Annotated in this window: 57 protein-coding genes (1 of these 57 cut by a window edge); 30 read left to right on the top strand and 27 right to left on the bottom strand. The window is 63.1% G+C overall.

The window, feature by feature from the left end; all coding sequences use genetic code 11:
• From NKJ15_RS25365 to rarD, 5 genes are all read left to right on the top strand, one after another.
• Positions 1-32, top strand: the 3' portion of a protein-coding gene (locus NKJ15_RS25365; protein WP_352448982.1) for a GFA family protein. 445 nt of this gene lie to the left of the window's left edge; the window shows 32 of its 477 coding nt (coding positions 446-477); the start codon falls outside the window, past its left edge; the stop codon is at positions 30-32.
• Positions 29-985: a prolyl aminopeptidase gene (gene pip / locus NKJ15_RS25360; protein WP_352818256.1), complete on the top strand. Its 957-nt coding sequence runs from the start codon at positions 29-31 to the stop codon at positions 983-985. Before NKJ15_RS25365 ends, pip begins: the two co-directional genes overlap by 4 nt.
• Positions 982-2,604, top strand: coding sequence for a citramalate synthase (gene cimA / locus NKJ15_RS25355; RefSeq protein WP_352615879.1), 1,623 nt, complete (start codon positions 982-984; stop codon positions 2,602-2,604). The genes pip and cimA overlap by 4 nt, the downstream gene beginning before the upstream one ends.
• Positions 2,605-2,607: 3 nt before the next feature.
• Complete coding sequence (locus NKJ15_RS25350) at positions 2,608-3,147, top strand: hypothetical protein (RefSeq protein ID WP_352501831.1); 540 nt, start codon at positions 2,608-2,610, stop codon at positions 3,145-3,147.
• A gap of 150 nt (positions 3,148-3,297) precedes the next feature.
• Complete coding sequence (gene rarD, locus NKJ15_RS25345; protein ID WP_352818253.1) at positions 3,298-4,230, top strand: EamA family transporter RarD; 933 nt, start codon at positions 3,298-3,300, stop codon at positions 4,228-4,230.
• Positions 4,231-4,285: 55 nt separating this feature from the next.
• On the opposite strand, the gene NKJ15_RS25340 is transcribed toward rarD, so the two are convergent.
• Complete coding sequence (locus NKJ15_RS25340; RefSeq protein WP_352569658.1) at positions 4,286-4,576, bottom strand: muconolactone Delta-isomerase family protein; 291 nt, start codon at positions 4,574-4,576, stop codon at positions 4,286-4,288.
• Positions 4,577-4,676: 100 nt separating this feature from the next.
• Between NKJ15_RS25340 and NKJ15_RS25335 the strand changes: the two genes are divergently transcribed.
• Entirely contained in the window at positions 4,677-5,582 is a 906-nt protein-coding gene (locus NKJ15_RS25335; RefSeq protein WP_352743309.1) for a LysR substrate-binding domain-containing protein, read from the top strand.
• Between the two features lie 101 nt (positions 5,583-5,683).
• On the opposite strand, the gene NKJ15_RS25330 is transcribed toward NKJ15_RS25335, so the two are convergent.
• Positions 5,684-6,295 (bottom strand): LOG family protein, encoded by a 612-nt coding sequence (locus NKJ15_RS25330; RefSeq protein ID WP_352471073.1) that lies wholly within the window; start codon positions 6,293-6,295, stop codon positions 5,684-5,686.
• A 114-nt stretch (positions 6,296-6,409) separates the two neighbouring features.
• Between NKJ15_RS25330 and NKJ15_RS25325 the strand changes: the two genes are divergently transcribed.
• The 4 genes from NKJ15_RS25325 to NKJ15_RS25310 all read left to right on the top strand — a co-directional run bounded on the left by NKJ15_RS25325 (position 6,410) and on the right by NKJ15_RS25310 (position 10,692).
• The gene (locus tag NKJ15_RS25325; protein ID WP_352615870.1) at positions 6,410-7,915 is read left to right on the top strand and encodes a LysM peptidoglycan-binding domain-containing protein; all 1,506 of its coding nucleotides are present in this window, start codon (positions 6,410-6,412) and stop codon (positions 7,913-7,915) included.
• 59 nt (positions 7,916-7,974) lie between these two features.
• Positions 7,975-8,349: an ArsR/SmtB family transcription factor gene (locus NKJ15_RS25320; RefSeq protein WP_352471075.1), complete on the top strand. Its 375-nt coding sequence runs from the start codon at positions 7,975-7,977 to the stop codon at positions 8,347-8,349.
• Positions 8,350-8,368: 19 nt separating this feature from the next.
• Entirely contained in the window at positions 8,369-10,255 is a 1,887-nt protein-coding gene (locus NKJ15_RS25315) for an ABCB family ABC transporter ATP-binding protein/permease (RefSeq protein WP_352471076.1), read from the top strand.
• A gap of 89 nt (positions 10,256-10,344) precedes the next feature.
• Positions 10,345-10,692 (top strand): antibiotic biosynthesis monooxygenase, encoded by a 348-nt coding sequence (locus tag NKJ15_RS25310; RefSeq protein WP_352471114.1) that lies wholly within the window; start codon positions 10,345-10,347, stop codon positions 10,690-10,692.
• 5 nt (positions 10,693-10,697) lie between these two features.
• Here NKJ15_RS25310 and NKJ15_RS25305 read toward each other — a convergent pair whose 3' ends face one another.
• Positions 10,698-11,564 (bottom strand): SMP-30/gluconolactonase/LRE family protein, encoded by an 867-nt coding sequence (locus tag NKJ15_RS25305; RefSeq protein WP_352615863.1) that lies wholly within the window; start codon positions 11,562-11,564, stop codon positions 10,698-10,700.
• A 266-nt stretch (positions 11,565-11,830) separates the two neighbouring features.
• Between NKJ15_RS25305 and NKJ15_RS25300 the strand changes: the two genes are divergently transcribed.
• The 3 genes from NKJ15_RS25300 (at position 11,831) to NKJ15_RS25290 (ending at position 13,836) form a co-directional block, all read left to right on the top strand.
• Positions 11,831-12,529, top strand: a complete 699-nt coding sequence (locus NKJ15_RS25300; RefSeq protein WP_352615861.1) for a phosphatidylserine decarboxylase — start codon at positions 11,831-11,833, stop codon at positions 12,527-12,529.
• 3 nt (positions 12,530-12,532) lie between these two features.
• Complete coding sequence (locus NKJ15_RS25295; RefSeq protein ID WP_023677728.1) at positions 12,533-13,348, top strand: CDP-alcohol phosphatidyltransferase family protein; 816 nt, start codon at positions 12,533-12,535, stop codon at positions 13,346-13,348.
• 224 nt (positions 13,349-13,572) lie between these two features.
• Positions 13,573-13,836 carry a hypothetical protein gene (locus NKJ15_RS25290; RefSeq protein WP_352471079.1) on the top strand — a complete coding sequence of 88 codons (264 nt, stop codon included), beginning with the start codon at positions 13,573-13,575 and terminating at the stop codon, positions 13,834-13,836.
• Positions 13,837-13,957: 121 nt separating this feature from the next.
• Here the strand turns inward: NKJ15_RS25290 and NKJ15_RS25285 are convergent, their stop codons facing one another.
• A complete protein-coding gene (locus tag NKJ15_RS25285) occupies positions 13,958-16,180 on the bottom strand; it encodes an AMP-binding protein (protein WP_352615925.1) in 2,223 nt (740 codons plus the stop codon).
• A gap of 141 nt (positions 16,181-16,321) precedes the next feature.
• Positions 16,322-16,729, bottom strand: coding sequence for a tautomerase family protein (locus NKJ15_RS25280; protein ID WP_352615858.1), 408 nt, complete (start codon positions 16,727-16,729; stop codon positions 16,322-16,324).
• A 114-nt stretch (positions 16,730-16,843) separates the two neighbouring features.
• Here NKJ15_RS25280 and NKJ15_RS25275 point away from each other — a divergent pair, with 114 nt between their 5' ends.
• On the top strand, positions 16,844-17,698 hold the full coding sequence (locus NKJ15_RS25275; RefSeq protein ID WP_352818246.1) for a LysR substrate-binding domain-containing protein: 855 nt from the start codon (positions 16,844-16,846) through the stop codon (positions 17,696-17,698).
• A gap of 195 nt (positions 17,699-17,893) precedes the next feature.
• On the opposite strand, the gene NKJ15_RS25270 is transcribed toward NKJ15_RS25275, so the two are convergent.
• Complete coding sequence (locus NKJ15_RS25270; RefSeq protein ID WP_502906943.1) at positions 17,894-18,802, bottom strand: DMT family transporter; 909 nt, start codon at positions 18,800-18,802, stop codon at positions 17,894-17,896.
• 320 nt (positions 18,803-19,122) lie between these two features.
• Between NKJ15_RS25270 and NKJ15_RS25265 the strand changes: the two genes are divergently transcribed.
• Positions 19,123-19,629 (top strand): OsmC family protein, encoded by a 507-nt coding sequence (locus NKJ15_RS25265; protein ID WP_352501843.1) that lies wholly within the window; start codon positions 19,123-19,125, stop codon positions 19,627-19,629.
• A gap of 34 nt (positions 19,630-19,663) precedes the next feature.
• Here NKJ15_RS25265 and NKJ15_RS25260 read toward each other — a convergent pair whose 3' ends face one another.
• From NKJ15_RS25260 to rpsF, 13 genes are all read right to left on the bottom strand, one after another.
• Positions 19,664-19,885 carry a hypothetical protein gene (locus tag NKJ15_RS25260; RefSeq protein WP_254820234.1) on the bottom strand — a complete coding sequence of 74 codons (222 nt, stop codon included), beginning with the start codon at positions 19,883-19,885 and terminating at the stop codon, positions 19,664-19,666.
• Positions 19,886-20,015: 130 nt separating this feature from the next.
• Entirely contained in the window at positions 20,016-20,645 is a 630-nt protein-coding gene (locus NKJ15_RS25255; RefSeq protein WP_352615848.1) for a hypothetical protein, read from the bottom strand.
• An 80-nt stretch (positions 20,646-20,725) separates the two neighbouring features.
• The gene (locus NKJ15_RS25250) at positions 20,726-21,466 is read right to left on the bottom strand and encodes an SDR family NAD(P)-dependent oxidoreductase (protein ID WP_254820236.1); all 741 of its coding nucleotides are present in this window, start codon (positions 21,464-21,466) and stop codon (positions 20,726-20,728) included.
• A 74-nt stretch (positions 21,467-21,540) separates the two neighbouring features.
• Positions 21,541-23,010, bottom strand: a complete 1,470-nt coding sequence (gene purF / locus NKJ15_RS25245; protein WP_023677717.1) for an amidophosphoribosyltransferase — start codon at positions 23,008-23,010, stop codon at positions 21,541-21,543.
• Between the two features lie 125 nt (positions 23,011-23,135).
• Positions 23,136-23,807: a CvpA family protein gene (locus tag NKJ15_RS25240; protein ID WP_023677716.1), complete on the bottom strand. Its 672-nt coding sequence runs from the start codon at positions 23,805-23,807 to the stop codon at positions 23,136-23,138.
• Between the two features lie 47 nt (positions 23,808-23,854).
• The gene (radA, locus tag NKJ15_RS25235) at positions 23,855-25,273 is read right to left on the bottom strand and encodes a DNA repair protein RadA (RefSeq protein WP_352615843.1); all 1,419 of its coding nucleotides are present in this window, start codon (positions 25,271-25,273) and stop codon (positions 23,855-23,857) included.
• 168 nt (positions 25,274-25,441) lie between these two features.
• Positions 25,442-26,932 (bottom strand): replicative DNA helicase, encoded by a 1,491-nt coding sequence (locus NKJ15_RS25230; RefSeq protein ID WP_352471085.1) that lies wholly within the window; start codon positions 26,930-26,932, stop codon positions 25,442-25,444.
• A gap of 207 nt (positions 26,933-27,139) precedes the next feature.
• Positions 27,140-28,108, bottom strand: a complete 969-nt coding sequence (locus NKJ15_RS25225; RefSeq protein ID WP_352818242.1) for a small ribosomal subunit Rsm22 family protein — start codon at positions 28,106-28,108, stop codon at positions 27,140-27,142.
• Positions 28,109-28,111: 3 nt separating this feature from the next.
• A complete protein-coding gene (locus NKJ15_RS25220; RefSeq protein WP_352467171.1) occupies positions 28,112-28,435 on the bottom strand; it encodes a YnfA family protein in 324 nt (107 codons plus the stop codon).
• 82 nt (positions 28,436-28,517) lie between these two features.
• Positions 28,518-29,807 (bottom strand): cyclopropane fatty acid synthase, encoded by a 1,290-nt coding sequence (locus NKJ15_RS25215; protein WP_352471088.1) that lies wholly within the window; start codon positions 29,805-29,807, stop codon positions 28,518-28,520.
• 153 nt (positions 29,808-29,960) lie between these two features.
• On the bottom strand, positions 29,961-30,545 hold the full coding sequence (rplI, locus tag NKJ15_RS25210; protein WP_254820243.1) for a 50S ribosomal protein L9: 585 nt from the start codon (positions 30,543-30,545) through the stop codon (positions 29,961-29,963).
• Positions 30,546-30,817: 272 nt separating this feature from the next.
• Positions 30,818-31,066: a 30S ribosomal protein S18 gene (gene rpsR, locus NKJ15_RS25205; protein ID WP_006203718.1), complete on the bottom strand. Its 249-nt coding sequence runs from the start codon at positions 31,064-31,066 to the stop codon at positions 30,818-30,820.
• Positions 31,066-31,566 carry a 30S ribosomal protein S6 gene (gene rpsF / locus NKJ15_RS25200; protein ID WP_292663863.1) on the bottom strand — a complete coding sequence of 167 codons (501 nt, stop codon included), beginning with the start codon at positions 31,564-31,566 and terminating at the stop codon, positions 31,066-31,068. The genes rpsR and rpsF overlap by 1 nt, the downstream gene beginning before the upstream one ends.
• Positions 31,567-32,018: 452 nt before the next feature.
• Here rpsF and NKJ15_RS25195 point away from each other — a divergent pair, with 452 nt between their 5' ends.
• A complete protein-coding gene (locus NKJ15_RS25195; RefSeq protein ID WP_352818238.1) occupies positions 32,019-33,563 on the top strand; it encodes a pilus assembly protein TadG-related protein in 1,545 nt (514 codons plus the stop codon).
• Positions 33,564-33,594: 31 nt separating this feature from the next.
• On the opposite strand, the gene NKJ15_RS25190 is transcribed toward NKJ15_RS25195, so the two are convergent.
• Entirely contained in the window at positions 33,595-35,520 is a 1,926-nt protein-coding gene (locus NKJ15_RS25190) for an LTA synthase family protein (protein WP_352818236.1), read from the bottom strand.
• Between the two features lie 247 nt (positions 35,521-35,767).
• Between NKJ15_RS25190 and fabD the strand changes: the two genes are divergently transcribed.
• The 9 genes from fabD (at position 35,768) to gmk (ending at position 42,815) form a co-directional block, all read left to right on the top strand.
• Positions 35,768-36,745, top strand: a complete 978-nt coding sequence (gene fabD, locus NKJ15_RS25185) for an ACP S-malonyltransferase (protein ID WP_352471091.1) — start codon at positions 35,768-35,770, stop codon at positions 36,743-36,745.
• 52 nt (positions 36,746-36,797) lie between these two features.
• The gene (relB, locus tag NKJ15_RS25180; RefSeq protein ID WP_352467166.1) at positions 36,798-37,019 is read left to right on the top strand and encodes a type II toxin-antitoxin system RelB family antitoxin; all 222 of its coding nucleotides are present in this window, start codon (positions 36,798-36,800) and stop codon (positions 37,017-37,019) included.
• On the top strand, positions 37,003-37,269 hold the full coding sequence (locus tag NKJ15_RS25175) for a type II toxin-antitoxin system RelE family toxin (protein WP_352471092.1): 267 nt from the start codon (positions 37,003-37,005) through the stop codon (positions 37,267-37,269). The genes relB and NKJ15_RS25175 overlap by 17 nt, the downstream gene beginning before the upstream one ends.
• Before the next feature lie 54 nt (positions 37,270-37,323).
• Positions 37,324-38,061 (top strand): 3-oxoacyl-[acyl-carrier-protein] reductase, encoded by a 738-nt coding sequence (gene fabG, locus NKJ15_RS25170; RefSeq protein WP_352471093.1) that lies wholly within the window; start codon positions 37,324-37,326, stop codon positions 38,059-38,061.
• Between the two features lie 187 nt (positions 38,062-38,248).
• A complete protein-coding gene (locus tag NKJ15_RS25165; protein ID WP_006203723.1) occupies positions 38,249-38,485 on the top strand; it encodes an acyl carrier protein in 237 nt (78 codons plus the stop codon).
• Between the two features lie 34 nt (positions 38,486-38,519).
• Positions 38,520-39,782, top strand: coding sequence for a beta-ketoacyl-ACP synthase II (fabF, locus tag NKJ15_RS25160; RefSeq protein WP_352818231.1), 1,263 nt, complete (start codon positions 38,520-38,522; stop codon positions 39,780-39,782).
• Between the two features lie 93 nt (positions 39,783-39,875).
• A complete protein-coding gene (gene mltG, locus NKJ15_RS25155; protein WP_352567438.1) occupies positions 39,876-41,096 on the top strand; it encodes an endolytic transglycosylase MltG in 1,221 nt (406 codons plus the stop codon).
• 138 nt (positions 41,097-41,234) lie between these two features.
• Complete coding sequence (locus NKJ15_RS25150) at positions 41,235-42,125, top strand: YicC/YloC family endoribonuclease (protein ID WP_352471095.1); 891 nt, start codon at positions 41,235-41,237, stop codon at positions 42,123-42,125.
• 33 nt (positions 42,126-42,158) lie between these two features.
• Positions 42,159-42,815, top strand: coding sequence for a guanylate kinase (gene gmk, locus NKJ15_RS25145; protein WP_023677701.1), 657 nt, complete (start codon positions 42,159-42,161; stop codon positions 42,813-42,815).
• Here gmk and NKJ15_RS25140 read toward each other — a convergent pair.
• The 7 genes from NKJ15_RS25140 to lptF form a co-directional block, all read right to left on the bottom strand.
• Positions 42,748-43,110 carry a DUF1330 domain-containing protein gene (locus tag NKJ15_RS25140; protein ID WP_352818228.1) on the bottom strand — a complete coding sequence of 121 codons (363 nt, stop codon included), beginning with the start codon at positions 43,108-43,110 and terminating at the stop codon, positions 42,748-42,750. The two genes, gmk and NKJ15_RS25140, sit on opposite strands and share 68 nt — an antisense overlap.
• A gap of 75 nt (positions 43,111-43,185) precedes the next feature.
• A complete protein-coding gene (gene rsmA / locus NKJ15_RS25135; protein WP_352818225.1) occupies positions 43,186-44,019 on the bottom strand; it encodes a 16S rRNA (adenine(1518)-N(6)/adenine(1519)-N(6))-dimethyltransferase RsmA in 834 nt (277 codons plus the stop codon).
• Positions 44,020-44,086: 67 nt separating this feature from the next.
• Positions 44,087-45,106: a 4-hydroxythreonine-4-phosphate dehydrogenase PdxA gene (gene pdxA, locus NKJ15_RS25130; protein WP_352818222.1), complete on the bottom strand. Its 1,020-nt coding sequence runs from the start codon at positions 45,104-45,106 to the stop codon at positions 44,087-44,089.
• 12 nt (positions 45,107-45,118) lie between these two features.
• Positions 45,119-46,045, bottom strand: coding sequence for a peptidylprolyl isomerase (locus tag NKJ15_RS25125; protein ID WP_352453231.1), 927 nt, complete (start codon positions 46,043-46,045; stop codon positions 45,119-45,121).
• Between the two features lie 118 nt (positions 46,046-46,163).
• Positions 46,164-48,581 carry an LPS-assembly protein LptD gene (locus NKJ15_RS25120; protein ID WP_352818219.1) on the bottom strand — a complete coding sequence of 806 codons (2,418 nt, stop codon included), beginning with the start codon at positions 48,579-48,581 and terminating at the stop codon, positions 46,164-46,166.
• Positions 48,581-49,666 carry an LPS export ABC transporter permease LptG gene (gene lptG / locus NKJ15_RS25115; protein ID WP_023677695.1) on the bottom strand — a complete coding sequence of 362 codons (1,086 nt, stop codon included), beginning with the start codon at positions 49,664-49,666 and terminating at the stop codon, positions 48,581-48,583. Before lptG ends, NKJ15_RS25120 begins: the two co-directional genes overlap by 1 nt.
• Positions 49,663-50,865 (bottom strand): LPS export ABC transporter permease LptF, encoded by a 1,203-nt coding sequence (gene lptF, locus NKJ15_RS25110; RefSeq protein WP_352818217.1) that lies wholly within the window; start codon positions 50,863-50,865, stop codon positions 49,663-49,665. The genes lptG and lptF overlap by 4 nt, the downstream gene beginning before the upstream one ends.
• A gap of 354 nt (positions 50,866-51,219) precedes the next feature.
• Between lptF and NKJ15_RS25105 the strand changes: the two genes are divergently transcribed.
• From NKJ15_RS25105 to NKJ15_RS25085, 5 genes are all read left to right on the top strand, one after another.
• Positions 51,220-52,386 carry a flavin-containing monooxygenase gene (locus tag NKJ15_RS25105; protein ID WP_352818214.1) on the top strand — a complete coding sequence of 389 codons (1,167 nt, stop codon included), beginning with the start codon at positions 51,220-51,222 and terminating at the stop codon, positions 52,384-52,386.
• Between the two features lie 73 nt (positions 52,387-52,459).
• Positions 52,460-52,843, top strand: a complete 384-nt coding sequence (locus tag NKJ15_RS25100; protein WP_352471101.1) for a VOC family protein — start codon at positions 52,460-52,462, stop codon at positions 52,841-52,843.
• 49 nt (positions 52,844-52,892) lie between these two features.
• Entirely contained in the window at positions 52,893-54,389 is a 1,497-nt protein-coding gene (locus tag NKJ15_RS25095; protein ID WP_352818294.1) for a leucyl aminopeptidase, read from the top strand.
• Positions 54,390-54,427: 38 nt separating this feature from the next.
• Entirely contained in the window at positions 54,428-54,877 is a 450-nt protein-coding gene (locus NKJ15_RS25090; RefSeq protein WP_023719810.1) for a DNA polymerase III subunit chi, read from the top strand.
• 91 nt (positions 54,878-54,968) lie between these two features.
• The coding region (locus tag NKJ15_RS25085; protein WP_352818211.1) for a phosphotransferase at positions 54,969-55,591 on the top strand (623 nt) is incomplete at its 3' end.

Below are 55,591 nucleotides of genomic sequence, written 5' to 3'. Positions count from 1 at the left end.
CCAACTGGCCGCAGCAGGGCCTGAAATTATGAGCAGCGAATTCCGTACCCTCTATCCCGAGATCGAGGCTTTAGAGTCCGGCATGCTCGACGTTGGCGATGGCCATCAGGTCTATTGGGAGCGCTCCGGCACCAGAGGGGCCAAGCCGGCTGTCTTCCTGCATGGCGGGCCGGGCGGCACCATTTCGCCAAAGCACCGGCGGCTGTTCGATCCGAAGCTGTACGATGTCATCCTGTTCGACCAGCGCGGCTGCGGAAAATCGACGCCTAATGCCTCGCTTGAAGCCAACACCACCTGGCACCTGGTCGCCGACATCGAGCGCCTGCGAAAAATGTGCGGCTTCGACAAATGGCTGGTGTTCGGCGGTTCGTGGGGTTCGACGCTGGCGCTGGCCTTTGCCGAGACCCACCCCGAGCGGGTCAGCGAACTGGTCGTGCGCGGCATCTACACGCTGACCCGCGCCGAACTCGAATGGTACTACCAGTTCGGCGTGTCGGAGATGTTCCCCGACAAGTGGGAGCGGTTTCTGGCGCCGATCCCGGAGGCCGAGCGCGGCGACATGATGGCCGCCTACCGCAAACGGCTGGTCGGCAGCGATCCTGTGGCGCAGGTCGAGGCCGCCCGCGCCTGGAGCCTGTGGGAGGGCGAGACGATCACGCTGCTACCGGAACCGGAAACCAGCGGTCCCTTCGGCCAGGATGATTATGCCCTGGCTTTCGCCCGCATCGAGAACCACTATTTCGTCCATGCCGGCTGGCTGGAAGAGGGACAGCTGCTGCGCGATGCATGGAAGCTTAAGGATATCCCGGGTACCATCGTTCACGGCCGCTACGACATGCCGTGCCCGGCGTGCTACGCCTGGGCGCTGCACAAGGCGTGGCCGAAAGCGGATTTCCATCTGATCGAAGGCGCCGGCCACGCCTATTCGGAGCCGGGCATCCTCGACAGGCTGATCCGCGCAACGGACATGTTTGCCGGGAAATGACCATGGCTCGCGAGCGCCTTTATCTGTTCGACACCACGCTGCGCGATGGTCAGCAGACGCCGGGTATCGACTTCTCCGTCGAGGACAAGATCGCCATCGCCAAGCTGCTCGACGAGTTCGGCATCGACTACGTCGAGGGTGGCTACCCCGGCGCCAATCCAACCGACACCGCCTTCTTTGCCGAGCGTCGCACGGCCGATGCCAAGTTCGTTGCCTTTGGCATGACCAAACGGGCAGGAGTGTCGATCTCGAACGATCCTGGGCTTGGCGCGCTGGTCCAGTCGAAGTCGGACGCCATCTGCTTCGTCGCCAAGAGTTGGGACTACCATGTCCGCGTCGCGCTCGGCTGCACCAAGGAGGAGAACCTCGAGGCGATCAAGGCCTCGGTCGAGGCGGCGCTCACTGCCGGCAAGGAGGCGATGGTCGACTGCGAGCATTTCTTCGACGGCTTCAAGGCCAACCCCGATTATGCGCTGGCCTGCGCCAGGACGGCCTACGATGCCGGCGCGCGCTGGGTGGTGCTGTGCGACACCAATGGCGGCACGCAGCCCTCCGAGGTGCGCGCCATCGTCGAAAAGGTGATCGCCACTGGCATACCGGGCGACCATCTCGGCATCCACGCCCATGACGACACCGGCCAGGCGGTGGCGAATTCGCTTGCCGCCGTGGAGGCCGGCGTCCGCCAGATCCAGGGCACGCTGAATGGCATCGGCGAGCGCTGCGGCAACGCCAACCTGATCTCGATCGTGCCGACATTGGCGTTGAAGCCGGCCTTTTCCCGCCGCTTTGCTACAGGCATTTCGGCAGAGGCGCTGACCGGTATATCGCGCCTGTCCCGCGCCTTCGACGAGTTGCTGAACCGTGCGCCCGAAGCGCAGGCGCCCTATGTCGGTGCCTCCGCTTTTGCTACCAAGGCCGGCATCCATGCCTCGGCGCTGGCAAAGGAGCCGGCGACCTACGAGCATGTGCCGCCAGAGACCGTCGGCAACCGCCGCCGCGTCATGGTTTCGGACCAGGGCGGCAAGGCCAATTTCCTGGCTGAGCTGAAACGGCGTGGCATCGACATGCCCCGGGACGACCATCGCCTCGACGCGCTGATCGCCGTGGTCAAGGAGCGCGAGGCCGAGGGCTATGCCTACGAAGGTGCCGACGCCAGCTTTGAGCTTTTGGCGCGCAAGATGCTGCACGGCCTGCCGGAATTCTTCCGCGTCACTTCTTTCCGCTGCATGGTCGAGCGCCGGTTCGACGCCAACGGCCAGCTGAAGACGGTCTCGGAGGCGATCGTGAAAGTGCTGGTCGAGGGCGAGGAGAAGATGTCGGTGGCCGAAGGCCACGGCCCGGTCAACGCGCTCGACATTGCGCTGCGCAAGGATCTCGGCAAATTCCAGAGCGAGATCGCCGATCTCGAACTGGCCGACTTCAAGGTGCGTATCCTCAACGGCGGCACCGAGGCGATCACCCGCGTGCTGATTGAATCGCATGACGGCACCGGTGCGCGCTGGTGGACGGTCGGCGTCTCCGAAAACATCATCGATGCTTCCTTCCAGGCGCTGATGGATTCGATCGTCTATAAGCTGATGAAGAACCGCGACATGGCGGGCTTGGCGGCGGCGGAGTAAGAAATGGGCTTTTCGATAAGCTGGCTGGGCTTTCGCGGTTACGGGATAAAGGAAGCTGCGGCGTTGTTCGGGCGCGAGATTGGCGATCCATCGGAGATTTTCGAAGCGCCTGTGAACGCCTATGCCAGCGAAAAGAACTGGGCGATCATCATCCTCGATCCCTGCAGCTTTCCGAACCCGCCTCAGCAATATCTGGCCGCGATTTCGCAAGAGCGGGAAATCGTGATCGCGCACATAGAAGAGCATGTAATGTTCGCGCGCGCCGAGCTCTGGCGCGACGGAAGGAACATCTGGAAAGTCTGGCACAGCGGCGACAAGACCGTGCGGGACTTGCATGTCACGGGTGATCTCCCCGCGTCTTTCGAAGCGCTGAAGCAACAGTGTTTTTCAAAGCAGGATGAAGAAGATAGCAAAGGTACAGAGGTCGATCTTGTTTTTGACCTTCCCCTCGATCTTGCGGCGGAACTGACGGGCTTTAGGCACGATGAAGGTTCGCCCGACAACGTCTTTTTCGAACTCAAGGAGAAGCCTGCTCCGCCTTGAGACCGTGTCGTGCCGGGCCTGCAATCACTCTCGCAGACAGCGGCAATTGTTCGACGTTTAGCGGTCGTGTTGAACCATCAGCAAGACTCCATTGATCCATCAGCAATTTGCGATGGTTTTGGGCAAGCCGCTGGCGCATAGCCTTGGGCCATGACTACCCAAGCACTTCACATCGAGGCCGACACCAAAGCTCGTCGCGGCTTCCTGCTGGCGCTCGGCGCCTACCTGCTTTGGGGGCTGCTGCCCTTCTACATGAAGGCTGTCGCGCATCTGCCGCTGGCCGAAGTTATCGCCCACCGCATCGTCTGGTCAGTGCCGATCGCGGCCGCTGTCCTGGTCTGGGCCGGTCGCACTGCCGATTTCAAAGCGGCAGTTCGTTCGCCGCGCATCATTTCGATGGCGATGCTGACGGCAGCGCTGATCTCGGTCAACTGGGGCATCTATGTCTGGGCGATCGCGGTCGACCGCACCATCGAGACCGCGCTCGGCTACTACATCAACCCGCTGGTCAGCGTCGTTGTCGGCGCGCTGCTCCTCGGCGAGCGGCTCGACCGCCTGCAGATCGCGGCGGTGGTGCTGGCGGCAATCGCGGTCGCGGTGCTGACCATCGACGCCGGCAAACTGCCCTGGGTGTCGCTGGTGCTAGCCTTTTCCTTTGCCGCCTATGGCTTCTTCCGCAAGACGCTGCCAATCGGCCCGAGCCAGGGCTTCCTGCTTGAAGTGCTGCTGCTGTCGGTGCCGGCACTCGGCTACATCATCTTCCTGATCGCCACAGGACAGGATCATTTCGTCTCGAGCTCGCTGAACGACACCGCCTTGCTGATCGGCTGCGGTCCGGTCACCGCCGTGCCGCTGCTATTGTTTGCGTTCGGCGCCAGGCTGCTGCGCCTCTCCACCATCGGCATCATGCAATATATCGCGCCGACGATCGTCTTTTTGATCGCGGTGCTGATTTTCGGCGAACCTTTCGGCAGTGTTCAGGCCATAGCCTTCGGGCTGATCTGGGCGGCACTGGCGATGTACTCCTGGTCGATGTTTTCTTCGGCGCGCAAGACCGTTTCCGCATCAGCTCGAGCCGCGTAACGAAGAAAGAAGGCTGGCCGGTCTTAATGCCGGCAGCCGCGTCTTTCACGAGCGCTCAGCGCTTCGGCCCGAAGCCGGGATATGGCTGCAGCGGCACGACGGCGGCAATATCCATCATGCCGGCCTTGACCAGCGGTAAAGTTGCAAGATGGTGGCGCACATCGACATCGCTGCCGGCTTCGAACATCATGCCGCTGCCGGGAATGTCGCCCCGATTCCACACCTGACGCACGGCGCCTTCGGCATAGAGCGTGCGGCGCTGCTCGGCCTCGCCAGGCAGCAGCGGCGCGAAATCGGCGTCGGTGAACTTTTCGGTGTTGCGCGCTAGAAGGGCAAAGAACTGCATCGGAATCTCCTGATGTTGGCCGTTGGAATGGCGGAAATATTCGCTTCTGCTGGCCAGACAGTCCAAGACTGATTAGGCTAAATTTGAGACCTCACGGGACTTGAGCATCGAAGCAACAATGTTCGACCTGCGCCAGCTTCGCTATTTCATCACGGTGGCCGAAACCGGCAACGTCGGGCGTGCCGCCGAATTGCTGCACATCTCGCAGTCGCCGCTCAGCCGTCAGATCATTCAGCTGGAGGAGCAGCTGGGCGTCGCACTGTTCGAGAGGGCGAGGCAGCGTGTTCATCTCAATGCCGAGGGCCGCGCTTTTCTTGCCGAGGCGCGTGCGCTGCTGGCCCATGCAAGACGGCTGGAGGAGCTCGGCCGCAATCTCGCCAGCGGTACGGTCGGCCGTCTCGCCATCGGTTATGTGGAAGGTGCGGTCCATGCCGGGCTTGTCGCTCGGATGCTGCGCCAGTTTCGCCGCGACCGGCCCGAATTTCATCTTCAACTTAAGGGTCAGCGTTCCGCCGCCCAGATCGAAGCGCTGCGCGAACGATCGCTCGATCTGGGCCTCGTCTACACGCCTCCTCCTGCCGACGATCCCGACATCGCCGCCATGCTCATTATGCGCGAGCCGCTGGTTCTGGCGATGCCGGAAGGCGATCCATTGGCAGAAATCGCGGAGATACTGCCGCAGCAACTGGACGGACGCACCTGGATCACGGTGGTGCGCCAGCCTGACGACACCAACCGCAGCCAATTTCTCGCCGCCTGCGCGAAGGCGGGCTTCCTGCCCGACATTGCCTATGAGACGACCGATCCGTTGACGTCGTTGGGCCTGGTCAGCGCCGGGCTTGGGCTGGCGACGGTGCAGGCCAGCCTGCGGAGTGCCGCGCCGCCTCAGACCGTGTTTCGCGATCTGCCGTGGTTTGAACGCACCGTCTCGATCCATCTCGCCTGGCGGCGTCAGGACAAGCGTGCGGTCATCGGAGACTTGAGGAAGGCAGTAGGCAAGGAGTGAATAGTGAATAGTGAATGGACAGGCGCCGGTTTGGAAAGTCTTCTACTTCACCATTCACCATTCACCATTCACCATTCACCATTCACCATTCACCATTCACTCTACATCTTATCAATCACCGACTGCACACCCTCCGTCGGTGCATCGACGGAGGATCCCGCCACCATGATAGCGGCGACGATTGCTTCCGGATCCTCGACCACCAGCGGCTTGACCCGTTGCGCCGTGTGGATGAAGCCCTCCGTTGCCATGTGGTCGAGCAACGCCAGCATCGGATCCCAGAACCCTCCGACGTTGCCGAAGACGATCGGCTTGCGGTGATGGCCGAGCTGCGCCCAAGTCATGATCTCGACGATCTCCTCGACCGTGCCGATGCCGCCGGGCAACGCCACAAAGGCGTCGGATTTCTCAAACATCCTGTGCTTGCGCTCGTGCATGTTGTCGGTGATGACGAGCTCGTCGAGCCGGTTAAGCGCGGTTTCGGTCGCCTCCCGGTTGATCAGAAAGCGTGGAATTATGCCGGTTACCTTGCCACCGGCCTTTAATGCCCCTTCAGCGACGGCACCCATGATCCCTTTAGTGCCGCCGCCATAAATCAGACGCAGGCCGGACTTGCCGATCGAGCGGCCAAGCAGGTGTCCGGCCTTGATATAGGTCTCATCTCGGCCCGGGGACGAGCCGCAATAGACGCAGACAGATCGAATCGTGTTCATGTTATGATTGGTGATAGGGACTATAGGCATGGTCAAGCCCCGGGGCGGGCTTTTTCTTGTCGGCTTTGGCAAAACAGGCTAGACCGAAATTAGGTGGCTAAGGGGCAGGGAAACATGGCAATTAATCCATTGAAGGCGTTTTTGTTCGCGGCTGGCGGCTCTGTCGCAGCAGCGGGAACCGCCTATGTATCGGGCGCACTCGACCCCTATCTCAATTCTACCCGGCCTGCGGAGGTCGCGGCGCTGACGCCGCCGGCTTCGAAACCGGCCGCTCCGGCGACCGAGGACCGGCTGCCGCCTGCGTCTGCCGCGTCCACCGATGCGGCAGCGCCCGCCGCGCCGGCCACAGCAGGTGCAATCGTGCCGACCTTCGACATCGTGCGCGTCGAAAGCAACGGCTCGATCGTCGTCGCCGGCAATGCGGCGCCCAACGCCAAGGTCGAGATTCTCAACGGTTCGGCTGTGCTCGGCTCGACGGTCGCCGGTCCCGACGGCGCCTTTGCCATTATTCTCGACGATCCGCTGAAGCCCGGCGACTACACGATCACACTGCGCTCGACGGCTGGCAATGTCGTGACCGCCTCGGCGCAGACCGCCGTCGTTTCGATCCCCCAGAATTCCACCGGCCAGGTGCTGGCAATGGTCGAGGAGCCGGGCAAGCCGTCCGAACTGCTCACTGTTCCGGCCCCTCAGGCGAAATCTGACGCCTCGCCGCCTGTCGGCGAACAGGCGGCCGTTCAGCCACCCGCCACGGGCATCGAATTGCCGGCTGCCGCAGCGCCGGCGCCAGCCGCCCCGGCGGCTGACGTTCCAGCAGCGTCTGCTCCTGCCGCGCCGGCCGCTGTTGAAGCCGCGCCGGCTCCGGCAGCGCCCGCCACACCGGCAGCGCCCGCTACTTCCGCGGCGGAGCGGAAGATCGTCGTCGAAGCTGTCGAAATCGACGGCAACAAGATTTTCGTTGCCGGCGTCGCCGATCCCGGCCGCAAGGTGCGTGCGTATGCCAACGATATCCTGCTCGGTGACGCGAAGACCTCGCCCGACCGCCACTTCCTGGTCGAAGCGACACGCGACATCCCGGTCGGCACCTACACCATCCACGTCGATGCGCTCGATGCCGACGGCGTGACGGTGGTTGCCCGTGCGGCTGTGCCGTTCGAGCGCGAGCCTGGTGAGGCGGTTGCGGCCGTGGCGCCGGCCGAGCAGAAGCCTGCCGGGATAAAACCAGCCGAGCCGAATGCTCCGGCGACCGAAGGCGCACCGGCAACGGCCACCGAAACGCCCGCAACTGTCCCCACTCCTGCAACCGAGGCCCCGGCCGAAATGGCTGTCGCAACGCCTCCGGGCGAAACGCCCGAGACCGTGGCGCCAAAGCTCGAACATGCCGATGGTGCAGTCATCATCCGCCGCCATGACACGCTGTGGCGGATTTCGCGGCGGGTCTATGGCCAGGGCATGCGCTACTCGACCATCTATCTCGCCAACCAGGACCAGATCAGCAATCCGAACCGCATCTGGCCGGGGCAGGTGTTCAAGGTGCCGGAGAAATCGAAGGAAGGCGAGCCCGCCGATCTCAAGGCAATGGGCGACCAGATGACGACGGCGCCAGTCAAGGCCGAATAGCCTTCTGCCCATCAGGATAGCTTGCGGCAGGGCCAGTCATCGTTTATCGCCGATGGACGATGACCGAATCCCCCCTCGTAACGGACCGAAGCCGCGCGGCAGATGAACGCCCGCCGGCCAACTGCACGCCGGCCAACTGCATGCCGGATAGCCGCGCTGTCGCTGTCCGGCTCGCGGCCCTTTCGCATCCAGCGCGGATCGAAATTCTCAAACACCTTTCCGCAAGCCGTTCCTGCTGCTGTCGCGAGGTCGTCGAGCATCTCGACCTGGCGCAGTCCACCGTTTCCCAGCATTTGAAGATCCTGGTCGAGGCCGGGCTGATCCGCTTCGAGCCTGACCGCCAGCGCTCCCGCTATGAGCTCGACCGCGCCGCGCTCGCCGATGTTTCGGCATCGCTGGCCGCGCTGGTCGATTCCTGCTGCTCCGGCCGCTAAAATCATAAGGTAAACAAGAATGGCCGAGAAAACCGTTTCCGCAGATTCTGGCTCGACCTTCAGAACGTTGCGCAATCTCTGGCCCTATATGTGGCCGGCCGACCGCGCCGACCTGAGGGCCCGAGTGGTATGGGCCACCGTACTGCTGGTGGTCGCCAAGCTGACCCTGGTGGCCGGACCCTATTTCTTCAAATGGGCGACCGACGCACTGGCCGGCGATAGCAAATCGCCGCCGCCGCTGCCGGCCCTGCTGCTGGCGCCGGTCATGCTGGTCGTCGCCTACAATGCGGTGCGGCTGGTGCAGCTCGGCTTCAACCAGTTACGCGATGCCCTGTTTGCACGGGTCGGCCAGCATGCGGTCCGCCGGCTCGCCTTCCGCACCTTCGTGCACATGCACGAACTGTCGCTGCGCTTCCACCTCGAACGGCGCACCGGCGGACTGTCGCGCGTCATTGAGCGCGGCACCAAGGGCATCGAGACGATCGTCCGCTTCACCATGCTGGCGACGGCGCCGACAATCGTCGAATTCGCGCTCACCGCCGGCATCTTCGCCGTCACCTATGGCTGGCTATACGTCTTGGTGATCGCGGTCACGGTCTGGCTCTATGTCTGGTTCACCGTCAGGGCGAGCGATTGGCGTATTTCGATCCGCCGTGAGATGAACGAAAGCGACAATGAAGCCAGCACGAAGGCGATCGACTCGCTGCTCAACTACGAAACAGTCAAATATTTCAATAACGAAACCATGGAGGCCGAGCGGTTCGACCGGTCCACGGCGCGCTACGAGTTGGCGGCGACCAGGACCTGGACCTCGCTTGGCTGGCTGAACTTCGGCCAAGGTGTGATCTTCGGTATCGGCATGACCGTCGTCATGGTGATGTCGGCGCTCGAGGTGAAGGCGGGCACACAGAGCGTCGGCGATTTCGTCTTCGTCAACGCCATGCTCATGCAGCTTTCGGTGCCGCTGAATTTCATCGGCATGATCTACCGCGAAATTCGCCAGGGCCTGACCGACATCGAAAACATGTTCGATCTGCTCGACGTCAAGCGTGAGATCGTCGATCGGCCGGGCGCCAATCCGCTGGTCGTCGATGCCGGCAGGGTCGAGTTCCGCGACGTACATTTTTCCTACGACCCCAACCGCAAGATCCTGAAGGGCATCAGCTTCGAGGTGCCAGCTGGCAAGACGGTGGCCATCGTCGGCCCCTCCGGAGCCGGCAAGTCGACCATTTCGCGGCTCTTGTTTCGCTTCTACGACATCCAGCGCGGCCAGATTCTGATCGACGGCCAGGACATTCGCGACGTGACGCAGGAGAGCTTGCGCGCTGCCATCGGCATGGTGCCGCAGGACACGGTGCTGTTTAACGACACCATCGCCTACAATATCCGCTACGGCCGCGTCGGCGCCAGCGAGGAGGATGTGCGCAAGGCGGCAGAACTGGCCCAGATCGGACCGTTCATCGAGCGGCTGCCCGACGGCTATCGCTCAATGGTCGGCGAGCGCGGATTAAAACTGTCCGGCGGCGAGAAGCAGCGGGTGGCGATTGCCCGCACCATTTTGAAGGCACCGCCGATCCTGATGCTCGACGAGGCGACCTCGGCGCTGGACAGCCACACCGAGCAGGAGATCCAGGCGGCACTCGACCTGGTCAGCCAGGGCCGCACCACCCTCGTCATCGCCCATCGGCTGTCCACAGTGATTTCGGCCGATGAGATCATCGTCCTGCAGGATGGCCAGATCGCCGAGCGCGGCACCCATGTCGCCTTGATAGCCAAGCGCGGCCTTTATGCATCGATGTGGGACCGCCAGCGCGAGGCAAGCGAGGCCGAGGAGCGGCTGCGCATTGCCCGCGAAAGCGACGAGTTCGGCGTCGTCGTCCGCCGCCGCACCTCGGAGGTGAGCTGAAAATTCGTGCTTGACCTCAACTTAAGTTGAGATCGTAGGCCGTTTTGGATCGCAGCAAAATGCGTCGTTCAAAAACGGAGACAATCGATATGAATGGGATAAATCAGGCAGGTACTGGCGGCAGCGTATTCCGGGTGGACAAGTTTGTCGTTCCGGCCAACGCCCGCGAGGAGATTCTTGCCAAGGTCCGGATGACGCATGAATTGCTGCGCCAGCAGCAAGGGTTCGTCCAGGATTTCCTGCTCGAGCAATTCTCGGGGCCGGGCGAGTTCAACCTCGTGACCATTGTCGAATGGGAAGGGCAGGCCGCCGTCGACAAGGTCGTGCCGATCATCAAGGCTGCGCATGAGCGCAGCGGCTTCAATCCTCAGGAGACCATTTCGCGACTTGGCGTCAAGGCCGATATTGCCAACTATCAGCGGATTCCCGGGATGTAAGCTCTCTACGGCCAGCCGGCGCCCGGCGCAGTAGCGTCGACGCTGAGCACTTGGCCGGTACGGGCATCGCTGATCATATGTTCGAAGCCGCGCCATTCGGCGGCGACGATGAACAGCGTTTTTCCCTCGCTGCCGCCGAGCATGCAGGCAAAGCAGCCGCGGTCGACATCGACGCTTTCGAGCATCGCGCCGCCCTCGCGCACCCGCACGCAATGCCGGTTCGGAACGTCGGCATACCAGGCCGCACCTTCGGCATCGAGGCAGATGCCGTCGGGAAAACCGTTGCCGAGATTGGCCCAGATCCTGCGGTTGGAAAGGCCACCATCGGCAGCGATGTCGAAGGCGGTCAGCCGGTTTGCGTGGGACTCGGCAACGACCAGCGTCTTGTTGTCAGGCGTCACCGCCATGCCATTGGCAAACGCGAGGTTCTCAGCCACCTGCTGAACCGAGCCATCCGGTGCAACTTGCACGATGGTGCCGGGACCGAAATGCTGGCCGAGGGCCGGAGCAGGCCCACCGCCATTGACGTATATGTTGCCGCGCCCATCGACCACGATCTCGTTCCACGGGCTCTTTGATAGTTGTCTCAGATCGGCATGGGTGACCAATGTCCCGTCTGCCTCCTGCCTGAGGATCAGCCCTTCGCGGCCGGACACGACAAGCAGGCGCCCGTCCGGAAGCCAGTCAATGGAATAGGGCAGGGTGGCCGGCACGGTGAGCACGATCTCGCTGTTGCCTAGGGCGTCAACGGCGATGATCTGGCCCGTGCCCCAGTTGCAGAGCCACAGCCGGCCGTCGTGCCAGCGCGGTGACTCGCCGAAGGCCAAGCCGTTCATCACCACTTGCACTTGCCTGGCTACTGATTTCTGCATGGGCCGAGAACCTCCGGGTTTTTGCGCAAATCGTCATGGCCGAAAGGCCGATGAGAGGCGCTGTCTTGCCAAGGACGGGCGAGAGTGCTGCGTTCCGACAATCGCAATGAACATTTCCGGTTGATCACTTCGGCAGTCCGGATGCTGCTAACGGCATCCCGAAACGGCGGCGACCGCCACCCCCCGAGCGTTCTCATTGTCGCGTTGCGACCGCGGGGTGTTTCCGCTATTGAGGCCGGACTTGGAACCAAGGTTGCCCTCATCCCATGAGCCTCGTTGACACGATCAAGAATGCGTTCGTTCCGATCCATCGCGAGGGTTATCCCTTTATTGCTGCGTTCGGCGCGGCGACGCTCTTTCTTGGCTATTTCTCCTCGACCCTGTTCTGGATCGGTCTCATCCTGACGGCCTGGTGCGCCTATTTCTTCCGCGATCCCGAGCGTGTCACGCCGATCGACGACCGGCTGGTTGTCAGCCCGGCCGACGGCATCGTCTCGGCGGTTGGCCCGGCCGTGCCGCCGCGCGAGCTTGGCCTCGGCGGCGGTGAAATGACCCGCATCTCGGTGTTCATGAACGTCTTTTCCTGCCACGTGAACCGCTCCCCGGTGCGCGGCCGCATTTCCAGGATCGAGCATCGGCCAGGAAAATTCCTCAATGCCGAACTCGACAAGGCAAGCACCGAGAACGAGCGCAACGGGCTGGTCATCGAAAGCCCCAATGGAACGGTCGCCGCGGTACAGATTGCCGGCCTGGTGGCGCGGCGCATCGTCTGCTGGGCCGAGCCCGGCGGCGCCATCGGCACCGGCGAGCGCTTCGGGCTGATCCGCTTTGGCTCGCGCGTCGATGTGTTCCTGCCCTCGACCGCGACGCCGCGTGTCGCCGTCGGCCAGACCGCGGTTGGCGGTGAGACGGTGCTGGCGGAATTCGGCGGCGTTGCTGCAACGCCGCTCGTGCGGGTCTCCTGACCGGTGGCGCCGCCGTTCAAGAAATTCGAGGCGCATGGCGGCGGTGGCCCGCGCATTCGCGAAATCCCGATGCGCATGGTGCTGCCCAATCTGGTCACGGTGCTTGCCATCTGCGCCGGCCTGTCCGGTATTCGCTTCGGCTTCGAGGGCCGCTTCGAGCCAGCGGTGGTGATGGTGCTGCTCGCCGCCTTCCTGGATGGTATCGACGGCCGTCTGGCGCGAATGCTGAAGGCGACTTCCAAATTCGGCGCCCAGATGGATTCGCTGGCCGATATCGTCAATTTCGGCGTGGCACCGGCGCTGGTGCTCTATGCCTTTCTGCTCGACAGGGCAGGTTCGCCGGGCTGGATCGCCGCGCTGCTGTTCACCATCGCCTGTGGGATGAGGCTTGCCCGTTTCAACGTGCTCGACGAAGAGCTCGACCGTCCGCAGTGGCAAACCGAATATTTCGTCGGCGTGCCGGCGCCGGCGGGTGCGGTGCTTGTAATGCTGCCGCTCTATCTGTTCTTCCTCAGGCTTGGGCTTGAACCCAGCCGCCTGGCAGCCTTCATTGCCACCGGCTTTACAATATTGGTGGCGTTCCTGCTGGTCAGCAGACTGCCCGTCTATTCCGGCAAGAGCGTCAGGATACCGGGCGACAGGGTGCTGCCGATCATCCTCGCAGTCGTCCTCTACGTCCTGCTTTTGATGACCTATCCCTGGTATACGCTGACGGCCTCGGTTGCCGGCTATCTGGTCTTCTTGCCGTTCAGCGTGCGGGCCTATTCGAGACGCGCCAAGCGCGAAGGCGAGAAGGTGCCGTCCTCGGATATTGGCTGACGGATTTGGTGCCAGTTCGCGTTGCGCCTGGCAGTGCATGATTCCAAAAAGGCTCGCAGAGCACGCGGCGCTGTGGAACGCACCTCAAAAACCCCGTTTTCGGAACTTGCTGGGCGGCTAGACCGTTTGTGTTGGTAGGTCCGCCTGAGCGGCTGCTCGTGATACGTCGTCAACGTAGCGCAAGCTGCCGCATCGGGCGCAGAACCATCGGAAAACGAGGAGAAATGGCTGTCATCCTCATCGGCGCGTTACTGACTGTCGCCGGCCTCGTGTATATGGCGATTGCGGCCATCATGCGCGGGCGGCTTAGTGAGCCGGCCGCTGTCTCCACCGCGCCGGACAGTCCGACGCCCAATCTCGCAACACCAGGTCCGACTCTGGAGCCGCGACGACGCGGGCTCCGTTTTCTCGGCCTGTCGCAGAACTGGCCGGGCCTGCTGATGATGGCCGTCGGCGTCATTCTGCTGTTGTCGGTGGTAGTCCTCTAATGCATTCGCGCAAAAGTGTGCAGCGGTTTTGCGATAACGACATGCATAAAAACAAGAATCTAAAGCGCGTCGCACAAGGCCGGTCGAACGCGACGCGCTTTAGAATTTTCGACAGCAAGCCTCAGGCGGCTGCGCTCAGTCCCAGCCTCTCGAGCGCCAGCTTTCTAGTCGAGACATAGTCGGTCTTGCCGGAGCCCAGTACCGGGATCTCCTCGACCTTGACGATGTCGTTCGGCACCATCAGTTCGGCCGCCCCGGCTTTTTTGCCGAATTCCCGCAATTCGTCGGGATCGGCATTGTCGGCCGTGGTGACCAGAACGAGGCGCTCGCCGCGCCGCTTGTCCGGCACTGCCACCACGGCGTGATGCTCTTCCGGCCACAGCGACTGCACCAGCATCTCGACCGCGCCAAGCGATACCATCTCGCCGGCTATCTTGGCGAAGCGCTTGGCGCGGCCGCGAATGGTGATGAAGCCTTCGCGATCGACCGAAACGATATCGCCGGTGTCGTGCCAGCCTTCGAACGGCTGCAACTCGCCCGGCCGGTCGCCGGTCATGTAGCCCATCATCAGGTTCGGCCCGTCGAGCCACAGCCGGCCGGCGTCGCTGATGCCTTCGACCGGTTCGAGTTTCATGCGCATGGCCGGCAGCAGCCGCCCGACCGTTCCGTCGCGGCCGTGGATGGCGGTGTTGACGGCAACCACTGGTGCGGCCTCGGTCAAGCCAAAACCTTCGATGATCTCGGCCTGGAAGCGCTCGCGGTAAACCCGGCGCGTCTCCGGCTTTACCGCCTCGGCACCGGCCACGACGAAGCGCAGGCTGGAAAAATCGCCGTCCTTGGCTGTGCGGGCATAGTTGGCGAGGAACGTGTCGGTGCCGAACATCACCGTCGGCCGGACCTTGCGCGCCACCTCCGGAATAAGTTTGTAGTGCAGCGGTGACGGGTAGAGGAACAGCTTTACTCCGGTGACCAGCGGCAGGATGGTGCCGCCGGTCAGCCCGAACGAGTGGAACACCGGCAGCACGTTGAGCAGGATATCGGCCGGCGAGATGGTGACGCGGGCTTCCGCCTGCATCGCATTGGCAAGAAGATTCCGGTGCGACAGCACCACGGCCTTGGGCGTGCCTTCCGAGCCGGAGGTGAACAGGATCACCGCCGGCTTGGCCGCATCCTGGCGCTGCAACGGCCGGCGCCACAGCAAGGCGGCTGCGGCCTTGTCCAGCACGGTCACGCTTGCGCGGACATCCTCCAGCCACAGCAGTTTCGCCCCGCCCTTTTCCACCGCCTCGACGATGTCGGCGAGGTTGGCCTTTTCGACAAAGGCGCGTGAGGAGACCACGGTGCGGATCATTGCCGTGCGGATGGCGGCGGTGACGCTGGCCGGGCCGGCGGTATAGTTGATCATTGCTGCCACCCGCGCTGCCGACAGAAGTCCGACGAACGACAGCACAACGCCATTGGCGTTGGGCAGGAGCAGCCCAACCGCTTCGCCCGGCGCTGTTATTGCCTCGAACCGTCGGCCCAAAACCCTGGCGCCGATGAACACTTTCCGGTAGCTCAGGGCACCGCCAATGACGTCCTCGATTATTGGGTGCGAAGCGCCAACGCGGTCGGCCGCATCGCGCATGGCGAGGAACAGCCCTCGGTCGAGATCACTGCCGAAAAGCCTGGCCTCGGCGAAGCGATCAAACAGCGCATTGGTGTTGGAGGCCTGATCTGGGTTCCGCGCCACCAGCTCGGCGATGGTCATCGGCTCCAGCGCGCTGATCGACAGCTGCGGAAACCAATGGCGCGGCGCCTTGTCCGCCGGCGTCAGCGAGGCCGGCAGGCTGCGTGCGCCGGCAACGAAGATCGGCACGATACGGGCGTCGGCCTGCATGGCGATACGGGTGATGGCGCGAAACAACCGAAACGACTTGACGTCTGGCTCGACCGCATCCGGCAGGTAAACGGCGAGCCGGCCCTTGCCCTTCAGCACCCGCACCAATCTGCGGCTGACGAAGACATGCTCGGCGTTGAAGGCGATGGTGCGGCCGAGCTCGCGCCACGGCTCCAGCCACGGCGATCTGGCCGAAGCCTGGTCGAGGATGTGCAGAGTGTCCTCCGGCAGCAGCGACAGCATCAGCGCCGGCTCGATGCGTGACTGATGCCAGATGACATAGATGACCGGGGCCACCGACCTGCGCGCAATCTTGATGCGCTCGTCGCTGATCCGGTAGGCGAGCTTGAACGGCACGTAGAGCAGCGCCTGGCTCAAACGCAGGCCGAGGCGGAACTTCTCCACCACGCCGATCAGCAGCCAGGCCGCGACAAGACCCGCAAGCAGCGCCAGTGTCAGGATCATCGCCGCATCTCCCAACGATCTCATGTCGCGGCTCTTCAGTGGCCGCTTCGGGTGAGAACCTAGCCGAAGTTGGATCAACGTCAATGCGGCTCCATTTTTCCTTCTCTCCTATATTTGATTCGGCTCGGCTGCTTACCGCAGCTACGCCGCTTTCATCCTTCCGCTGATGAAGCGGAATTCCTGCGTCTTGCCGCCAAAGCCATAGGCGGCCGCAGGCACTTCATGCACGAGCGCGTAGCTTTCCTCATGCACCTTACCCAGCAGCCGGTCGAATGCCGCGAAAATTGCCTGCAGATACGCCTCCAGTTCGAGCTTGGTGTTGGTACCGTCGACAACCTTGATGTCGAGCCAGGCCGTGTTGGTGCCATGGTCGGCCAGCGACTTGCCGCCGGCGAACCAGTGCTCCGGGTCGTGATAGGAAATGGCAACAGCTGTGATCGTCGCGTCCTTGCGTAAATGCGTGGCCGTCAGTTCGGTCACTTCCTTGGCAATGGCGGCGGACAAAGCGGCATCGGGCTTGCCGGTAACGCTGACATTGATGATCGGCATGTTTCTTCTCCTCGGTTTCAAGCGGCGCCTCTTCGCCGTCGAGAAGATCATGCCATCGTCCTTTGATCAAAAAAATCGAATTGTTTTTGATAAACACTTTGATAATATCGAATTATGCAGGTGTTCGATCCCGACCTCCTCAAGACTTTCCTCGCTTTCGTCGATGGCGGTTCCCTGGCGCGGGCCGCGTCGATCGTCGGTCGCTCGCCGTCCGCAGTGACCGCGCAGATGCAGCGGCTGGAGGATGTTGTCGGCGAACCGCTGCTGGTGCCGCAGGGGCGAGGGCGCGGCCTGACGCCGGCAGGCGAGGATCTGATCGTTCACGCGCGTCGCATCCTTGCCGCGCACCGCGAGGCGTGGCTGGCCCTCAAAGGCGCGCACGCCGACGGGCGCGTCGCCATCGGCACCACGCAGGATTTCGCCGACAGCGGCTTGCCGCAGCTTCTCAGGGCTTTTGCTGTCAGCCATCCGCGCGTCAGGATCGAACTGCGCGTCGGCCGTTCCGCCGAACTGGCGCAGGCTTTGCAGGCCGGCACCCTTGATCTGGCCATTGCCATGCGGCAGGTGCCGACACGGGACGAAGTCGGTGTGCTCAAGGAACCAATGATCTGGCTTTGCTCACAGAACGGGCTGGCCACCCGCCACGACGAACTGCCCCTGGCGCTGCTCGATCCCCATTGCGGGTTTCGCGAAGCGGCGACCAGTGCACTCGATGCGGCCGGCCGTCGCTACCGCATTGCTGCCGGCAGTGCCAGCCTTGCCGGCCTGCGTACGGCGGTGCACGCCGGCATCGCCTTGACGTTGAGGACGGCGCGCTTCGCTCATTCCGGCATCGTCGAGGCGCCGAGCGATCTTGATCTGCCGCCGGTGCCGGTCGCCGAATTCGCCGTCCGCTTGCGTGAGGATGCCGACCGGCCGGCGCAGGATCTGGCAGCGTTGTTCAGCGGCAACCTGGCCTTGGCCAATTGAGCCAGCAAAGAAAAAGCCGACCTTGCGGTCGGCTTCTGAGTAGGACGGGCCGAGGGGTTTGGGGGGACTTGGGGTGGCCCGTCGCAGCCATAATGCCTGAGCCCTATGATGGTTCCATGACTTTTCAATTAATTTTCAGGACCGGATTTCTCGTGATCGGACCACCAACTCGCGCTCGGACGCGGCGAAGATTGGTCATGCATCCGCTGCGCGCTGCCTGGCCATCAGCCAGTCGCGGCCGGCGTGAGCGAACACCGCGCAAAGCACGATGGCGCCACCGACCATGCTGGCTGCCGGCGGGATCTCCGCCAGGAACAGGAAGGCCAACAGGATCGCGAATGGCACTTCAGCTGAACCCAGCAATCCGGACTCGGCCGCCGGAATAAGCCGGGTGCCCTCCGTCCACAGGATCGAAGCCAGCGCGAACGAGGCGCCGAAGGTGGCTAGAAGCACAGCGTCCCTGGCCGAGACAGCCAGCGGATCGGCGACGAACCAGCCGAGCACGAACAAAAGGAATGCCGACACCGCACCCGCCCACACCACCGGCGTGTCGCGGAAGGCGCGCACCATGATCATGTAGAGCGCGCTGCCGATCGTCATCAGCAGCGCCAGCCCGTCGCCGAACAAATGGCCGGTGCCGAAGCCGGACCAGACCATGATTGCCACACCGCATAATGACACAGCGGCGGCGGCAAGCGTCTGCAGCCGGAACGGCTCGCGGACCAACAGGAGGGCCAGCAGCGCGGTGACGAACGGGGCCGTGGCATAGATGATCGCGACATTGGCGACAAAGGTGAACTTGAACGCCGAGATAAAGGCGATGCTTGCGAGCGCGCCCTCGATCGCCAGCAGCCAGCCTCGCCAGCCGAGCCGCAAGCTGTCGCGACCGCCGGAGCGCTGGCGGCGCCATAGGACATAGAGGCTGATCAGGATCGAGCCGACGAAGCCGCGCCAGCAGGTAATGGTCAGGGGGTCGGCATGGATCAATTTGGTCAGCACGCCGGTGAGGCCGAAGACGGCCGCCGATGCCGAGACCAGGATGATGCCGAGGGTACGCTCGCGGGCGCTTTCCACTGTGCATGGCATGTCCAGCGATCCCGTCATCTCACCAGCCTACGCTGCCCTTCCTGACACCATAGTGTCAGCTTGAGGCGTCCTGCATCGAAAACAGCAGGTAGGCAGCCCCGGTGAACAGGATTCCGGCAAGAGCCCGTTCGCGGGTTTTCACGATGGCGATATCGGCCATATGTTCGGCTGCCTTATGAATATGTTGCGAGAGAGGGTGTGAAGGCGTTGGATGCTCCCGTATCGCCAGGCTATAGGGGCGAAACCCTGCCAAGCGCTACGCCAGCGCGGACTTGCGTTTGGGGCAGGCGGCATAGCCGTAAAGCAGCGAAGCCAGGGCAATTATGGGAGACGACAAAATGGATGCGATCGCATTGAAGGCCGTGCAGGCGCCGCTGAAGGAGGCCTATCGCGACAACGCCTCGCGCGCGCTGATTACTCTCCGCGCCAAAGGCTCGATCGACGACCAATCGATCGCCTGCAAGGTCGAGACAGGCAGGGCGATCGCCATTGCCGGGCTGCATCCGGCGACCGGCGGCACCGGGCTCGAACTCTGCTCCGGCGACATGCTGCTGGAGGCACTGGTGGCTTGCGCCGGCGTCACGCTGAAGGCGGTGGCCACGGCGCTGGAATTCAAGCTTGGGGCCGCCACGGTGGAGGCCGAAGGCGACCTAGACTTTCGCGGCACGCTTGGCGTGGCAAAGGATGCGCCGGTTGGCTTCCGCGCCATCCGGCTGACATTTGGCCTCGACACCGACGAGCCGCAGGAGCGCATCGATGCGCTGCTCAAGCTGACCGAGCGCTACTGCGTCGTGTTCCAGACCATCAGCCAGAAGCCGGAGCTGACGGTAAGCGCGCGACGCTGACGATCTCCCCCTCAAGGGGGGAGATCACGCTGTCCTACTGCGCCGACGGCTCCTCGGCGTCGCCCTCGTCGGCGAAGGGCGAGGCGCTCGGCACGCACTGCACCGACCAGCCGGCCGGCGTCGGTTGCTTCTGGTATTCGGTTATGGCGAAGGCGCACTGTTCGCGGGTGTCGAATGTGCTGGGCAGCACGACCATGCCGCCTTGCGGGCCGGCGATCACCAGATACCAGACTAACGCTACGCTCGGTGCCGCCATGAGTATTTCCTCGCTCTGCTTGTTTTGGGAGTCGCACGATCCTAGCAACTCCGGCCCAGCGGCGAAAGCTGGGCCAAAGCGCGGCGTTAAGCCACGGCATCACAGCCACGTGATGTCGGGTCGTTTTGGTTCAGTTCACCGCAAAACAATAGAACAGGCCGTCGCCGCCGGTGCCCTTCAGCGCCTCCTGGCTGCAGCCACCGCGTGACGCATGCGAGGAATTCCACGATTTGGCGGCTGCCGAGCCATCGAGGCCGGTACGATCGTGATGACCCATCATCGCCACACCTTCTGCTCCGCTCAGCGTCCAGTCGCCGCAGGTCTGGTCGGCTATTTTCGTGCCATCCGGCTTGGAGCCGGTCAACACGTCGTGCCGGTTGGGCGTGTCGCCGCGGCCGTTGACCATTTGGCCCTTTTCGTCGCGTGCCGTCTGTTTGGTGATAGCGTTGGCATCGCTATGCAGGGAAGCGACATCATCGGCGATCTTGACGCCCTTGGCGTTGAACCACGGGCCTTTGCCGATACGGTCGCGTGCATCGGTATCGCTGGTCGAGAGATAGGCGCGCCATGTCTTGCCGGTAACGCCCGCGGCTTCGGCCAGTGAACTACAATGGGCGTCGGCGCCGGCGAGACCGCCGAGATCGGCGCCTTTGCCGGAGCCGACGCTGGTGACGAAAAAGCTCATCGTTGCCTCCTGCGACGACGCGGCGCCGATCACTGCAAGCAGCGCGGTGGCAGTCAAGAGAAGCAGTCTCCGCATTTGGTCCTCCGTTTCTCGAATTGTGGCACCCGAACAACGTTGGTGCCGGCGCAATTCTTCCGGCAAAATGCGATGTGTGGCTACTCCGGCTGCCGGTAGGCGACAAAGCGATTGTGCTTGGCCTGGAAGATCAGCCCGGTCTCCTTGAGCGTGGGGCTGGCCAGCGGCACGATTCGCTTGGCGATCTCCGAAGGGTGCGGCAGTGTTTCAGGATCCTCGCCGGGTACCGCCTGCGCCCGCATCGCGGTGCGCGTTGCCCCGGGATCGGCGGCATTGACCCTGAGCGGGAGGTTTTCGGTCTCATGCGCCCATGAACGCGTCATGGCCTCGACCGCCGCCTTCGACGCCGCATAAGGCGCCCAGAAGGCGCGTGCGGAGTGGGCAAGGCTGGAGCTCAGCACAATAGCACGGCCGGCATCGGAAAGCCTGAGCAGCGGGTCGACCGAGCGGATCAGCCGCCATGTTGCGGTGACGTTGATGGTCATCACCTTCTCGAAGGTCTTGGCCTCGACATGGCCGATCGGGGCGATGACGCCGAGCACGGCGGCGTTGGCGACCAGTATGTCGAGCTTGCCCCAGCGCTCGTGGATGGCGCCGCCCAGCCGGTCGATCCCCGCCATGTCGGCAAGATCGAGCGGTACCAGCGTCGCCTGTCCGCCACCTGCCTTGATCTGGTCGTCGAGTTCTTCCAACCCGCCGACGGTGCGAGCAACCGCAATCACATGCGCACCGGCCGCGGCAAGCTCCCTGGCGATGAAATAGCCGATGCCGCGCGAGGCGCCGGTGACGACCGCAACGCGGCCGGAGAGGTCAAGGCTCATACGATGGATTCCGACAGGCAAGGTGAAACCGCCGTGAGGGGCTAAGGGGAGGGAGACAAACGGACCGGCAAGGCCTATGACCCGCCGGCCGCTAACAGCGACAGCGTGCGCACATTGTCGGAGCCTTCGAAGTCGGCAAGCCGGGTCGGATACTGGCCGGTGAAGCAGGCGTCGCAGAATTGCGGCTGCTCGTTGTCGCGGCCGGCCTCGCCGACGGCGCGGTAGAGCCCGTCGATCGACAGGAAGCCGAGCGAATCGACGCGGATGAACTCGGCCATCTCCTCCACCGACATGCGCGACGCCAGCAGCTTCGACTTTTCCGGTGTGTCGACGCCGTAAAAGCAGGAGGCGCGCGTCGGTGGCGAAGCGATGCGCATATGCACTTCCTTGGCGCCGGCATCGCGCACCATCTGGACGATCTTCTGGCTGGTGGTGCCGCGCACGATCGAATCGTCGACCAGCACCACACGCTTGCCTTCGATCATGCGGCGATTGGCGTTGTGCTTGAGCTTGACACCCATGTGGCGGATCGAATCGCCGGGCTGGATGAAGGTGCGGCCAACATAGTGATTGCGGATGATGCCGAGCTCGAACGGAATGCCCGCGGCCTGCGAAAAGCCGATCGCCGCCGGCGTGCCCGAATCCGGCACCGGCACGACGATGTCGGCCTCGACCGGACTTTCCTGCGCCAGCTCGGCGCCGATGCGCTTGCGCACTTCATAGACGTTGCGGCCTTCGACCGACGAATCCGGCCGCGCGAAATAGACATATTCGAAGATGCAGAAGCGGGTCTTCTGCGGCTCGAACGGGAACAGGCTTTCGATGCCCTTGCTGGTGACGACGACCATTTCGCCGGGCTTCAGGTCGCGCACGAAACGCGCACCGATAATATCGAGCGCGCAGGTCTCGGAGGCGAGAATCCAGGCGCCGTCGAGATCGCCGAGCACCAGCGGGCGGATGCCGAGCGGGTCGCGGCACCCGATCATCTTCTTGGACGTCATCGCCACCAGCGAGAAGGCGCCTTCGACTTGGCGCACCGCATCGATGAAGCGCGAATTCAGGTCGCGCTCCTTGCTGGTGGCAACCAGGTGCAGGAGCGTTTCGGTGTCGGAGGTGGAAGAGAAGATGGCGCCTTGCTTCTGCAGGGCGCGCTGAACGGTCATGGCGTTGGTGAGATTGCCGTTATGGGCGACGGCAAAGCCGCCATCGGCAAGTTCGGCGAAGAAAGGCTGGATATTGCGCAGACCGGCGCCGCCGGTGGTGGCATAGCGTGTGTGGCCGATAGCACGGTTGCCTTGCAGGCTGTCGATGACACGCTGCTTAGTAAAGGTGTCGCCGATCAGGCCGACATGGCGTTCGACATGGAATTGGGTGCCGTCATAGGAAACGATGCCGGCCGCTTCCTGGCCTCGATGCTGCAACGCATGCAGACCGAGCGTTACGATGGCTGCGGCGTCCTGCCGGCCGAAAATGCCGAACACGCCGCATTCGTCGTGGAAATGGTCATCGGCTTCGGCGGAAAGCACGTCATCTGCGTCTGCCACTGAGGCTGCCATTGGGGCTCAAGCTCCGCTAAAGTCGCCATATAAGGTCATAGCGCATCGAAAGCAACGCACGTCGTGCGGCGTTCACATGATCGACAGTCTTGAGCCTGGCAAGTCCGTCGAAATCAGTTTGCCGGCGCCGGGTTTGCAGGTGCCGGCGTCGCGGGCGCATTGTCGGCCGGCGGCGCATCGCTGTCGTCGGGTGCCGGAGCAGTGGCGTCGTCGCCGGCGGCAGGGGCTTCCGCTGCAGGCGCGTCGGGGGCCAGAGGCGTCTCGGTGGCCGGCTGATTCGGATTGAGCTTGTTGAGGATGGCGTTTTCCGGATCCTCGGGCAGCAGGCTTTCGAGCTTGGCGCCGATCGATTCGAGCAATGGCTTTGACTTGGCGTTGGCAATCCAGCCTGGAGCCTTGGCGCCGGCCAGCCAATTGAAGAAAAGCAGCGCGACAGCGACGACCAGGATGCCGCGCGCCGCGCCATAGAGGAAGCCAAGTGTACGATCGAGCGCGCCGATCCTGGAATCGATGATCCAGTCGGCGAGCTTCATGGTGATGACCGAAACGACGATCAGCGCGACAATGAAGACGATACCGGCGGCCGCCGCCATGGCGGCCTTTTCGTTGTCGACATAGGGCTGAATGTAAGGCAGCACCGGCTTGTAGAAGAAGAAGGCGGCGGCCGCGGCGGCTGCCCAGGAGATGATCGACAGGATCTCGCGCGAAAAGCCGCGAACCATAGCGAGCATCGCCGAGACCAGGGTGAAGCCGACGAGAATTCCGTCAAGCAGCGTAATCGGCATGTTTTTCGCCCCACTCCGATCTCTTTTTCACGGCCCGACGAGCCGCATCACTCTTGCTCGTCGGCGCGGCTGCGCCGAGAGCCGGCTATTCGCGCCACGAGATCGGCAAGCTCGGTGGGCTGGAAAGCGCTGGCTCCGATCCCCCCGACCGCATTACCACCAACAAGTTCCTCGCTGCCCAAGGGCAGAACCGCGCGTCCGAAACCCAGCTTTTCGGCTTCCTTGAGGCGCTGCTGCGCATGCGCAACCGGCCTCACCGCACCCGACAGGCTGATTTCGCCGAAATAGACGCAATCGGCGGGAAGGGCAAGACCGGTGAGCGAGGAAACCAGTGCCGCCGCCACTGCCAGGTCGGCCGCCGGCTCCGAAATGCGGTAGCCGCCGGCAACGTTGAGATAGACGTCGTGCGTGCCGAAGCGGACGCCGCAATGGGCTTCCAGAACCGCCAGGATCATCGACAGCCGGGCACCGTCCCAGCCGACGACGGCGCGGCGCGGTGTGCCCAGCGTCGATGGCGCCACCAGCGCCTGGATCTCGACCAGCACCGGCCGTGTGCCTTCCATGCCGGCGAAAACCGCGGCACCCGGCGACTTCGCATGGCGCTCACCGAGGAAAAGCTCGGACGGGTTGGCGACTTCCCGCAAGCCCTTGTCCGACATTTCGAAGACACCGATCTCATCGGTCGGCCCGAAGCGATTCTTGACCGTGCGCAGGATGCGGTAGTGGTGGCCGCCTTCGCCCTCGAAATAGAGTACCGCGTCGACCATGTGCTCGACGACGCGCGGTCCGGCGATCTGGCCCTCCTTGGTGACGTGGCCGACCAGAACGATCGCCGCCCCTGTGGATTTTGCGTAGCGGATCATCGCCTGGGCGGCGGCACGCACCTGGGTCACCGTGCCGGGCGCCGAATCGGCCATATCGGTCCACAGCGTCTGGATCGAATCGAGAATGACCAGATCCGGCCGCTTACCATCGGCGATGGTGGCGAGGATGTCCTCGACATTGGTTTCGGCGGCGAGCTCGACCGGGGTGTCGGCGACGCCGAGCCGCTGGGCGCGCAGCCTGATCTGCGCGACCGCCTCTTCGCCCGAGACATAGACGATGCGGTGGCCCTTTGCCGCCAGCGCGGCCGCGGCCTGGGTGAGCAGCGTCGACTTGCCGATGCCGGGATCGCCGCCGACCAGCAGCGCCGAGCCGCGCACGAAGCCGCCGCCGGTGGCGCGGTCGAGCTCGCCGATGCCGGAGACGATGCGCGGCGCGTCCTCGATATCGCCGGACAGGCTGGTCAGCACCACCGCGCGGCCCTTGCGGGCGTTGCGCATGTTGGCCGGGCCCGAGCCGATGCCGCCTGCCGTGCCTTCTTCGACCAGCGTGTTCCACTCGCCGCAGGCATCGCATTTGCCGGCCCAGCGCTGATGCACGGAGCCGCAATTCTGGCAGATGAACTGGACGCGGGATTTGGCCATCAGGCGCGGCCTGCGACAATTGAAAGACAGGTCGGCGGGACAGCGCCCCCCTCTGTCCTGCCGGACATCTCCAATCTCCCCCCTCGTGGGGGAGATGTCCGGCAGGACAGAGGGGGGCGTGAAGGAACGCCGTACTCCCGCATTCTTGTTGCGACATCTGCCAAACGCTTACTCAAACCTCTCCGCAATATGATGCTCTTCCGCAAGGTCCGAGAAGCGGGTGAACTCGCCCTGGAAGGCGAGGCTGACCGATCCCGTTGGGCCGTGGCGCTGTTTGGCGACGATGACCTCGGCCTTGCCGCGCATCTCGTTCATCTCGTGTTCCCATTTGATGTATTCGTCGGTGCCCGGCTTCGGCTCGCGGTTCTTCAGATAATATTCCTCGCGGTAGACGAACAGCACCACGTCGGCGTCCTGCTCGATGGAGCCCGATTCGCGCAGATCCGAAAGCTGCGGGCGCTTGTCGTCGCGGCTCTCGACCTGGCGCGACAGCTGCGACAGCGCGATGATCGGCACCGCCAGCTCCTTGGCTAGTGCCTTGAGGCCGGTGGTGATCTCGGTGATTTCCTGGACGCGGTTTTGCGAGGATTTCGCGCTCGATCCCTGCATCAGCTGGATATAGTCGATAACGATGACGTCGAGGCCGCGCTGGCGCTTCAGGCGACGCGCGCGGGCCGACAGCTGAGCGATGGAAATGCCGCCCGTCTGGTCGATGAACAGCGGGATTTTCTGCATTGTCTGCGAGCAGGCGACCAGCTTTTCGAAATCCATCTCGCTGATCTCGCCGCGCCGGATTTTCGACGACGGGATTTCCGTCTGTTCGGAAATAATGCGGGTGGCCAGCTGTTCGGATGACATTTCGAGCGAAAAGAAGCCGACGACGCCGCCATTGGCCGCCTTGAACGAGCCGTCCGCCTGCTGCGCCGGGACATAGGCCTCGGCGATGTTGAAGGCGATATTGGTGGCGAGCGAAGTCTTGCCCATGCCGGGGCGGCCGGCAATGATGATCAGGTCGGACGACTGCAGGCCGCCCATGCGGCGGTCGAGATCGCGCAAGCCGGTAGCAACGCCCGACAAATGCCCGTCGCGCATATAAGCCGCATTGGCCATGTCGACGGCGGTCTTGACGGCATCGGTGAAGCTCTCGAAGCCGCCATCGTAGCGGCCGGTTTCGGCCAATTCGAACAGGCGCCGCTCGGCATCCTCGATCTGGTCGGAGGGCGACATGTCGACCGGCGCGTCATAGGCGATGTTGACCATGTCCTCGCCGACAGTGATCAGCGCGCGCCGCGTCGCCAGATCGTAGATGGCGCGGCCATAGTCGGTGGCGTTGACGACGGTGACGGCCTCGACCGCCAACCGCACGACATATTGCGCCACCGTCATGTCGCCGACCTTCTCGTCGGCCGGCAGGAAGGTCTTCAGCGTGATCGGCGTCGCAATCTTGCCCATGCGGATGAGCTCGGCCGCGACCTCGAAGATCTTTCTATGCAGCGGCTCGTAGAAATGGCCGGGCTTCAGGAAGTCGGAGACGCGGTAGAAGGCATCGTTGTTGACCAGTATGGCGCCGAGCAGCGCCTGCTCGGCCTCGATATTGTTCGGCGCCTCGCGATAGAGCGGTGTTTCCGCCACGCCGAATTTTCGTGCTGCCTCTGCCATGATGTCCCCGGTCCTGATCCCCGTCTTTCGATATCAGAACGAGACAAGTCGGTGATGACTTATCTGCATCAGTCCCCAACCAACCAACTTTGATGCCCGCGATTCACAGCCAGGATCTTTCGGTGGAAAGAATCTCGATTGACTCGAATCAAGATGGCGAGCCTAGCCGTTCTCAGGCGAGAACAAAACAGGAAAATAGCTGCCGGGTCATTCCGGCAAGGCATCACCCCAATCCAGTCGCCGCGCGGCCTTGAACGTCTCGCCGTCGCGCTTGGTGAACAGTCGCTCGGCAGCACCCCCATCCTGTTTGCAAAGCTTCAGCAAGACCTTGCCGGACCCCGACTTCGGCGGTGCGATCACTCGCGCTCGAGGCGGAGCGGCCGGATGGCGGGAGGCCGCGACAAAGATGAATTTCTCGTCCTCCCACGGCACCTCGGCATCCTTGGCCAGACGGTGCAGGCGCGAGCGGGCGACGCGGCGGGCGAAATGGCACCAGTCGGGGGCAACGAGCGGGCAGGGCGCCTCATGCGGGCAGGGCGCAAGCACGTGCGCGCCCGCCTCGATCAACTGCCGCCGCACGGCAAGAATACGCTGCCAGCCGGCCGGCGTGCCCGGCTCGACCACCAGCAGCGTGTCTGCGGTCAGCTGCCAGAGCCGGTCGACGAGTTTTGCCAGCGATGCCGGCGCGATCTCATCCAGCACATAGGCTGAAGTCACCAGCTCGGCCGGCTCCAGATCGACCAGGTCGATGGTGATGTCGCCGGTCCGCCAGGCGGTCCTGGCCGTGATCGCATCCGCGGCAAGTGCTTCGCCGACCCTTCGTACCGCGGCGCCGGCCTCGAGTAGCACCGCCTGTTCGAGATCCGGCCAGAGATTGATTGTGGCCCAAAGCACCGTGCCAGGGCCGGCGCCGACATCGAGCAAGGTCTTCGGAGCATAGTCGGGCCGAGACTCGCCCACCGCATCGAGGCTGGCGCGAACGGCCGCATAGGTCGCCGGTAGCCGCGTTGCCAGATAGGCCTTCACCGCCATGTCTTCGGCCATGTGCAGGCGACCGTCGCGCAACTCTGCGCGGTAGCGGTCCGACAGCGTCTTTGCCGCGTGCTTAAGCATCGGCAAAGGCACCTGTTCGAGAAGGCGGTCGACGCCTTGTCTAAGCGGGACGGGCAGTTCCATCGCTTAGGCAGTCCGAGGTGCGAGCAGAATGACCGAGGCGCCAACGATGCAGATCGCGGCACCGGCAAGATCCCAGCGGTCGGGGTGCACGCCTTCCGCCAGCCACAGCCAGGCCAGCGAGGCGGCAATGTAGATGCCGCCATAGGCGGCGTAGGCCCGGCCCGCCGCGCTGGTGTCGACCAGCGCCAGCAGCCACGCGAATAGCACGAGCGAGACGAGACCGGGCGCCAACCACAGCGGCGACTTGTCCAGCCGCCACCACGCCCAGAACGAAAAGCAGCCGGCGATCTCGGCAAGTGCGGCGGCGACGTAGAGGAGGTAGGTCATGAAAAAAGGTCCCGCGTTTAACGGGACCCTTTTCAGCGTGCCGGCCGGCAATGGCAAGTGGCGATGGCGTGATGCCGGCAGTCTACTCCGGATCCGCCACCTTGCGGCGGCGAGTGGGCTTGGCAACCGGAGCCTTTTCGCGACGTCCAAGATCGCGCATCTCCAGCGCCTTCTCGCAACTGGCCATGTAGTCGCGCGTCATCGGCAGCGTGTCGTTCTTCTTGGCAATCTGGATCTGGAAGATCACCAGATCCTGCCAGCGGAAGGCAGCTTCCGAGGCGGCAAGATAGAACTCCCACATGCGGCAGAAGCGCTCGTCATAAATCGCCCTGGCCTTGTCGCGGTTGGCCGCGAAGCGCTCGCCCCAATGCTTCAGCGTCTCGGCATAATGCAGCCGCAGAACCTCGATGTCGGTGACGACGAGCCCCGATTTTTCGATGGCCGGCATCACTTCGGATAGCGACGGGATGTAGCCGCCCGGGAAGATGTACTTGCGGATGAAGGCGCTGGTTGCCCACGGCACGCCGGAGCGGCCGATCGTGTGCAGCAGCATGACGCCGTCCGGCTTCAGCAGCGTCGCCGACTTGTCGAAGAAGGTGCGGAAATGATTGACCCCGACATGCTCGAACATGCCGACGGAGACGATGCGGTCGAAACGTTCATTGAGTTCGCGATAGTCCTTGATGTCGAAATGCACCCGGTTTTGCAGGCCTTGCGCATGGGCGCGGTCGGTGGCGACGCCGTGCTGCTCGGTCGACAGCGTCACGCCCTGTACGTCGACGTCGAACGCCTTGGCTAGATAGAGCCCAAGCCCACCCCAGCCGGAGCCGATATCAAGAACCGTCTGGCCCGCCTTCAGCCTGAGCTTGGCGGCGATATGGCGCTTCTTGGCTGCTTGGGCCTCATCGAGCGTCATGTCCGGCTGCTCGAAATAGGCGCAGGAATATTGCATGTCCTCATCGAGGAAGAGGCGGTAGAGGTCGCCCGACAGATCGTAATGGCGCTGCACGTTGCGGCGCGCCCGCGACGCCGTGTTGATCTGCTGCAGGCGCCGGAAGGCGTGGCGCAGACCTTCGATCGCCTTCGACCAGGTGGCATCGATACCGCCGCTGCCCATGTTCTGGAAGGCAATCCGCATCACCCCCAGCACGCCGCCCTCGAGAATGTCGAGTTCACCGTCCATGTAGGCTTCCGGCACCGCCAGCATCGGATCGAAGGTTATTGCGCGCTCGGCATGCCTTGTCTTGATGTGCATGTGCACCGGCTCGCCGCTGCCGTCACCGAAAGTCACCATCGAGCCTTGCGGCCCTGTCACCTTGAGATTGCCTGTGCGGACCAGGCGGTCGAGAACGCGTTTCAGCAGAATATTCATGACCAATTGTCCCCTCTCGGCCAGACATGCTGTCCTATTCTGCATCAAGATATAGGGGTTCGAAAAGTTCCATTTGGCATAAAAATGCCCGGGTACGAGGCCCGTGCATTGGTCCAGAATAGCGATTAGCCGGCGAATGCCGACGAATGACGATCAGCCGTTGTCTTCGCCGCCTTCGAACTCCGCATTCGGATCGAAGAAGTTTTCCGGCCGCGCATTATCGTTGATGTCCTCGCCGTAGATGGCTTCGGCGGTGGTCAGTGTTTCGCCCTTGGCCTGGCGCTCGGCTTCGTCGGCCGTGCGGGCAATGTTGAGCGTGATGGTAACCTCGACTTCCGGGTGCAGCGCGATCGCCACATTGGTGACGCCGATGGTCTTGATTGGCTGGTTGAGCAGGATCTGGTTGCGGTTGACCGAAAAACCTTCCGCCGTCACCAGCTCGGCGATGTCGCGCGTCGAGACCGAACCATAAAGCTGACCGGTTTCGCCGGCCGAGCGCACGGCGATGAAGCTCTTGCCGTCGAGCTTTTCTGCAATCTGCGCGGCTTCGGACTTGCGCTCCAGGTTGCGGGCTTCGAGCTGGGCCCGCTGCCCCTCGAACTTCTTCTTGTTAGCTTCGTTGGCGCGCAGCGCCTTGCCTTGCGGCAGCAGGAAATTGCGGGCGAACCCGTCCTTGACCTTGACGGTATCGCCCATCTGGCCGAGGCGGGAAACGCGTTCGAGAAGAATGACTTCCATGGTTTTGTTCCTTCGCTTGGGCGCTATCCTCAGGATCGGCGCCGAGTTGTCTGGAACAGGTCAGGAAGCTGGGGCGTCGCCGCCTGTGTCGCTGTCCTGCCTGTCGCGGCAGTTAGGATCTCTTGTCGAAATCCAACCCGGGATTTGGTGTTCGATCCGGCTACGCCCGTCGTGGCCGGTGAAAAGCGGGCGGCGAACCGCCCGCTGGCTAGACCATGATCCCGAAAAGTGGAAACCGGTTTTCGGATAAGATCATGGTCAACTAATCAGTGTTAGCGGACCACGTAGGGCAGCAGGCCGAGGAAGCGGGCGCGCTTGATCGCCTTGGCGAGCTCGCGCTGCTTCTTCTGGCTGACGGCGGTGATACGCGATGGAACGATCTTGCCGCGCTCGGAGATGTAGCGCTGCAGAAGCCGCACGTCCTTGTAGTCGATCTTCGGCGCATTGGCGCCGGAGAACGGGCAGGTCTTGCGGCGACGGTGGAAGGGGCGCCGGGTTGGGATCTGGTTGATGTCGACCATTATTCTGCGGCTCCTTCAAAGCCTTCGCGCGGACGGCGCGGGCCACGATCGGCACCGCCATCGCCGAAGCTGCGCGGCGGACGATCACCACGGTCACCGCGATCGCGGTCGCCGAATGAGCGCGGGCCACGATCGCCACGGTCGCGGTCGCCGAAGCCGCCGCGTTCCGAGCGCTCTTCGCGCTTCTGCATCATTGCCGACGGACCTTCCTCATGCGCATCGACCTTGATGGTCAGGAAACGCAGCACGTCCTCGGACAGGCCCATCTGGCGCTCCATCTCGTTGAGCGCGGCCGGCGGGCAGGTGATGTCCATGAGTGTATAATATGCCTTCCGGTTCTTGTTGACCCGGTAGGTGAGGGACTTCAGTCCCCAGTTCTCGACCCGGCCGACGGACCCGCCATTCGCGGTGATGACGCCCTTGTACTGTTCGACAAGCGCATCGACCTGCTGCTGCGAGAGGTCCTGCCGGGCAAGAAACACATGTTCGTATAGAGCCATAGTGTTTGTGCCTTTCTTCGTTTCTCTCCCGGTTCCCGGCGGCAAAAGCCTCTGCAACTTCTCTGACCCGCAATCCTTGCGAAGGCGGGGAAGAAAGGAGCATGACGAGACGGTCGAGAGCGGAGACACGGGAGGCGGAAGCGCTTCTGGCTTCACGCGAAGGTTTCGAAAAACCTCCGGCCCTCCGTTCAGCCCCCAGCAAGGACCGGCAGATTGCGGGCGTCTATACAGGAATTTGACCGCAAAGCAAGGGCAAACCACGGAGCAAACGGCCCTGCCGTCCCAGAGCGCCACGGGTCTCGACGGCAAGGCTTACGGATTCCTGAAACCGGACCTTAACCACCATGCGAAGTTCCAGCACCGGCGGGCGTGGCGGCAACCCCTCGTTCATCATGCGGATGCAAAAGCAAACAGTCTGCGCGAGTTCGGCAGCAGGCGGTTTGGGGACAAAAATGCTTTTCGACAAATTCTGCCGTTCGAAGAGCGGCAACTTTGCCCTGATGCTGGCGTTCGGGCTGCCTGCGGTTCTGACCGCCGTCGCCTTTGCCGTGGACGTGTCCACCTTGATGAGGGCCAAGGTCAGCTTGCAGAATGCGCTCGATGCCGCGAACCTTGCATCTTCGCATCTCGGCGACATCGAGGCTTCGCGCAAGGACGTCTTCGACCGCTACTTCCAGACCAATGTCGCCGGCCACAGCGAGTTGAGGAACGCCGAAGCGACGCTTACCGTGGAAAGGGGCCTCAATTACATCCAGACCAAGGCTGTCGCCACGGCGGACGTCAATTTGAACTTCGCCTTCCTGTTCGGCAACGACAAGCGCATCACCGTCGATGCCGGCGCCGTCGAATCGACCAATCAGCTCGAAGTCGTGCTGGTGCTCGACAATACCGGGTCGATGGCCAGCAACGATCGCATCGGCGCATTGCGGACGGCGGCAACGGCCCTGATCGATATGCTCGAAGCGGCGAAGTCGCCGACGCGCAGCGTACGTGTCGCGGTGGTGCCGTTCGTCACCGCCGTCAACGTCAAGGGCGAGGACTACGATCCGGCCTGGATCGACATGGCCGGCAAATCGCCGAACAACGGCGCCAATTTCCCCTCGGTCGGCGGCAAGCGCGTCAACCATATAGATCTGTTCAAGCAATTGGGCGTCGAATGGAGAGGCTGCGTCGAAGCGCGGCCAGGAACCAACAATGTTTCCGACATTTCGCCCGACCAAAACAAACCGGACACCCTGTTCGTACCTTATTTCGCGCCGGACGATCCAGGTAACGCTAGAAATCCAAACAGCTCCTACGGCAATTCAGCGACCGGCTACAACAATTCCTATCTCGACGATACCGTCGTCACCCTGCTTCCCGGCCTCACCAGCGACATGGCGAAGTACAGTGTTTCGACGATGAAGCTGATCAACGACAAGAGAGGCCCACTGACTATCGGCCCAAACCGGGCCTGTCCGACGCCGATAGTGCCGCTGACCGATGATTTCGACAAATTGCGGAAGGCCGTCGGTGAGATGATCGAATGGAACGGCTCGGGGACCAATGTTTCGGAAGGCTTGTCATGGGGGATGCGGGTGCTCTCGCCGGAACCGCCTTACAGCGACGGCGCGCCGTTCAGGGCGTCAGGCACGACCAAAACGGTGCTGCTGCTCACCGACGGCGAGAATGTTGTCTATGGCGCGAAGGATACGCCACAGAAGTCGGACTATGGCTCCTACGGATTCCTGGCCTCGGGTCGGTTTGGATCCAGCGACCAGACCGCGGCTGCGCGCAATGTCGACGATTGGACAACCAATGTATGCAACACATTGAAGAAGCAGGACGTGCAGATCTTCACAGTGCTGCTGCAGGCCGACACCGCAGCCAACCGCAAGCTCTACGAGGCCTGCGCATCGTCGCCGTCGGATTATTACCCGACCAACGACGTCAGTCAGCTCGAAAGCGTCTTCCTGAAAATCGGAAGCTCGATTTCGCAGCTGCACTTGACGAACTGAACGACGTCGGCCGCTCTCCCGCCGCCGCTGCTCAACTCGTGTGTGCAGCCACTTTGCCCGTGGTTTCGGGGAAGAAATCGGGCGCCGCATGGCGCTTGCCGAACATCATGTCGTATTGCAGCAGACGGAAGTCGCGGATTGCCGGATCGATCTCTTTCTGACGCGACCAATCGGGGGTGGCGTCGCCCCCCGGTGCCAAAAGCAAATTGCGGTCGATAACGCGGTAGCGCTCTCGCAACTGTCCGAGGAAGCCGGTGTAATAGGGATGGCTGATGCCGGCTGTCTTCAGGATATGGTAGGGCAGGAAGGACGGGCTGACGGCGCCCAGATCCTCGGTCGGGCCGCTGCGATTCGACCAGACGATCAGCGGCGTCTGGTGGTGCAGCAGCATCTGGTCGGCCGCCTCCTTGCGCGGCGCAACATTGTCCTTCAGGAAGCCGGTCTCGACGTAGACCGGCCCAAGCGGCGGCAGATGGTCGCCGAAGAACGCGATGACGGTCGGCCGCTCGCGTTTCTTCGCCCATTCGATCAGCCGCTCGAGGCCGCGGTCCGCGTCGGAAGAGCCTTCGGCATAGCTCAACAGCGATTCACGGGCCCATTGGCTGATCGGCGCCTGCACCTTGTGGGTCGGATTGTTATAGCGATACGGCTCATACGGCCCGTGGTTCTGCAGGCTGACGGCGAAAAAGAACACCGGCTCGGCGCTGGTATCGGCTTCGTGGATGATCTCGTCGGTCATCGCAGCGTCCGACGCGAGCGGTCCGCGCTTCTGCATGGGCGGCAACGTCTCCTCGGACTTGAAGTCGTTGAAGCCGAAATCGGCATAGACGGCCCCCCGGTTCCAGAACCAATTGGTGCCGGGATGGATGGCGCGCGCCCGGTAGCCCTGACTTTTCAGGAAGGTCGCCAGCGAGGGAGTCGGTGTCCGCACATATTGCTGGTAGGGAATGCTGCCCGCCGGCAGGAAGGCGTTGGAAAAGCCGGTCAGGGCCTCGAACTCGATGTTGGCCGTCATGCCGCCGAACTCGGGCGAGAACATGTAACCCGTGCGCAGTGCCCGCACATTGGGGATAGGGTCGGGTGTGATGGTGACGCCAGGCAGCTTGGTCGGATCCCAGAAGGATTCGCTCATGACGACGATGATGTCGGGCTTCTCGGCAGGTACCGAGGCGGTCACCTGCGGTTTGCCGATCGCTTCGATCGCCTTGTCGGAATAGCCGGGCGGCGCCGAGACATGCGCCATCGGAACGTTAAGCGCGAAGGCGAGCGCAAAACCGTTTGAGGCATAGTTTTCCTTCTGGTCCCACATGATCGGGATGATCTGCAGCCGGTCGCGCGTCCACGAGAAAGTGGCATAGTCCATGATGGAAACGAAGAAGGCGATCAGCGGTACTGTCAGCGTCAGCCGGGCAAGGCGGCCCTTGTGGCTGAGCGCCGGAACGCGGCGGCGCCATAGCCGCCAGCCATAGACGAGCAGCGACAGCCCGCCGACGATGCCGATCGCCAGGGCAATGGCGGTTCCCGGGCGATCGCGTACCAGAAGCGGCATCAGTGCCACGATCTGCCGGGAATAAAGGAAATCGGTCGGATAGAGCGGATCGCCGAGATACAGCGACTTCTGGTGGCCGACGAACGCCAGCGACAATGTCAGCGGCGCGACGATCATCAGGCTCTGATGACTGCGGCCGAGCACGGCGTCGAGGCCGATGAGGATCAGCGCAAAAATGATGATCGTGGTCCAGCCGGGTTTGAAAGGCTGCAGAAAGAAATCAATGGTGCCGGCAAAGTTGCCGCGCACGATCAGTTCGATGGCAAACACAAGGATGGCCGCAGCCAGCAAGCTGATAACGCCATAGCGGATGACAGGCCATTTGCGCGCCGGCAGATAGCCGGTCGACGGATCGCCTTCAAGAAACTGGGGCGCCGCCTCGGCTGCGCTCTGCTTGGTCTTTGCCACTTCAATAGTTCCCCGGCCCGCAACAAAAGCGTCACTCGATTGTCATCGAACTGTCACGCAAAGCCTAGCGCCTGTGGCGGAAATAAGAAGAGCCAGCAAACAAATCGTGAGCGGTTTTCATCATGAGTGATCGCCAAAAAGCCTGCCGAAACAGGCACTCGGCCGATATTACGCGATCAAGGTTGGACTTGACTTGGCCGCACGCCTTGCGTCACAGGCAACGTGAACCAGCAGCTGGGAGCCGCCGATGGCCATCGCATTCACCTTTCCGGGGCAGGGCAGCCAGGCTGTCGGCATGGGCAAGGACCTCGCCGATACCTTTGTGGAATCGCGGCGGATCTTCGAGGAAGTTGACGACGCGCTCGGCGAAAACCTATCGAAGCTGATCTGGGAAGGCCCGGAAGAGACGCTGACGCTGACCGCCAACGCCCAGCCGGCGCTGATGGCGGTGTCGCTTGCCGCAATCCGGGCGCTGGAGGCGCGCGGCTTCTCCCTGAACGGCAAGGTCACCTATGTCGCCGGCCACTCGCTCGGCGAATATTCGGCACTTGCGGCCGCAGGTTTCGTTTCGGTCGCCGACGCCGCCCGGCTGTTGCGCATCCGCGGCAATGCCATGCAGGCGGCTGTGCCGGCCGGCGAGGGCGCCATGGCGGCGATCATCGGGCTGGAACAGGCCGACGTCGAAGCCGCTTGCGCAGAGGCCGCCCAGGGCGCCGCCAAAGATCCCGCACAAGCCTTGGTTTGCCAGATCGCCAATGACAATGGCGGCGGCCAGCTGGTGATCTCCGGCGCCAGGCCAGCGGTCGAACTGGCGGCGAGGCTATGCACGGAGAAGGGCGCCAAGCGGGCGCTGATGCTGCAGGTCTCGGCGCCCTTCCATTCGGCATTGATGAAGCCTGCGGCCGAGATCATGCGGGAGGCGCTGGCCGCCGTGACGAAGAGTGCGCCGGTCGTGCCGCTGGTCTCCAATGTTACGGTGACCCCGACGAGCGATCCCGACGAGATCGCCCGCCGACTCGTCGAACAGGTGATCGGGCGCGTGCGCTGGCGCGAAACGGTGGAGTGGTTCGGCAGCAACGGCGTTGTGACGCTTTACGAAGTGGGCGCCGGCAAGGTGCTGTCGGGGCTGGCCCGCCGCATCAACCGCGATATTGCCACCAGCAGCATCGGATCGGCGGCGGAGGTCGAGACGGCACTTGCCGCCTTGGGTGACCACGTAGCTTGAATTCATCAGTGCTTGCCGCTACATGAATACATGTATCGCAACAAGGTGCGGCATGCCCACATCGATCCGCCTTTCTCCTGAAGTCGAGCAGCGCCTGGATTTTCTCGCGGCCAAGACTGGTCGCAGCAAGGCCTACTATCTGCGCGAGCTCATTGAACGTGGTCTGGAGGACTTGGAGGATTACTACCTGGCTGCCGAAGTCGTTGAGCGGATCAGGCGTGGTGAAGAAGACGTCATGAGAGCCGAGGACTTCTGGCGTGGCCTGGACGCTTGAATACGCCCACTCGGCGCGAAAATTTGTCGAAAAACTGGATCCGCAGACACGTCACCGTATCCGTGATTTTATTGAAAACCGCATTGCCGTTCTCGACAACCCGCGTGAACTCGGCAAACCGCTGAAGGGCCCGCTCGCAACCTTTTGGAGATATCGCGTCGGGGATTATCGCATCATTTGCGATGTGCAGGATAACCGGCTCGTCATTCTGGTGGTAACCATAGGCCACCGCGGCAACGTTTACAGATAGCCGAACTCACCGGCCCGTATGATTGGCCAGTACGATTTGGGAAGAGGATAAAGCATGTTCGAATTGACCGGCCGCAAGGCGCTCGTCACCGGCGCATCGGGAGGTATAGGCGAGGCGATCGCCCGCGTGCTGCACGGCCAGGGCGCCATCGTCGGCCTGCATGGCACACGTATCGAGAAATTGGAGGCGCTGGCCGCCGAACTGGGCGACCGGGTCAAGCTTTTCCCGGCCAATCTTTCCAACCGCGACGACGTCAAGGCGCTCGGCCAGAAGGCGGAAGCTGACCTCGAAGGCGTCGACATCCTCGTCAACAATGCCGGCATCACCAAGGACGGGTTGTTCGTGCGCATGGCTGACGCCGACTGGGATAGCGTGCTCGAGGTCAACCTGACCGCCGTGTTCCGGCTGACCCGCGAGCTTACCCATCCGATGATGCGGCGCCGCCATGGCCGCATCATCAACATCACTTCAGTGGTTGGCGTCATGGGTAATCCCGGCCAGACCAACTATTGCGCCTCCAAAGCCGGTATGATCGGCTTTTCCAAATCGCTGGCGCAGGAGATCGCCACCCGCAATATCACCGTCAACTGCGTCGCCCCGGGCTTCATCGAATCGGCGATGACCGCCAAGCTCAACGACAAGCAGAAAGAGGCGATCATGGCGGCGATCCCGACCCGGCGCATGGGCACGGGCGCCGAAGTCGCCTCAGCCGTCGCCTACCTCGCTTCCAACGAGGCAGCCTACGTCACCGGCCAGACCATTCATGTGAATGGCGGCATGGCAATGATCTAACACTTGGGAAAACGCTTCATTCCGTCTTGGATGCACGGGATTTTTCGTGTAATGCCGCCCGCAACCCGGCGGTTCGGGCAAAAACCGGTCCTGTTCCGCTGCGTTTCCGGCAGGACCATCTTTCAGCTTGATTAGCGGCATTCTGCCCGCTAACGAAGACAGACAACCAAAAGACGAGGATGCCCAAATGAGTGACACCGCAGAGCGCGTCAAGAAGATCGTCATCGAGCACCTTGGCGTCGATGCCGACAAGGTGACGGAGCAGGCGAGCTTCATCGATGATCTGGGCGCGGACAGCCTCGACACGGTCGAACTTGTCATGGCGTTCGAAGAAGAGTTCGGTGTCGAAATCCCGGACGACGCCGCCGAGACCATCCTGACTGTTGGCGATGCGGTGAAATACATCGACAAGGCCTCCGCCTGACGCTATTTGCAGTCATCACCGGGGAGGACCTGCGATGAGGCGTGTCGTCGTCACGGGCCTTGGGCTGCTTTCGCCGTTCGGCATGGGCTTCGAGCACAGCTGGAAGGAGCTTCTGACCGGCCGCAGCGCAGCCAAGCGCATCACCGAATTCGAGGTGGAAGATCTTGCCTGCAAGGTCGCCCACGTCATTCCGCGCGGTGACGGCTCCAATGCCACTTTCAATCCTGAAGCCGTTCTCGAGCCGAAGGAACTGCGCAAGATCGGCGACTTCATTCTGTACGGGATCGCGGCCGCCGACGAGGCACTCAAGGATTCCGGCTGGCAGCCGAAGACGCATGAGGAACAGTGCGCCAGCGGCGTGCTGATCGGTTCGGGCATCGGCGGCATCGAAGGCATCGCCGAGAATGCGATGATCCTCAAGGAACGCGGTCCGCGCCGCATCAGCCCATTCTTCATCCCTGGCCAGATCATCAACCTCGTCTCCGGTCAGGTCTCGATCCGGCATGGGCTGAAAGGCCCCAACCATGCCGTCGTCACCGCTTGCTCGACCGGTGCGCACGCCATCGGCGATGCCGCCCGGCTGATCATCTGGGGCGATGCCGACGTGATGGTCGCAGGCGGCGCCGAAGCGCCGGTGACGAGACTGTCGGTCGCCGGGTTCGCCGCTTGCCGCGCGCTCTCCACCGAGCGCAACGATGCGCCACAAACGGCCTCACGCCCCTATGATCGCGATCGCGACGGCTTCGTCATGGGCGAGGGCGCCGGTGTTGTCGTGCTCGAGGAGCTCGAACACGCCAAGGCCCGCGGCGCCAAGATCTATGCCGAGGTCACCGGCTACGGTCTGACCGGTGACGCCTATCACATCACCGCGCCTGCCGAGGACGGCGACGGCGCTTTCCGTTGCATGACCGCGGCGCTGAACCGGGCGAAGCTGACGCCGGCCGATGTCGACTACATCAACGCGCACGGCACCTCGACCATGGCCGATACGATCGAACTCGGCGCCGTCGAGCGGCTGGTCGGCAACGCCGCCTCGAAGATATCGATGTCGTCGACCAAATCGTCGATTGGCCACCTGCTGGGCGCGGCTGGTGCTGCCGAGGCGATCTTTTCGATCCTCGCCATTCGCGACAACATCGCGCCGCCGACCATCAATCTTGACAATCCGGAGCGCGAAACGGCGATCGACCTGGTGCCACACAAGCCGCGGGCCCGGCAGATCGACGTGGCGCTGTCCAACTCCTTCGGCTTCGGTGGCACCAACGCCTCGCTCGTCTTCCAGCGCTACAATGGCTGACCGCTCTGCCGGTTTCCGTCTGCCGTCAATTTTGCCATATTCGCCCCTACTCTGCCCGAGGGGATTCGTCGCAAGATCAAATGGTAGGGCGCTATGAACACAAATCCGGCCGATAACGGGGAATTCGGGCAACGGGCAGCAACGCCCGGCCCGATCGTGCCGAAGACGGCCAGCGAGGCGTTGCGGCCCGAGGCCGGCACGCCGCCGCCGAAGCGCTCGCGTGCCTCGCGCAGCCAGTTCGTCGTGTTCATGAACTTCGTCATCTCTTCGGTGATGCTGATGGTGCTGGCGGCAGGTGTTGCGCTGTATTTCGGCAAGCAGGAGTTCAACGAGCCCGGCCCGTCGGCCAATGGCGACACTTTCCTGGTCAAGCCGAATAGCGGCGTCCAGGAAATCGCCGACCAGCTTGAGCGGCGAGGGCTGATCAGCGACGCCCGCATTTTCCGCCTTGGCGTGCGCGCCTTCGGCAATGATTCCGCCCTGAAGGCCGGCGAATACGAAATCAAGCCGCAGGCGTCGATGCACGATATCATGGAACTGCTGAAGAGCGGCAAGTCGGTGATGTATTCGCTGACCATCCCCGAGGGGCTGACGGTCGAGCAGGCGCTGCAACGGATCGCCGAGCAGGACGCGCTGACCGGCGATATGCCGTCGACCACTCCACCTGAGGGCAGCCTCGCCACCGACACGCTGCGTTTCACCCGCGGCGCAACACGCCAGCAGATGGTCGACAAGCTTCTGGCCGACCAGAAGAAGCTGGTCGACGAGGTCTGGCAGCGCCGAGCGCCGGATCTGCCGATCGCCAACGTTGAGGATTTTGTCACCCTGGCCTCTATCGTCGAGAAGGAGACCGGCAAGGGCGATGAACGCTCGCGCGTAGCCGCCGTCTTCCTCAACCGGCTGGCCAAGGGTATGCGGCTGCAGTCGGACCCGACCATCATCTACGGCCTGTTCGGCGGCAAGGGCAAACCCATCGACCGCCCGATCTATCAGTCGGACATCCAGAAGCCGACGCCCTACAACACCTATCTGATCAACGGGTTACCGCCGACGCCGATCGCCAATCCCGGCCGTGCGGCGCTGGAGGCTGTCGCCAATCCGTCGAAGACCAGCGATCTCTACTTCGTCGCCGACGGCAGCGGCGGGCACGTCTTTGCCTCGACGCTCGATGAGCATAACGAGAATGTCGCTCGCTACCGGGCACTGCTGAAAAAGCAGGCGCAGGACGCCGCCAAGGCGGGAGCAACCAATACCGGAGCCGACACGCCGGCGGGAGCCATCGTTGACGATGCAGGCGCCACCGCCGCCCAGTAGGGCCGGACGCCATCAGTTTGGCCCTGTGCATGTCCGGGTGGATGTGCAAGGGCTGCCATGGCATTGAAATTCACATGGTCCTGTCCGGAGAAAATCGCTCCGGCTTGAGGGGCATTCGGCAAAGGGACGCACGGCTACATGAACTTGCAGAGCATGACCGGTTTTGCGCGCAGTGTCGCCGAACACGACGGCACTTCGATTGCCTGGGAAGCCAAGTCCGTCAACGGCAAAAGCGTCGAGGTCAGGCTGCGGCTGCCGCAAGGTTTCGACCGGCTGGAACCGGCCGTCCGGCAGACGGTGCAAAAGCGTTTTGCGCGCGGCAATTTCCAGATGACGCTGACCATTGGCCGCGCCGCCGGCGCGCAAGCGCAACCCGTGGTCAACGAGGCTTTCCTGAAGGATCTGGCGGGCTTGGCCAAGCGGCTGCAGGAGCAGTTCGGAGTAGCCCCTGCGGCGGCCGACGGGCTGCTTGCGCTGCGCGGCGTTCTCGACATTCCCGAAACCATCGAAACCGAAGAGGCGCGCAGTGCGCTCGATACCGCAATACTGTCGGCGCTGGAAGCAGCACTGAACGGGCTGCACCAGGCGCGCCAGGGCGAAGGTGCGGCACTTCGTTCCCTGCTGTCCGGCCATATCGATGCCATCGAGGCGCTGACGCTGCGGGCCGAGGCCGATCCATCACGCGAACCGGCCACGATCCGCGAAAGGCTCGCCGAGCAGATCCGCCTGTTGATGGACGCGTCTGCCAACCTGGACGCCAGCCGGCTGCATATGGAAGCGGCGTTCCTGGCCACCAAGGCCGACATACGCGAGGAGATCGACCGGCTGAAGACACATGTGGCGTCAGGCCGGGCGCTGCTCGGCGGCGGCGGCGCCATCGGCCGCAAGCTCGATTTCCTGGCACAGGAATTCAACCGCGAATCGAATACGCTGTGTTCCAAGTCGAATGCTGCCGCGGTCACCGCCATCGGGCTGGAACTGAAGGCGGTCGTCGACCAGTTTCGCGAACAGGTCCAGAATCTGGAATGATCCCGATGCCAAGCCACATGACTGCCAAGCCCCATGACCGCTAGGGATGTGGGTTCCCGCATTCGGCGCCGCGGGCTGATGCTGGTCTTGTCGTCGCCGTCAGGCGCCGGCAAGTCGACGATTGCGCGCAATCTGCTGGAGAGCGATTCCAGCCTGGAATTGTCGGTCTCGGTCACCACGCGGCCACGCCGCGGCAGCGAGATCGAGGGCGTCCATTACCACTTCCGTACCATGCGCGAGTTCGAGCGGCTGCGCGATTCCGATGCGCTGCTCGAATGGGCGGAGGTGCACGGCAATTGCTACGCGACGCCGCGCGAGCCGGCTGAACAGGCGCTGGCCGAAGGCCGCGACATGCTGTTCGACATCGACTGGCAAGGCGCTCAGCAGCTCAAGGAGAAGATGCGCGCCGACATCGTCTCGATATTCATCCTGCCGCCATCGATGAAGGAATTGAAGGCGCGGCTGAAGCGTCGCGCCGAGGACCAGGAAGCGGTGATCGAGACGCGGCTCAAGAACGCCCGCAACGAGATCGAGCACTGGAAGGAATATGATTTCGTCATCGTCAACGACGATCTCGACCGCGCTTTCGCCGAGGTGCGCGGCATCGTCACCGCCGAACGGCTCAGACGAGATCGCCGGCCCGGCCTGTTCGATTTCGTCTCGGGGCTGCTCGACGAGAAGACGGATTGATCAAGGCGCTTATCCCCGCGACCAGGATCAGATTGCGGCTGAGCGCGGCGTCGCGCAGCTCCAATGCAGCGGCGTATTCGGCCGAGCGATACCAGCGCCGCGCCGTGTCCATGTCGGGGAATTCGACGATGATCAGCGGCCCGGGAGACCAGTCGCCTTCCAACATTTCCACCTCGCCGCCGCGTACCAGATAGCGCCCGCCATGCTGGGCGATGGAGGCAGCCGCGTGGGCGCGATAGGCTTCGATAGCCTCTGCGTCACGGATCGTGACGTCGGAAATGACATAGGCGGCCACTGTTTGTCTCCGGGCAGGGTTTGTCCGGCTATCTATGCCATGAGAGCGGAAATTCCACGCGGACGCTTCCCGGCATCACACCGCGTTGGTCAGGCGAACGAATTCCTCGACGCTGAGCGTCTCCGCACGCCTGGTCGGATCGATGCCGGCGCGGGTGAGCAGCGCCTCGCCGCCGAGGCTTTTCACGCTCTGCCGCAGCATTTTCCGGCGCTGGCCGAATGCCGCTTCGGTGACGCGGCTGAGCCGTTTCACCTCGGCCGGCAAGGGGTTGGCACGCGGCACAAGATGCACCACCGAGGACGTCACCTTGGGTGGCGGCGTGAACGCCTGCGGCGGCACGTCGAAGGCAATCCTCGCCTCCGTCCGCCAGCCTGCCAGCACGCCGAGCCGACCATAGACATCGCTTCCGGGGCTGGCTGCAATGCGTTCGGCGACCTCGCGCTGGAACATCAGTGTCATCGATGTGTAGAAGGGCGGCCACTCGGTGACGGTCAGCCAGCGGATCAGCAATTCGGTGCCGATATTGTAGGGCAGGTTGGCGACGATTTTCGTCGGCCCGCCGCTTTCCCCTTTAGCAAGCGCTGCAAAATCGGTTTTCAGCGCATCGCCGGCTACGATCTCTAGCCGGCCCGGATAGTGGTTCGAGATCTCGGCCAGGGCCGCTAGGCAGCGCTCGTCGCGCTCGATGGCGACGACCCGCCGGGCGCCGTTGAGGAGCAGGGCCCGGGTCAGCCCGCCCGGACCGGGACCGACCTCGATAACCGTAACGTCGCTCAGGTCGCCGGCGGTTCGCGCAATCTTGCTTGTCAGGTTAAGGTCGAGCAGAAAATTCTGGCCCAGCGCCTTTTTCGCCTGCAGCCCATGGCGCTCGATCACCTCGCGCAGTGGCGGCAGGCCGTCTATGCTCATCGGGCTGGGCTCATCAGGCGGGCTCATCGGGTTAAGGCCATCGAATATGGCTGATTGGGCTCAGGGCCTACGGCCTTTTCCCGGTATCGGCAAGAACGCGAGCGAGTTTCAGCGCTGCAATCAGGCTGCCGGCACGGGCGATGCCCTTGCCGGCGATGTCGAAGGCGGTGCCGTGGTCGGGCGAGGTGCGGACGAAGGGCAGGCCGAGTGTGACGTTGACCGCCTCGTCAAACGCCAGCGCCTTGGCCGGGATCAGCGCCTGGTCATGATACATACAGAGCGCCACGTCGTAGCCGGCGCGGGCGCGAGCATGAAACAGCGTGTCGGCCGGCAACGGCCCGAAGGCGTCGATCCCTTCCTGCCTCAGCCGGTCGACCGCCGGGCGCACGATCCGCTCGTCTTCGGTGCCCATGGTGCCGCCTTCGCCGGCATGCGGGTTGAGGCCGGCAATGGCGAGCCGCGGCTTGGCAATTCCGAAGCGGTTCGCAAGGTCGGCGGCGGTGATGCGGCCGGTGGCGACGATAAGGTCCGTCGTCAGCGCTTTCGGCACCTCGGCCAGCGCGATGTGGATGGTGACCGGCACGGTGCGCAGGTCCGGTCCGGCAAGCAGCATCACAGGCGTCACTTCGGTGCCGGTGTGAAGCGATGCCAGATGCGCCAGATATTCGGTGTGGCCGGGAAAGCGAAAGCCGGCGTCGTAGAGCGACTTCTTGGCAATGGGGCAGGTGACGACCGCGGCAGCGCGGCCGGCCAGGCAGTCGGCAACGGCGCGGTCGATCGCCTCGATGATGCCGGCGGCGTTGGCTGGATCCGGGCGGCCGGGACTGTCGACGAAACGGGCAGCAAGCGCCACCACCGGCAGCGCGCGCGAAAACACCCCCGGCGCTAACGCCGGCGTCGTCTCGGCAATCGCGATATCGGTGCCGAGCCTGTGCGCTCGCGCGGCAATCAGTGCCGGATCGGCAAGGAGATAAAATGACGGAACGCCAGCGCGTTCGCGGGCCTGCCAAGCAGCGATGGCGATGTCCGGCCCCAGGCCGGACGGATCGCCGACGCTCAACGCCAGCGGAAGCTCTGCGTCAGCCACGGCGCTTCCACTTCAGCGCTCGATTATGCGGGCTTTCTTCCGCAACTCCTCGACATATTTCTTCGAGAGTTCGTCGGCGTTCTTGTCGCTCGAACCTTCACTCTGGAACACCATCTGCGCGGCTTTGTCGTCTGACACTTCGCGCGACGAGCAGATGCCGATGAATTCGACACCGCGGTCGGTTTCGCGCGTCGTGGTGGCGCCGCCGACCTTTGTAGCCTTTATCTGCTCGGCCCAGTCCGCCGGCAATTGCGGCGCCAGCACCCGGCCGAGATCGCGAACGGTGACATCGATCAGGCCCTTGGCGAATTCGCGCGTGGTGTTGCAGCCGTTGAAGCGGGCGCGCATAGCGTCGGCTTCGCGTTTGCGCTTGGCCAGCGTCGCGCTGCGCTCGGCCGCCGGCACCACGAAGATGACCTGCTGCAGCATGTACTCTGTGGCGCTCGGTTTGCTGCCGCCTTTTTCGAGCATGCGCTTGACGAGGTCCTGCTCGCTCATGGCGCCGCCGCCGTCGCTAGAACGGTGACGCGCCGTCAGCGCCTGGTTCCAGGCCATCTGCGCCCGGATAAAGTCCTTGAAATGCTCCTTGGTGACGCCGGATTGCGCCATCGCGCCGTCAAGCTGCTTGAGCGGCATCTTGTTGCTGGTGGCGAAACGCTGATAAGCGGCATCGACCTGCTCGTCGCTGATGCGGATGCCGAGCCGCCGGGCTTCGGCCAGGCGCAGCGTCTGGTCGATCATTTCCTGGCCGGCATCGCCCTTTCTGTGCTGCAGGCGCAGGAAAGCGGCCCGATGCTGGATGTCGCCGGTGGTGATCGGTATATTGTTGACGACGTATTTGATCTCGGTGGCGAAAACTGGCCGCGTTACCGCAGTGGTCGAGAACGCCACCAGCAGCGCGAATCCTGCCGAAAAGAGGTATTTCCTCATCGAAAGCATCCCAATTCCATCCCGATTCAGCCGAAACCTATCCCAGTTCAGGCCGTCAAAATTCGTGCCTGCTCTATGCGGCGAAACAATGTCGTCCGCCAGCCGCCCCGTTGCCGACCGCTGCCCGTTATTGAATGGTGTCGATGGAGCGTTGCGACGAGCCGAAATCGCCGAGCGTGCGGAACGACAGGTTGAAGCCGACGTTCTGCGATACTTCCTTGGTGTTCAGGTCACGTCTTTCCGAAAACGTCATCAAATAGGTAAAGCACGAATCACTATAGGCAAAGCCGACCCCGTCCTTGACCAGAACGCTCTGCTCCAGATCATATGTGCCGGTGCCAAAGACGCGCCAATTCTCGGCAAGATGTGTCGAGGCGCCGAGCGTAACCTCATGGCGATCGGTTGAGAAGCCATAGAGTGGCTGCGCCTGGATGAAGGCGTATTTGGCGCTCAGCGATACCGGCAGGCCTGAAAAGGCGGCCTTTACCTCAGCGCGGCGGATCTCGAAGCTTTGCTCGTCGAAACGGCCGCTGACCGAGCCGGAAAACCCGCTGGGGCTGTTGAAGCCGACAAGGCCGACATAGTCGGAGGTTGCAGTTTCAAGGCCTGAATAGGCGCCGACATTGACCAGGTCCGGCGTGCCGAACGAGTTCTGGCCGCCCAGCTGGTAGGATTGGCCGAACACCGCATTGGTGCCCCAGCCATTGTCATATGCGCCGGAATAGCGCAGCCCGACATTGGCGCGTGTGCCGCCTTCCATGCGGTCATAGCCCGAGAATTTGTCGCGCTCGAACAGCGTCGTGGCGTCGAAGACGAAGCTCTGGGCGTCCTCGTTGGGGACCGCCAGCCCGCCGACATATTGCTCGTTCGGACGCATGAATACCTGCGCCATCGGTTCGAAGACATGGCTGGAACTGGTCATCGAAAACAGCACCGGCCAGCGCATCTCAAGGCCGGCGGTCGCCATGTAGCGGGCAAGCGATGAACGCATATCGTCCTCGACGCCGAGATTGGTCGCCATCTGGTTGACGGCGTCGAGCGAGGCCGAGGAGGCGTTGACGTAGCCGGCGTCGCCGCGCAGCGCCAGGAGCGGTGTCAGCAGCAGCCCGCCATCGGTGGTGAAGGTGCGCTTCCATTCGGCTTCCGCGGTAAGGCGCCCGGATTGACCGTCGATGCCGCGGACGTTGTTGACGGACGAAGGGATGCCCGAATTTGCAAGAGCCGTATCGAGCCTGTCGCGGTCAATGACCCGCGCGTTGACGTCGAACGACAGCTGCCCGCCGGCCACCGGCGTGTCGGGGATATAGGCGTAGTCGAGCGAGGGCAGCACCCAGGGCTGCTTGGCGGCGCGTGCAGTCGGATCGCTGGCGAGCGTGTCTTCCTGAACCTCAAAGTGCATGGCGCGCACGTCGAAGTAATTGCGATCGTTGAGCCCCGTCAGGTACACGTCGGAGCGGTGCACGCTATCGTTGAAGCCATCGATGTCGTAGGTGCGCGCGAAATTCTTATCGCTCTGCAGCAGGATGTCCCAGCCGAAGTCCCAGCGCGGGTTGATGGCGAACTGGCCCTGGGTGCCCATCATGCCGCGGAACCTGTTCGGGTCGCCTTCGGTACCCGAATTCACGTTGTGGCCATTGTCGTCGATGAAGGCGTCGGGATTCTCCTGCCGGATGCCCGCAATCTTCAGGCTGTACTGACCGTTGTTGAAGCGCTGCCTCCACTCGGCCTCACCGAGGAAACCTTGCTTGGTATAGCCGCTGCCAGTGACAGTGAGATCGTAGGTCGGCGAGAGCGCGAAATAATAGGGGACTTTAACACCGACGCCGAGATCGCTCTTGTAGGCGACGCCGGGGATCAGGAAGCCGCTCTTGCGCTTGACCGTTGGGTCGGCGATCTCGAAAGCCGGCAGATAGGCCAGCGGAAAGCCGAAGAACTCGAAATTCGAGTTCTCGAAGCGAACCGTCTTCTTCTCGCCGTTCCAGATGATCTTCCTGGCCTTGATACGCCAGGTCGGCGCTTTGTCGGGCTTGTCCTCGCACGGCTCGCAGGCGGTGTAGACGCCATTGTGGAACGTCGTCAGCACGCCGCCCATGCGCTCCGCGCTTTCGGCGGCGAAATACGCCTTGTCTATGGTCTCGACCCGCAGCGCGTTGACGAAGCCGTCGGCGAAATCGTCAGTGATGTCGGCATGTTGCGAATAGATTTTGGTGCCGTCGCTATTGACGAGTTCGACATTGCCGCTGGCGACGAGGCGTTTGGTGTTGCGGTTGTATTCGACCCGCTGGGCGACGAGACGGTTGCCGCCGTAGTCGATCTGGACGCCGCCGACAGCCGTCACGGTCTGCTTGTCGTTGTCGTAAACCAGCGTATCGGCTGCCAGCAGCATCTGCGTGCCGCTCGGAACCTTCGTTGCCAGCTCACTGACGTCCTGGGCAAAAGCCGAAGCAACCGGGGCGGCGCTGGCAAGCAGGCATGCCAAGGCGCTCGCCGCAGAGAGGCGTGCCAAACCGGCGTGCCTATGGCTGCGCAAAACCGCCTCCCTCACTAGCCGTCTTCCTTGTATAGCAGGAATGTCACCCCGAAGAACATAGCCACGACAACCGGGACCCAAGCCGCTACGGCCGTGGGTACGAATCCCGCTACGCCGAATGCCTTGACCAGCACCGAAACGACATAAAGCAGAAAGCCGGCCACGATGCCACCCAGAATCATCGTTGCCGACTGCCCCATCCTCGCAAATCGCATTGATACCGTTGCCGCAATCAGCGTCATCGCGACAAGCAGGAAGGGCAGCGCAATCAGGGAATTGAACTGCATGGCGAAGGCGTTTGCCTTGAGGCCGAAGGAGCGGGCCACTTCGATCTTGCCGGGCAGATCGTAGAAGGGAATGGTCTCAGGGCGCGCCAACCGCTCTTGCACGAATTCCGGCTTGAGATTGGTCGGCAGCCGGTCGCTGGGTAACGACTGGATAGTACCGTCCCGGAACACCTTGACGTCCTGCAATTCCCAGTAGCCGTCCCGCAAAAAGGCGCGCGCCGCATCCTTGCGCTCGATGATGTCGCCTTGCGGGCTGAAGCTGAAGAAGACCGCGTCGGCCATCTCCAGGCCTTGATTGAGAATGGCGCGCGCGCCGATGATGGTGTCGCCGGCGTTGGTTTTCTGCCTGATCCAGGGCGCAGCATCGGCCGAGACGCTGTTCGACTTGCCCGAACGGAGCTGGGTCTCGATCTCCTCGGACCAGGAATAGGCGTGCGCGGCTACCGGATTGATGACGCCGACCGACAAGGCTCCAAACAGCAGCGCCCCGATGCAGCACGGCAGCAGGAATTGCCATGCGGAAACCCCGGCGGAACGGGCAATGACCAATTCGTATTTGCGGTTGAGCGACACCAACGTCGCCATCGCCGAGAACAGGCCGACGAACGGCACCGTCTGCAGCATGATCATCGGCATCCTGAGCCCCGAAATGGCGAACGCAGTTGCGTAGGTGAAGCCCGGCACGCCGGTCGTGCGGCCGGAAAGCTCGGTGAAATCGATCAGGAACACCAGCGCCAAGAGGCCGATGAAGAACCAGATGGTGATCGTCACATAGCGAAAGAAGAAGTACCGACCCAGAGTCCAGCCCATCAGCCGGCTCCCTGTCCGGATGCGCCACGCCCGGCAAAACGGAGCTTGATGGCGCTCCAGCCCTCACTGAAGCGGCCGGCAAGATTGGTTATCCAATCGGCCCAGGCAACCGGCAGTTCCATGGTCCGGTTGGAAACAATGAACCAGATGGCGATCGCCGATGCCACGATCGGGACGCCGTAGACCATATAGGCATATTGCGGCACCTTGTCGGCCTTGCCGGCGGCAAAGAACCCGAGCCAGCGCACGAACAGCGCGATCGCGATTGCCGTGATCAGCGGGTGCACACGCGCCTCGCGATGCGAGCGTGCATCTCCGGCGACGGCGAGCGCGATCAGCGCGAAGACGAGCGAATAGGACCACTCGGAAAAACGCTGGTTGAGCTCGGCCAGGTACCTGTTCGGCTTTTGCTGGTACATCTTGTCGTTCGGACTGGGATTGAGCAGATACTGGGTCGTCCGGTCCTTCGGCAAAAGCAGGATGTCAGATGATGCCGACATGAAAGCGGACAAGTCGAAGGCGTAGGAGGTGAACCGGATCACCGAGAGGTCGCCGGTCATGGTTTTGCGATGGATGACGCCGTCATTCATCATCAGCACCTTCTCGTCGCCGCGTTCGATGATGCTGCCGGTCTTGGCGTAGTAGATGAGATTGACGCCTTCTTCGCGCGAATCGGCGACGAAGATGCCGCCGAGGCGGTTGTCGGGAAGCCGTTCGCCAACCTGCAGGAACAGGCCGTCGTCGATCTTGCGGAAGGTGCCTTCCTGGATGATCAACGACAACAGATCGGCACGCGATGACGCAATCAACTCGCGGTTCTTCTGCCGTGCGTAAGGGTCGACGCCATTGTCGACGGCGAAGGAAAAAACGCTGGCTGCAAGTGCCAGAAGCATGATCGGCCTGACGATGGTCCAGCGTGAAGTGCCGGCGGCATTGATGACGGCCAGCTCCGAATCCGAATTCATCACGCTGAGGATCTGGGCGACCGCGACCACCAGGGCGAACGGCACGACGATCGGAACGATCGTCGGGATGATCAGCGCTGCGACTTCGAAGAAGGTGAGGGCCGACTGACCGCTATCGGTGACGAGGTCGATGCGGGCGAGCACCTGAGTCGTCCAGACGATCGCCAGCGTCCAGACGAGCGCCAGCGCGAATACCGCGAAAGCACGGCGCATGATGTAACGTTCAACGACCTTCATGAAGGCTTTTCTCGGCGATTTCGAACGGCATCATGCCTTGGAACAAGGTAGTCGTCCGGCGCCGGCTGCACAACTGGCTCAGTTTGGCGGTTCGATCTGGGTTCTGTCCCGGATCGCAAAATCCGCTGGGCCGGAGTGTCGGCGGCAATGGATAAGAAAGGGCGAACATTGTTGGTTAACAACAGGTTGCGGCGGGAAGCGGGGCCGTGCCGCGACGAATCGTGGATGGTTCGATATCGCATATGGGAGCGATTTCGGCCAAAGTCTTGTCAAATGCGGCAAAACGACCAAATGTCGCGCCGGTCGCGACCGCCGCGGCGTGATAAGACGGGTCAGGATCTGTTGAGTCCCAGCATGGAAGCGGAAAAATTGCGCGGTCAAACCGGTCGGGAAACCGTCTTTGACGGCGCGATCGTGGTCGGCGCCGGCGCGGCCGGCCTTGCCGCCGCCCACGCCTTGATGAAGGCCGGCGTACCGACGCTCGTCCTGGAAAAGGAGAGCCGGCTTGCTGAACCCTGGCATCGGCGGCACCAGCGGCTGCACCTCAATACGCATCGCGATCTCTCGACGCTGCCCGGCATCGGCTATCCCGCAGGCACCCCGGCTTTTCCGCATAAATCGGCCGTCATTCGCCATCTGAACGATTTCAGCCAGGCGCATGGTCTGCCGGTCGCATTCGGCGTTGTCGTTGAAGAGATCACGTTCGATGGCGATCACTGGACCGTGCGGACGAACGCCGGACGTCGTCTGGCGCGTCATGTCGTCGTCGCCACCGGGCGCGACCGGCAGCCGTTTATTCCCGCGTGGAAAGGCATGAAGGATTTTGCAGGCCGGATTATCCATTCGGCCGATTTTGGCGAGGCGAAGGACTACGTCGGCAAAAGGGTGCTGGTCGTCGGAGCCGGCAATTCGGGGTTCGACGCACTCAACCATCTTGCGAATGCAGATGCCCAAAGCATCTGGCTGTCGGCCCGCAACGGCCCGTCGCTGCTGCCGAAACGCATCGGCAAGGTCGCCGTCCACAGGCTTTCACCGTTGATGGCGAGCTTGCCGGTGCGGCTGGCCGATGCGGTGATGGCGACAACCCAGCGCCTGGTTTTCGGCGACCTGACGAAATTTGGGCTTCCGCCGGCTCCCATAGGCGGTGCGAGCCGTCTGAGCGCCGACTACACCGCGATCGCAGCCGATGACGGCGCCGTCCGCGCCATAAAGGCAGGCACGATCGTGGTGGTGCCACCATTGCGGGAATTTACCCAAGACGGCATCTTGTTGAATGACGGCAGGTTGATCACGCCCGATATCGTCATTGCGGCGACCGGCTATCGCACCGGTCTGGAGCAGATGGTCGGCAAGCTCGGCGTTCTCGACGGCAAGGGCGTTCCGCTTTTCAACGGCGGCGATGCCGATCCGAAATTGCCCGGTCTGTGGTTTACCGGCATGCGGCCGAGCATTCGCGGTTGTTTCGCTAACGCCCGCATTCAGGCCAGGGCGATAGCGGCGCGGATTGTCAAGCAGCGATGATGAGCCGGACTATGCCGACTGTTCCGCCCGCAATAGACACGCCTTGTTGAAAGGTGCTCGAACCGAAAGGTCAATGGTCATGACGCCAGTCAGCATTCGCTACATGGTCGATGATGTCGCCGCCTCGATCGACTTCTACTGTGGACATCTGGGCTTCGCTGTTGAACAGGACGCGCGACCGGCTTTTGCTTCCGTGACACGCGGCGCTTTACGGCTCCTTCTAAGCGGCCCCGGCAGTTCGGGTGCACGGGCGATGCCGGATGGCCGGCAGCCGGTGCCGGGAGGTTGGAATCGCATCCTGTTGGTGGTGCCGGACCTGAAAGAAGAGGTTGCGCGCCTCAAGAGTGCTGGACTTGTCTTTCGCAACGATATCATAACGGGCGTCGGCGGTTCCCAGACGCTGCTCGAAGATCCATCGGGCAATGTTATCGAGCTGTTTCAACCCGCCGCTCACTGACGAACGTTTCTCGCAATAATCCAACTCACTTCCCCGAAAGCAGGACATGATGAATTCGAGACCCTCGATCGCCTTTGCCAAATTCGCCGCGCCCAAAAAAGGCAGCGTTTTCGTTCTGGTGACCGACGAGGGCGGCCTCAGCGATGCCGCCAGGGCTTGCGATCCGGCAAAGACCCTCGAGCGGGCTTTTCCGGTCGCCGACTTCACCGGCAAATTCGCCAGCCTGGTCGAAGTGCTGGCACCGGAAGGGACATCGATCGAGCGGCTGGTGGCGGTCGGTGCCGGCAAGGGCTCCAATCTCGATGATTACGCCTGGCTGAAGCTCGGCGGCACGATTGCCCCATCCTTTCGCAAGGCAACCGAAGTGGCCGTCGTGCTCGATCTTCCCGGTGCGGCCGTCAGCGGCAGGCAAGCCGTTCAGCTTGCAGCGGGCATCCTGCTGCGCAGCTATTCCTTCGACAAGTACAAGACCAAAAAGAACAATGGTGACGACAGGGGCGAGCCAAAAAAGCCGGTCAAGGTGACTATTCACACCGCCGATCCGGCAGCTGCAAAGAAGGCCTTCGCCGATGAAGCGGCGGTGATCGACGGCGTCTTGCTGGCGCGCGATTTGGTCAATGAACCGGCCAATGTTTTGGGACCGGTGGAATTCGCCGCCCGCATCGCCGAACTGGAGGCGCTCGGCGTCACGGTCGAGATCCTGGCCGAGAAGGAGATGAAGAAGCTCGGCATGGGTTCGCTGCTGGGCGTAGCGCAGGGTTCGCCGCGTGGCGCCCGCATCGCGGTCATGCGGTGGGACGGCGGCAAGGCCAAGGAAAGCCCGGTCGCCTTCGTCGGCAAGGGCGTCACCTTCGACACCGGCGGCAATTCGATCAAGCCGGCGTCGGGCATGGAGGACATGAAGGGCGACATGGGCGGCGCTGCTGCCGTCACCGGACTGATGCACGCGCTGGCCGCGCGCAAGGCGAAGGTCAATGTCGTCGGCATTGTCGGGCTGGTTGAAAACGCCGTCGACGGCCACGCTCAGCGACCGGGCGACATTGTCACCTCGATGTCGGGTCAGACTATCGAAGTGCTCAATACCGACGCCGAGGGCCGCCTGGTGCTGGCCGATGCGCTCTGGTACTGCAACGACCGCTTCCAGCCGAAATTCATGATCAATCTGGCGACGCTGACCGGCGCCATCATGGTCGCGCTCGGCCAGCATTATGCCGGCCTGTTCTCCAACAATGACGAGTTGGCGGACCGGCTGACGGCGGCCGGACAGGCGACGCAGGAGCGGGTGTGGCGCATGCCGCTCGGTGCCGAATACGACAAGCTGATCGATTCCAAGAATGCTGACATGAAGAACATCGGCGGCCGTCATGGCGGCGCCATCATCGCCGCGCAGTTCCTGCAGCGCTTCGTCAAGGACACGCCCTGGGCGCATCTCGACATCGCCGGCACGGCGATGGGCGCGCCCTCCAACGAGATCAACCAGTCATGGGCTTCCGGCTTCGGCGTCAGGCTGCTCGACCGGCTGGTGCGCGATCATTACGAGCAATGAGCGGCTGGGGCGGGACTCCGACAATGTAGACTGAACGCATGGCCGAGATTCTGTTTTATCACCTGACCGAATCGACGCTGGAGGATGCGTTGCCCGGCCTCCTGGAGCGCAGTATCGATCGCGGCTGGCGTGCCGTGGTGCAGACCGGCACCGAGGAACGGCGCGACGCGCTGGACCAGCATCTGTGGACTTTCCGGGACGATTCATTCCTGGCCCACGCAACGGATCGCGAAGCCCATCCCGCCGAGCAGCCGGTGCTTCTGACCGTCGGCCCTGACAATCCGAACCAGGCGCAGATACGCTTCCTGGTCGATGGGGCGGTGCCGCCGGAGCTTGGCGGCTACCAGCGCGCCGTGTTCCTGTTCGACGGTCACGATGCAGCCCAGCTAGAGGCGGCACGCACGCACTGGAAGACAATGAAGGAGGCCGGCCACACCGTGACCTACTGGCAGCAAACGCCTGACCGGCGCTGGGAACGCAAGGCTTAGAGAATTTGCCGGCAAGGGAATCACTGGCGCCGCAAGAGTGCGACGACAAAAAGATGGACCGCCGGCTATTCAGAAGACCGGAGCAAGCCCGATGCCGCCCGATGAACGAACGCCAGGCATGCCGATAGATGCCGCACTTGTTCGCCGGCTGATTGCCGCGCAGTTCCCCAAATGGGCGGACCTGCCGGTAGAGACGGTCGAGCCTGGCGGCTGGGACAACCGCACGTTCCGGCTGGGCGACAGCATGTCGGTGCGGCTGCCGAGCGCTGCCGCCTATGTCGCCCAGGTCGAGAAGGAGCATCGCTGGCTGCCCCGCTTGGCGCCTCACCTGCCTCTGCCGATACCCGTGCCGCTGGCCAAAGGCGCGCCCGGGGAAGGCTATCTATGGCCTTGGTCCGTCTATCGCTGGCTTGGCGGCAGACCGGCGGCTGGTGGACTGATTGCCGATCTTACTGAGTTCGCCCGTTCGCTGGCCGGCTTTCTGGTTGCGCTCTACCGGATCGACGCTGCCGACGGGCCACCGGCAGGGCAGCATAATTTCCACCGCGGTGGCCGGCTTTCGGTCTACGACGCCGAGACCCGAGCCGCGCTCTCGGCGCTCGGCGGCCGCATCGACAAGGCCGCCGCCGAGGCCGTGTGGGCGCGCGGCCCTTGCGCGCGAGGGGCACGGGCCCCGGGGGGGGGCCACGGGGGCCGCGCCCCGGGGGAACAGGG

The sequence above is a fragment of the Mesorhizobium sp. M0207 genome, assembly GCF_040321995.1.
In the GTDB taxonomy this organism is placed as follows: domain Bacteria; phylum Pseudomonadota; class Alphaproteobacteria; order Rhizobiales; family Rhizobiaceae; genus Mesorhizobium.
Note: the sequence above shows the minus strand (reverse complement) of the source record. Positions and strands in the feature narration are given on the sequence as shown.

Excerpts from the sequence above, each read along its gene's own strand:
- pip (WP_352818256.1), top strand. The coding sequence starts at position 29 with ATGAGCAGCGAATTCCGTACCCTCTATCCCGAGATCGAGGCTTTAGAG.
- cimA (WP_352615879.1), top strand. The coding sequence starts at position 982 with ATGACCATGGCTCGCGAGCGCCTTTATCTGTTCGACACCACGCTGCGC.
- NKJ15_RS25350 (WP_352501831.1), top strand. The coding sequence starts at position 2,608 with ATGGGCTTTTCGATAAGCTGGCTGGGCTTTCGCGGTTACGGGATAAAG.
- rarD (WP_352818253.1), top strand. The coding sequence starts at position 3,298 with ATGACTACCCAAGCACTTCACATCGAGGCCGACACCAAAGCTCGTCGC.
- NKJ15_RS25340 (WP_352569658.1), bottom strand. The coding sequence starts at position 4,576 with ATGCAGTTCTTTGCCCTTCTAGCGCGCAACACCGAAAAGTTCACCGAC.
- NKJ15_RS25330 (WP_352471073.1), bottom strand. The coding sequence starts at position 6,295 with ATGAACACGATTCGATCTGTCTGCGTCTATTGCGGCTCGTCCCCGGGC.
- NKJ15_RS25325 (WP_352615870.1), top strand. The coding sequence starts at position 6,410 with ATGGCAATTAATCCATTGAAGGCGTTTTTGTTCGCGGCTGGCGGCTCT.
- NKJ15_RS25320 (WP_352471075.1), top strand. The coding sequence starts at position 7,975 with ATGACCGAATCCCCCCTCGTAACGGACCGAAGCCGCGCGGCAGATGAA.
- NKJ15_RS25315 (WP_352471076.1), top strand. The coding sequence starts at position 8,369 with ATGGCCGAGAAAACCGTTTCCGCAGATTCTGGCTCGACCTTCAGAACG.
- NKJ15_RS25310 (WP_352471114.1), top strand. The coding sequence starts at position 10,345 with ATGAATGGGATAAATCAGGCAGGTACTGGCGGCAGCGTATTCCGGGTG.
- NKJ15_RS25305 (WP_352615863.1), bottom strand. The coding sequence starts at position 11,564 with ATGCAGAAATCAGTAGCCAGGCAAGTGCAAGTGGTGATGAACGGCTTG.
- NKJ15_RS25300 (WP_352615861.1), top strand. The coding sequence starts at position 11,831 with ATGAGCCTCGTTGACACGATCAAGAATGCGTTCGTTCCGATCCATCGC.
- NKJ15_RS25290 (WP_352471079.1), top strand. The coding sequence starts at position 13,573 with ATGGCTGTCATCCTCATCGGCGCGTTACTGACTGTCGCCGGCCTCGTG.
- NKJ15_RS25285 (WP_352615925.1), bottom strand. The coding sequence starts at position 16,180 with ATGATCCTGACACTGGCGCTGCTTGCGGGTCTTGTCGCGGCCTGGCTG.
- NKJ15_RS25280 (WP_352615858.1), bottom strand. The coding sequence starts at position 16,729 with ATGCCGATCATCAATGTCAGCGTTACCGGCAAGCCCGATGCCGCTTTG.
- NKJ15_RS25275 (WP_352818246.1), top strand. The coding sequence starts at position 16,844 with ATGCAGGTGTTCGATCCCGACCTCCTCAAGACTTTCCTCGCTTTCGTC.
- NKJ15_RS25270 (WP_502906943.1), bottom strand. The coding sequence starts at position 18,802 with ATGACGGGATCGCTGGACATGCCATGCACAGTGGAAAGCGCCCGCGAG.
- NKJ15_RS25265 (WP_352501843.1), top strand. The coding sequence starts at position 19,123 with ATGGATGCGATCGCATTGAAGGCCGTGCAGGCGCCGCTGAAGGAGGCC.
- NKJ15_RS25260 (WP_254820234.1), bottom strand. The coding sequence starts at position 19,885 with ATGGCGGCACCGAGCGTAGCGTTAGTCTGGTATCTGGTGATCGCCGGC.
- NKJ15_RS25255 (WP_352615848.1), bottom strand. The coding sequence starts at position 20,645 with ATGCGGAGACTGCTTCTCTTGACTGCCACCGCGCTGCTTGCAGTGATC.
- NKJ15_RS25250 (WP_254820236.1), bottom strand. The coding sequence starts at position 21,466 with ATGAGCCTTGACCTCTCCGGCCGCGTTGCGGTCGTCACCGGCGCCTCG.
- NKJ15_RS25240 (WP_023677716.1), bottom strand. The coding sequence starts at position 23,807 with ATGCCGATTACGCTGCTTGACGGAATTCTCGTCGGCTTCACCCTGGTC.
- radA (WP_352615843.1), bottom strand. The coding sequence starts at position 25,273 with ATGGCCAAATCCCGCGTCCAGTTCATCTGCCAGAATTGCGGCTCCGTG.
- NKJ15_RS25230 (WP_352471085.1), bottom strand. The coding sequence starts at position 26,932 with ATGGCAGAGGCAGCACGAAAATTCGGCGTGGCGGAAACACCGCTCTAT.
- NKJ15_RS25225 (WP_352818242.1), bottom strand. The coding sequence starts at position 28,108 with ATGGAACTGCCCGTCCCGCTTAGACAAGGCGTCGACCGCCTTCTCGAA.
- NKJ15_RS25220 (WP_352467171.1), bottom strand. The coding sequence starts at position 28,435 with ATGACCTACCTCCTCTACGTCGCCGCCGCACTTGCCGAGATCGCCGGC.
- NKJ15_RS25215 (WP_352471088.1), bottom strand. The coding sequence starts at position 29,807 with ATGAATATTCTGCTGAAACGCGTTCTCGACCGCCTGGTCCGCACAGGC.
- rplI (WP_254820243.1), bottom strand. The coding sequence starts at position 30,545 with ATGGAAGTCATTCTTCTCGAACGCGTTTCCCGCCTCGGCCAGATGGGC.
- rpsR (WP_006203718.1), bottom strand. The coding sequence starts at position 31,066 with ATGGTCGACATCAACCAGATCCCAACCCGGCGCCCCTTCCACCGTCGC.
- rpsF (WP_292663863.1), bottom strand. The coding sequence starts at position 31,566 with ATGGCTCTATACGAACATGTGTTTCTTGCCCGGCAGGACCTCTCGCAG.
- NKJ15_RS25195 (WP_352818238.1), top strand. The coding sequence starts at position 32,019 with ATGCTTTTCGACAAATTCTGCCGTTCGAAGAGCGGCAACTTTGCCCTG.
- fabD (WP_352471091.1), top strand. The coding sequence starts at position 35,768 with ATGGCCATCGCATTCACCTTTCCGGGGCAGGGCAGCCAGGCTGTCGGC.
- relB (WP_352467166.1), top strand. The coding sequence starts at position 36,798 with ATGCCCACATCGATCCGCCTTTCTCCTGAAGTCGAGCAGCGCCTGGAT.
- fabG (WP_352471093.1), top strand. The coding sequence starts at position 37,324 with ATGTTCGAATTGACCGGCCGCAAGGCGCTCGTCACCGGCGCATCGGGA.
- NKJ15_RS25165 (WP_006203723.1), top strand. The coding sequence starts at position 38,249 with ATGAGTGACACCGCAGAGCGCGTCAAGAAGATCGTCATCGAGCACCTT.
- fabF (WP_352818231.1), top strand. The coding sequence starts at position 38,520 with ATGAGGCGTGTCGTCGTCACGGGCCTTGGGCTGCTTTCGCCGTTCGGC.
- mltG (WP_352567438.1), top strand. The coding sequence starts at position 39,876 with ATGAACACAAATCCGGCCGATAACGGGGAATTCGGGCAACGGGCAGCA.
- NKJ15_RS25150 (WP_352471095.1), top strand. The coding sequence starts at position 41,235 with ATGAACTTGCAGAGCATGACCGGTTTTGCGCGCAGTGTCGCCGAACAC.
- gmk (WP_023677701.1), top strand. The coding sequence starts at position 42,159 with ATGACCGCTAGGGATGTGGGTTCCCGCATTCGGCGCCGCGGGCTGATG.
- rsmA (WP_352818225.1), bottom strand. The coding sequence starts at position 44,019 with ATGAGCATAGACGGCCTGCCGCCACTGCGCGAGGTGATCGAGCGCCAT.
- NKJ15_RS25125 (WP_352453231.1), bottom strand. The coding sequence starts at position 46,045 with ATGCTTTCGATGAGGAAATACCTCTTTTCGGCAGGATTCGCGCTGCTG.
- lptF (WP_352818217.1), bottom strand. The coding sequence starts at position 50,865 with ATGAAGGTCGTTGAACGTTACATCATGCGCCGTGCTTTCGCGGTATTC.
- NKJ15_RS25105 (WP_352818214.1), top strand. The coding sequence starts at position 51,220 with ATGGAAGCGGAAAAATTGCGCGGTCAAACCGGTCGGGAAACCGTCTTT.
- NKJ15_RS25100 (WP_352471101.1), top strand. The coding sequence starts at position 52,460 with ATGGTCATGACGCCAGTCAGCATTCGCTACATGGTCGATGATGTCGCC.
- NKJ15_RS25095 (WP_352818294.1), top strand. The coding sequence starts at position 52,893 with ATGAATTCGAGACCCTCGATCGCCTTTGCCAAATTCGCCGCGCCCAAA.
- NKJ15_RS25090 (WP_023719810.1), top strand. The coding sequence starts at position 54,428 with ATGGCCGAGATTCTGTTTTATCACCTGACCGAATCGACGCTGGAGGAT.